Below are 55,874 nucleotides of genomic sequence, written 5' to 3' on the forward strand. Positions count from 1 at the left end.
GTGCGGCCGACGACGTCACGCAGCGACGCGAGCGCTCGCAAGGCGTAGTCGACGCCGTCCTGCGGGCCCATCACGCCGAGGTACGCGAGCAGATGCGGCTTGCCCTTCTTCAGCTCGGGCTCGACCGGGACCATGTGGAACCGCTCGACCACAGGCGCGCTTCGCACGACGAAGACGTCTTCCGGCGACTTGCCGCCGCGCTTCACGGCGACGTCCTTGTAGCTCTCGTTGGTCGCGATGACGACGTCGGCCGTCTTGTAAGTGCGGCGCTCCAGCGCGCAGACCGCGCGGTACAGGAAGTCCTCGCCGCGGTCGAACCGCGAAAGGTACAACTCGGGGCACAGGTCATGCTGGTCGAAGATGAACTTCGCGCCCTGGCGTTTGAGGTACAGCGCGACCAGGAACAGCAGGTCCGGCGGGTTGCAGGCGTGCACGACGTCCACCCGGCCGACCTTGCGGGCGAGCCGGAGCGTGTGCCACAGCGCGGAGCCGTACTCCTGGACGTACCCGGCCGGGCCACCGGTGGCGGCCTTCAGCGGGTACCGCAGGATGTGGACGCCGTCGATGGTGACTTCGGCTTCGGTGTCCCGCTTCGTCCCTTGTGGACAGATGACGTGGACTTCCCAGCCTGCGTCACGGAGTGTCTGGCACTCCTGCCAGACGCGGCGATCGAAGGGGACGGAAAGGTTCTCGACGAGGATGAGAGCTTTACCAGGCAAGGCCGACATATCCCTCTTCAGTCCGGCGCCGGTCGGCGTCGGGTACGCGGACGAGATCGACGATGGTGTGGCCGCCGCCCGCCGGGAGCGCCGCGAGGACCTCCGGATCGGTGCAGCCGATGAGGCAGACCTCGGCGTGGTCGACGACCTCGCCGATGGAACCGGCCAGCAGCTGGCCGAGATGCGGCAGCCTGCCCTCGATGTACTCGCGGTTCGCGCCCATCAGCCGCGAAAGGCTGACGTTGGCGTCGTAGATGCGGAGGTCGTACCCCTTGCCGAGCAGCCGCTCCGCCAGCTCGACGAGCGGGCTCTCGCGGAGGTCGTCGGTACCCGGTTTGAAGGACAGGCCGAACAGCCCGACCTTGCGTTTGCCGGTGCGCGCGACCAGGTCGAAGGCGCGCTGGAGGTGTTCGTCGTTCGAGGGCAGCACGTGCGACAGGATCGGGACGGCGACGTCCGCGCGGTGCGCGGCGTAGACCAGGCCACGCAGATCCTTGGGGAGGCACGAGCCGCCGAAAGCGAACCCGGGGCGGAGGTAGGCGGGGCTGATGTTGAGCTTGCGGTCGGCGAGGAAGACGTCCATCACCTCATGCGAGTCGAGCCCCAGCGCACGGCAGATGGAGCCGAGCTCGTTCGCGAAGCCGATCTTGAGCCCGTGGAAGGAGTTGTCGGCGTACTTCGTCATCTCGGCCACCGGGATCGCGACGCGGAAAACCTCGCCGGGAAGCCCTTCGTACAGCGCCGCGACGACGTCACCACTGGCCGCGTCGAGCTCGCCGATGACGGTCTTGGGCGGGTCGAAGAAGTCCTTGACGCTGCTTCCCTCGCGCAGGAACTCGGGGTTCACCGCGACCCCGAAATCGACACCGGCGGTGAGTCCGGACGACTTTTCGAGGATGGGGACGAGCAGGTCCAGACAGGTGCCCGGGAGCATCGTGCTGCGGAAGACGACGGTGTGCCGTTGTGTTTTGGTCTTGAGCGCTTCGCCGATTTCCTCGGCCACGCGCTCCAGGAAAGCTGTCGAGAGGCTGCCGTTGGGAGCCGAGGGGGTACCGACGCAGATGAGGGAGACTTCGCTGTCCGCGATCGCCTGTCTTACGTCGGTGGTCGCTCTCAGCTTGCCTTGGGCGACCACTTCCGCGGTCAGTTCCCCGATCCGCTCCTCGACCACCGGCGCCTTGCCACTGGAGACGAGGTCGATCTTCACCGGGTTCACGTCGACCCCGACGACCTCGTGCCCACGTCCGGCCAGGCACGCCGCCGACACGCAACCGACGTAACCGAGCCCGAAGACACTGATCTTCATGACGAATTCCTCCAGCCGCATTCCGCTGCCCGTTGGTCGGCGGGAGGACCGGGTTCGTTACCGCCGTCCACGGTTCGCCTGCTTTTGGCGGAATCCCTGTGCGGCAAGGGAATTACTCATCGCTCGAAGGGTGCGAAACGCTACAAGGGTCGCGTAAGGGTTTCGTCTCGATTGGGGCGGCGAGCGGGAGGGAGAGGCGAGGGGAGGGAAGGGAGGGAGGCGGTGGGGGGTGGGTCGGGGTGGTCGTGAGTGGTAAGTGTCGTTAGAACGTCACTTACCACTCACGACCACCCCGACCCAGTTATCCACAGCCACCTCTCCCCTCACCCTGCTTGTCCACAGATGTGCTCAACGCCTTCCACGGCTTCGGCTCAGCGACGATCGTCGAACAATGCCCATCAACAGACGCTGGTCGGAAGACTCCATCCCGCCCGGGCAACGCCCGAGCTGGCCGGTCCTCCTGGCGGAGCAGCATGGAATCGTCTCGCGGCGGCAATTGCACGCCTACGGCCACACCATGTCGGACATCAGGGCGAATCTCTCGGGCGGACGCTGGCAGCGGGTTCTCCCGCGCGTTTACTCGACATTCACCGGCGGCTTGTCGCGCTCGGCCAAGATCCGTGCCGCGTTGCTCTACGGAAGCGGGTACGCGATCTTGAGCCATCGAACGGCCGCTGAAGAATGGAGAATTCTTCCGGTCGTCGAAGGGCCTGTCGAAATCACCGTTCCGTACACTTTCTCCGCGATCTCGCAGGCTCCCTTGGTCATAGTGCACAGGTCCCGCGCGCTGCCGCACATCGCCGCCGGAACGAATCCCCCACGGACCAGGGTCACGGACACGATCCTCGATCTGGCCACGGCCCAGCGGACACCGCGTCAGGCGACGAACACCATCGTCGACCTGCTCGGCCGGACCAGGATCTCGGTGGCGGCGATGGAGGCGTGCGTGCTGATCCGGCCACCGTTCCGTTTCCGGCCCGCCATCCGGTACGGCCTCGCCCTCGTCGGTGGTGGGCTCATGTCGGCGCTCGAAGTGGCCTACAAGGAGGACGTCGAAGACGGGCACGGCTTACCGTGCGGAAACCGGCAAACGCCCGTCGAAGTGGACGGCAAGAGACTCTGGGAGGACGTCACCTACGACGCACAGGGCGCCGCGGTGACGGTTCGGCTGGACGGCCGCGCGACCCACGCCACGCCTGGTGTCGCCTTCCGGGATCGTCGCCGCGACAATGCCGCGGAACTGGCTGGACGGGCGAGGCTCGTCTACGGGTGGCAGGACGTGCGGAACTCACCATGCCAAGTCGCCGACGAAGTCCGGACGATCCTGATCCGAGAGGGCTGGGAGCCGGCCGGAGCGCGGGAGACGACTTGCCGCCGGTGTCGTGAGTGATCGTGCGGTGGTGGCCGTTCGGTGCCTTTGCGTTACCCCCGAATCGCCACTCACGACCCCTGAACACGCCCGAGCCGCCCTCACGGTTGCCCGGCCCCGGCACCGGAATGTTCCGCTCTGGCCGCCCGGGCGCGACGGACTTTAGGTTCGCTTCGTCGACGATCGCCTGTGACGTCCGTGAGGGACGGGCGTGCCGGGCGGGACTGGGGAAACACCATGCGAAGAACATCTCTGCGCGCGATCGGAGTGCTGACCGCGGCCTTCACGGTCGCCGGGTTGGCGACCGCCCTGCCCGCGTACGCCGCCACCGGCCCGAACATCAAGGTGACGGCCAAGGCCCAGGAGGGCCGCTGGCTGCCGGGCGACGCCATCCCGATCGAGGTGACGGTCGCCAACATCGGCGACACGACGGCGAGTCAGGTCAGGGGGTACGCCCACAGGGAGTCCGGCGGCTACTTCACGGTCGATGAGACCTCCTGGGGCGACCTCCGCTCCAAGGACGGCGCCACCTACGCACCGGGCGAGAGCAGGACGTACACGACCACGGGCAGCGTCTACACCCTCAACGAGGGAAATCCGGTGCTCGACATCGAGGTGAGCGGCCCCGGAGAGGCCGACTACTCGGACAACAACAGCCGGGTCACCGTCGGCCTGCTTTCACCCGACACCACCGATCGCGTCGCCGGTGTCCTCTACGGCGACCGCAACGAGGACGGCAAGTTCTCGCCAGGGGAAGGCCTCGCCGGCGCGGAAGCTCGTGTGTCCGGTCCGTCCGGATACCTCACCGCGATCACCGACGCCGAAGGCCGGTTCTCCTTCGATGCCGTCCCAGTCGGCCCCAGCATCTACTGGCACTTCGAGAAGCTCCCGGACGGCTGGGTGACCGCATATCCGCCGAGCCTGCGGCTGGACGGCAGCGGGCAGAACACCGCACTCGAGGGCCGGGCGATCCGCCCGCTGACGGACTCGCTGAGCGCGAAGATCGCGCTCGACAAGACCACCTACGCGGTGGGCGAGACCGCGACGGCGACGGTGACTCTCACGAACGTCGGTGCCCGCGAAGTCACCGGCCTGCACGCGGGCTGCGATCCCGGGGGCTTCGAGCGGGGCTTGGAAGTCCCGACGGCTCAGTGGGGTGCGTTCAGTTACGTGAACAAGGCGGGCAAGGTCGCTCCGGGACAAAGCGTGGTCCTGAAGGTCGCCGGCACGGTGCCCGCGAGAGCAGGCGCCTTCGGTGAAACCGGGCTCGACTGCTTGTTCGACAACGACAACTCCCTGAGCTCCGGGCCGTATGCCTACCAGAACGCGAAGGTGCCGGGCGCCCGTGCCGACGCCCGCGGTCAGATCTGGCACGACAAGAACGGCAACCACCAGCTCGAACCCGGTGAAGGACTGGCGAACACGACCGTCGCCCTGAGCACGGCCGACAAGAAGCTCGTATCGCTCACCAAGACCGACGCCAACGGCTTCCTGACTTTCCCCAACGTCGCGGTCGGCGTCTACCGGTTCGCCGTACTCGGATCTTGGCGGGTGGACGAACCCGACTCGACCGTCGATGTCATCGCACCGCCCTACAACCCTGGCCAGTGGAGCAAGCACGTGGTCCCGCGCTGATCACGAGAAACCGGACGGCCCCGGGGGCGAAAGCTCCCGGGGCCGTTGCCGTACAACGACTTCAGCCGCCCTGAACGAACTTCGCCGCCAGCCCCTCCCCCACGGAGGTCGCCTTCCCGTGGTCCTCGGTCGGCGAGACCTTCGAGTTCTTGAAACAGATGTACGTCACGCCAGAGTCGACGCCGCCGTTCTTCGGGTCCGGGTTGATGCCCAAGGACTTCGCGGTCGCGTAGGACGCCTCGCCGATGATGTCCTTCGGGCCGGTGTCGCCGATGACGGTGTAGAGCACCTTGTTGTTGTAGATCACCGCGCACGAGCCGGCGCCCTTGAGGCCGGACTTCTCGAAGTTCCACGTGCTGCTGATGCTCGGCACGACGATGTAGGGCGTCTGGTCGGCGATCAGCGCCTTGCCGTCGGAGCGCGGGTACGCGGTGCCGTCCTGGAACCACGGGTCGGTGGTCTTGTTACACCGCGCGGTCGGCTGCCCGTCGCAGTCGATGTCCATGTCGGCCTTCCAGAACACGGCGCCGCCCGCGTCGCAGACGGCGATGGTGCGGCCGGTTTCGTCGTCGGTCTTGTACTTGCCGTTCGAGATCTGCTTGCAGGCGGTGGTCTTCGCCAGCAACTGCTGGGCGGTCGGGGCCGCCTGAACCGAAGGGGCGGCCACGGCCGTCGCCGCGGGGGCCAGTCCCGCGGCCGCCACCATGGCCGAGAACAGCAGTAGTTTCCGCATACCGAGCACCCCTTAGTTAATAAGACTTCTTTATCGAGGATGCTCAGGATGCCGCCGCACAGGATTCGACTCAAGGGCCTGCGGGGTGTTGTTTTCCCACTATGCAACGAAAACCGGTCAAAAGCGGGCAAGCCTGGCGACTCGCGCGATGGCCCGTCCCGCTCGGCGGTACAGGCCGTCTCGTTCAGCGAGCACACTGTCGAGCCACTCCTGGTCGACGTCGTGCCGGACCTCGACCCGCGGCCACAGCCAGCCGTCGCGCGACGCCGCGCCGCCTTCGGTCGTGTAGACCCTCGTCGCACCGGAACGCCGGAGCCTGCTGAGCACCCGCCGGTCGTAGGCGCCGAACGGCGGCGCGTACGCGCGCACGGGCCCCCCGCTCAGGTCGGCGAGCAGTTTCGGCGCGGTTTCGAGTTCGCGCCGGACGTGCCTGCCGTCGAGGCGCCGCCAGTCGCGATGTTCCCAGCCGTGCGAGCCGATCGACATCCCCGCGTCGACCAGCTTGCGAAGGCCGTCGGCGTCGAGGAAGCCGCGCTGACCGATGCGGCCGGCCAGCGGGAAGAACTCCGCCGTGAGATCGCGCTCCACCAGTCTGGGGAGCGCGATCTCGACGTCGGAGGAGTTGCCGTCGTCGAAGGTGAGCCCGACGTCCTCCCGTCCGGCCACCGTGTCGAGCACTCGCTCGAACTGCTCGACGGTCACCCATGTTTCGTTTTCGCCTGGATCCAGCGCGCGCACGGGCCTGCCCACGCCGCCTATCGCCAGGATCACCATCCGCGCCTCATTCGGGACCGACTGTGTTTCCCGATTAATCGAGTTGGCGAACGGAGTAGTTACACGATCCCGCAAGGTGTCCACGAATGGATTACTTGCGGATCTCCAGGGTGCAGCACTTCGGGCCGCCGCCCGCCTTCCGGAGCTCGGAGATGTCCAGGAAGACGACCTCGTAGCCGCGTTCGGTCAGCCGCGCCGCCAAACCGGTCGCCTCGACCGGCAGAACGACGTTGCGACCGTCGGACACCCCGTTGAGCCCGAAGCACTCCGCGTCGGCCCGGTCCGCGATTACCGCGTCCGGGAACATCCGCTCCAGCACCTTCCGCGACCCGGCCGAGAACGCTTCCGGGAAGTAGGCGATCTGGGCGGCCGTGGTGTCGGTGGCCTCGGCGAGCACGAACAGCGCGGTGTCGAGGTGGTAGTAGCTCGGGTCGATCAGCCGCAGCGAGACGACCGGGACACCGAGGACCTCCTGCGCTTCGGCGTGCGCGGCCGGGTCGGTCCGGAAGCCGGTGCCGGCGAGCAGGATCTTGCCGGTCCAGGCGAAGTCGCCTTCGGCCTCGTTGATCTTCTCGGGCATGGTGATGTCGCGGTAGCCGTGCTCGACGAACCAGCGGCGGAAGTGCTCGGCCTCGGCGGTGCGCTGCGGGGCGCGGAACCGCGAGCCGAGGACACGGCCGTCGACGACGGTGCCGGAGTTCGCGGCGAACACCATGTCGGGCAGGCCGGGCTGCGCGTCGATCTCCTCGACGGTGTGGCCGAGGCGTCGGTAGGTGTCACGGAGTTCGGTCCATTGCGCCATCGCGGTGTCGACGCTGACCGGGACGGAAGGGTCCATCCAGGGGTTGATGACGTAATCCACCGCGAAGTACCGCGGCGGGCACATGAGGTAGCGGCGCGTCGTGGGTACACGGGGCTGCTGCTCCAGTTCCGGCATACCCGAAGGGTAAGGCTCACCTAATTCCGCAATCAATCGCTGTTCGCTGCGCATATACCTGCTAAACATTGCGTGTGAACACCATCGACCAGCGAATCGTTTCATGCTTGATGGCCAATGCGAGGTCCAGCTACGCCGACATCGGCAAAGTCGTCGGTCTGTCCGCGCCCGCGGTGAAGCGACGGGTCGACAGGCTGCTCGAAACCGGGGTCCTGCGCGGCTTCACCGCGGTCGTGGATCCCGAGGCACTGGGCTGGGGCACCGAGGCGTTCGTCGAGATGACCTGCAACGGCAACATCACCCCGGCCCGGATCCGCGCCCGGCTGGAGCCGTTGCCGGAGGTCGTCGCGGCGTACACGGTGTCCGGCGCGGCCGACGCGATCGTCCACCTGCGCGCGTCGGACATCCACCATCTGGAGACCGCGCTGGAACGGCTGCGCGGGCTGGAGATCGTCGACCGCACGGTCTCCACCGTCGTCCTCTCCCGGTTACTGGAACGCCCGCCGACCCCCGAAGCGTGACACCCTCGTTCCCGTGACCGATCAGATCCGCTCCAGCCACGACGGCGGCGTCGCCGTGCTCACCATCGACGCGCCCGCGACCCGCAACGCCCTGACCCTCACCTTGTCCGCCCAGCTGGCCGAGGCCGTCGCGAGCGCCGAGGCCGACGAGAGCGTCCACGCTTTGGTCGTCACCGGCGCGCCACCGGCCTTCTGCGCGGGCGCGGACCTGGACACGCTCGCCGGCGCCCGGGAGGACGGGCTCCGTGCGATCTACGACGGATTCCTCTCGGTTGCGCGGTGTTCCCTGCCGACGATCGCCGCGGTCGGCGGTGCCGCCGTTGGCGCCGGACTGAACCTCGCGCTCGCCGCGGACGTCCGCATCGTGGGACCGAAGGCGAAGTTCGTGGCCAGATTTCTCGATCTCGGCATCCATCCCGGCGGCGGGATGACGTGGATGATCCAGCGGCTCGTCGGACCGCAGAAGGCCGCGGCGATGACACTCTTCGGTGAGGTTGTCGGCGCCGAAGCCGCTGTCGAATCCGGGCTCGCGCTCAAGCTCGTCGACGGCGATCTCGTCGAGGCCGCCCGTGAACTGGCGAAACCCGCCGTCGATGCCCCGCGCGACGTCCTTCTGGCGACGAAGCGCACGCTTCGGCACACCGCTTCACTGACCGACCATTCGGCCGCCGTCGACGCCGAGATCGAGCCGCAGCTGGCGTCACTCACCGCGCCCGCGTTCGCCGAACGACTGACCAGGTTGCGGGCCGCGATGACCGGCCGATGACCGTTCCCCGACCGGACTTCACTACGCTTGAAGGAGATACGGCTCACAATCGAGGCGTACGACTAACCGTTACCATCGGTAACAGATAAACCGGGAAACCCCCGCTCAGCGACGAGCTCAGGACACTCGAGAAGTAGGTCCGGACCGTTTTTACGGCAACCTGGGAAGTGTGCCGAGGACTAACCTCGGGACATGGCACCTGTGACCTGGCCGACATCGCCGGGCGAGGCACCGGATCTCCGGCACGGCCGGGGACGACGCACGTCGGGAGAGAGGGAATCCCTGACCTATGAGCACGAGTGCGAACGGCAACGGCTCCTTGTCGGCCGTCAGGCCGACCGAGGTCGCCAAGCTGGACCGGGTGGTCATCCGGTTCGCCGGCGACTCCGGTGACGGCATGCAGCTGACGGGTGACAGGTTCACCTCGGAAGCGGCCGCGTTCGGCAACGACCTGTCGACCATGCCGAACTTCCCGGCGGAGATCCGCGCGCCCCAGGGCACCATCCCGGGCGTCTCGAGCTTCCAGGTGCACTTCGCCGACTACGACATCCTGACGCCGGGCGACCGGCCGGACGTCCTGGTCGCCATGAACCCCGCCGCGCTGAAGGCGAACCTCGCCGACGTCCCGTCGGGCGGGACGATCATCCTCAACACCGACGAGTTCACGAAGCGGAACCTGGTCAAGGTCGGTTACGACAACGACCCGCTCGACGACGACACCCTTTCGGCCTATCAAGTCCACCGGGTGGCCATGTCGACGTTGACCAGGGGCGCGCTCGAAGAGACCGGACTGTCCAAAAAGGACGCCGAACGCGCGAAGAACATGTTCGCGCTCGGGTTGCTCTCCTGGATGTACCACCGGCCGACCGAAGGCACGGAACGGTTCCTGCGCGAGAAGTTCGCGAAGAAGCCCGATATCGCCGAGGCCAACATCCTGGCCTTCCGCGCCGGTTGGAACTACGGCGAGACGACCGAGTCGTTCGCGACGACGTACGAGGTCGCGCCCGCGAAGCTGAACCAGGGCACGTACCGCCAGATCACCGGGAACACCGCGCTGGCGTACGGGCTGGTCGCCGCCGGGCAGCAGTCCGGCCTGCAGATCCTGCTGGGCACGTACCCGATCACCCCGGCGTCGGACATCCTCCACGAGCTGTCCAAGCACAAGAACTACGGCATCCTCACCTTCCAGGCCGAGGACGAGATCGCCGGCATCGGCGCGGCGCTCGGCGCCTCCTACGGCGGTGCGCTGGGCGTCACCTCGACGTCCGGGCCCGGTGTCGCGCTGAAGTCCGAGGCCATCGGTCTCGCGGTGATGACCGAACTGCCGCTGGTCGTCATCGACGTCCAGCGCGGTGGGCCGTCGACCGGGCTGCCGACCAAGACCGAGCAGGCCGACCTGCTGCAGGCGATGTTCGGCCGCAACGGCGAATCCCCGGTGCCGATCGTCGCGCCGCTGTCCCCCGCGGACTGCTTCGACGCGGCGCTGGAGGCCACCCGGATCGCGCTGAAGTACCGCACGCCGGTCTTCCTGCTCTCGGACGGCGCGATCGCGAACGGCTCGGAGCCGTGGCTGATCCCGGACGTCGAAGACCTGCCGGATCTGCGCGTGGAATTCGCCACCGAGCCGAATGCCGAGGACGGTTCCGGGGAATTCTGGCCGTATGTACGCGATCCCGAAACCCTCGCCCGGGCGTGGGCGGTGCCGGGCGAGGCCGGTCTGCAGCACCGTATCGGCGGGCTGGAGAAGGCCGACAAGACCGGCCACATCTCCTACGAGCCCGACAACCACGACAAGATGGTCCGCCTGCGCCAGGCCAAGATCGACGGCGTCGACGTCCCCGACCTCGTCGTCGACGACCCGAGCGGCGGCAAGGCACGGGTGCTGGCGCTCGGCTGGGGCTCGTCCTACGGCCCGATCGGCGCCGCGTGCCGCCGCGTCCGCAAGGGCGGGATGCCCATCGCGCAGGCGCATCTACGGCATCTCAACCCGTTCCCGGGCAACCTCGGTGACGTACTCCGTTCGTACGACACCGTCGTCGTCCCTGAAATGAATCTCGGCCAGCTTTCGATGCTCTTGAGGGCCAAGTACCTCGTCGACGTGAAGTCGTACACGAAGGTCGCCGGGCTGCCTTTCAAGGCCGAAGAACTGCAAGGCGTCTTCACGGAAGTCATCACCAGTACGGAGGGGACGAAGTGACCGCGATCGACCTGGGGATCCCCACCCTCGGCGGCCTGGACCTTGTGCCGACCGAGACCGAACCGCAGAAGGCGAAGGACTACAAGTCGGACCAGGAGGTCCGCTGGTGTCCCGGCTGCGGGGACTACGTCGTGCTCAACGCCGTGCAGTCGTTCCTGCCGACGCTCGGCCTCAAACGCGAGAACATCGTGTTCATCTCGGGGATCGGCTGCTCGTCCCGGTTCCCGTACTACCTGAACACCTACGGCATGCACTCGATCCACGGCCGCGCGCCGTCGATCGCGACCGGCCTCGCGACCGCGCGACCGGACCTGTCGGTGTGGGTCGTCACCGGTGACGGCGACGCGCTGTCCATCGGCGGCAACCACCTGATCCACGCGTTGCGGCGCAACGTGAACATCAAGATCCTGCTGTTCAACAACCGCATCTACGGCCTCACCAAGGGCCAGTACTCGCCGACGTCCGGGCCGGGCATGGTCACCAAGTCCACCCCGATGGGCTCGGTCGACACCCCGTTCAACCCGCTTTCGCTGGCGATCGGCGCCGAGGCGTCGTTCGTGGGCCGCGCGCTCGACTCGGACCGCAAGGGCCTGACCGAGGTGCTGGAGGCCGCCGCGAAGCACCGCGGATCGGCGCTGGTGGAGATCTACCAGAACTGCCCGATCTTCAACGACGGCGCCTTCGACGTCCTCAAGGACAAGGACGAGGCCGCGAGCCGGCTCATCCCGCTGAAGCCCGGCGAGCCGATCAAGTTCGGCCCGCAGGGCGAATTCGGTGTCACGCGCGGCGGCTGGGCCGGACTGGAAGTCGGGAAGGTCGCGAACATCGGCGAGGAGAACCTCGTCGTGCACGACCCGACGATCGAGGACACGTCGTACGCGTTCGCGCTTTCGCGGATCGGCGACCAGAACCTGAACCACGTGCCGACCGGCATCCTGCGGCAGGTCGAGCGGCCCACCTACGACGACCAGGCGCGCGCCCAGGTCGCCGAGGCCAAGGCCGCCCGCGAGCCCGATCTGCAGGGGCTGCTGCGCGGCAAGGACACCTGGACCGTCGTCAGCTAGCCGGTCCCGAACGCTATGAACGGTCCGTTACTTGCAAATTTTGCAAGTAACGGACCGTTCATAGCGTTTGTCAGGTGAGGGGACGGAAGCCCACGCGCTCCGCGTCGGCGGCGGACCGGAACCAGACCTCCGCGACCATCTTCGGGAACTGCGGCGAGTCCTCGGTGCAGTACCGCAGGGCCGTCACGCTGGCCTTGACCGCGAAGTCGTCGGCCGGACGGCCACCGCCCGGCCGCGGCATCGCCGATCCGGGGCCGAACGGGCCGGGCGGAACGGATTCGGTCACCGGCGCGGCGACCTGCCGCGCGGGCGGGGGCTCCGGCGCCGGCATCGCGTCGCCGGGCTGGACGGCGGGCTCGAACAGCGAGCCGCTCTGCCCGCCGGACAGTTCCGGCTCACGACGTTCGATCGCCCGCATGGACGGCTGGATCGGCTGCGGCGGCTCGAAACCACCGCGGACCGCGCCCCGGGGCGTGCGTTTGGGCAACACCTGGGTGGCTTCGGCGGGCGTCTCAGGCTCCGAGTCGAGGAGCCCGGCCTTCGCTTCTTCGTCGGAACCGAAGGCGTACGCGGGCGGATCGTGCAGCTCTTCTTCGCGTTCGAACCAGTTGGTCTCGACGGGCGCCTGCTCCGTCTCCACGCGTGACGCGGGGTTGAACAGCGACACCGGCTCCGGCTGCGTCTCGACGCCTTCCGGGTCCAGCTGCATCTCCAGGCGGGACCGGTACGGCCCTTCGCTCGGCACGGGCGGCTGCGGCTCGGGTTCGGGTTCCGGCTCGACGTCCAGCTTCGACGCGGGCTGGAGGTACTCGGTCGCCGCGCTGACGTACGGGTTCCCCGGCTCGGGCTCAGGCTCGGGTTCCGGTTCCGGCTGGGCAGCCGGGATGTACTGCGTCCGCTCGGCGGAGTGCTCCGGTTCGGGCTCCTGGTCCGTCTGGGGCGCCGTGCGGTACTCGGCCTCGTACTCTTCTTCGGGCTCGAAGGTCTGCGCCGGGGTGGCGACGGGCTCCTCGACGACCTCCTGGGCAGGCTCCTGAGCAGGTTCGGTCCACTGCTGCGCGGGTTCCTGCTCGGTGAGCGTCTCTGGGTACGCGGGCTTCGGCTCCTCGACCGCCGCGAACTCCTCGTCCAGCTCGTCGTGCGACGGCTTCGTGAGGTACGCGGTGCCGCCGGCGACGGCCGCGGCACCTGCGCCGAGGCTCACCCCGGCGGGCAGCCGGGACGTCTCGGCGTGCGCGGTGGCCAGCGAGCTTTCCAGCTCACGGATGCGCTTGCGCGCCGGGATCACCAGCACCAGCCAGGTGAGCAGCGCGCCGACGACGAACGCCAGCAGACTCCACAGCCAAACCTGTCCGAAAATGGACATCTAACCTGCCCTTTGTCAATGCGTTCGTGCGACCAGGTAGTCGGCGACCGATTCGCAGGCGTCCCGGGCGGGCGACGCGGGCAGCGCCGCGAGTTCGGCACGCGCCCGACGAGCGTAGTCGGAAAGAGTTTCGCGTGCGCGTTCGAGTCCGGACGAGGCGCGCAGCAGGTCCAGGGCCTCGGCGACGAGCTTGTCGTCGGAGATGGGTCCGGACAGCAGCTCCACCAGGCGCGGGTCGGTCGCCGGGTCGGCCAGCGCGTACAGCATCGGAAGCGTGCGGACGCCTTCGCGCAGGTCTGTGCCCTGCGCCTTGCCGAGCTCGTCCGAGGCGGACGCGATGTCGATGACGTCGTCGGAGATCTGGAACGCCGTCCCGATGATGTCGCCGAAGCGGCGGAGCGCGTCGATGTAGTGGTCGGGCGCGCCGGACATCATCCCGCCGAAGCGGCCGGAGGTGGCGATCAGCGAACCGGTCTTCTGGGCGATGACCGTGAGGTAGTGCTCGACCGCGTCGTCGCCGTCGGCCGGACCGACCGTCTCGCGCATCTGGCCGGTGACCAGCTCGCCGAAGGTCTCGGCGATGATCCGGGCCGCGTCGGTGCCGAGGTCCGCGACCAGCCGCGAGGCGTGCGCGAACAGGAAGTCGCCGGTCAGGATGGCGATGGTGTTGTCCCAGCGGGCGTTGACGCTCTCCGCGCCGCGGCGCATCGTCGCCTCGTCCATCACGTCGTCGTGGTACAGCGTCGCGAGGTGCACCAGCTCGACGGCCGCGGCGGCGGTGACCACCTGGTCGCCCTGCTTCGGCCCGAACTGCGAGGAAAGCAGCGTGAACAGCGGACGGAAACGTTTGCCCCCCGCCTCGACCAGGTGCGAAGCGGCGTCCTCGACGGCCTTGACGTCACTGCGGACAACCTCGCGGAGCAGGGTCTCGACGTCGGCGAGACCGGTCGCGAGGGTGCGCAGGAGCTGCTCGTCGGCGATCTGGAGCCCCACGGACGCGCGCAGGTCCTCGATGGCACCACCTGGGGCAGGTGAAGACACAGACACGTCGGCTCCGCTCTCTTTGACACCGTTCGGGGTTGCTTCCAGCGTAGTGGCTACCCACCGAGGCCTGTTGACGTGCTGTCCAGGGGAAACGGTGACGAATATGACACCCCCGCCGAGTATCCTGCCCGCTTTGGCGCGAACTGGGGGAACACCATGGGAAGTCCGGACGATTCCGGCGAAAGACCGGCGTGGAGACCTCCCGCCGAAGACCACCGTGAGCAGCGGTCGACGGTGTGGATCACCGTCGTCCTCTTCGCCGTGTTCATGGCGGTGATGCTGGTCGTGGCCGTGCTCGTGGTCGGCGGCCTGAAGGACTCGAAGGTGGGCGCCGTCCAGCCTCGCCTGCCTGCCGTCTCGACGTCGGCGGGCGCGTCGTCGGCTCCACCGTCTTCACGGCAGGAGGTGCCGATCCGCAAACTCGAGACGGCGGCCAATCCTCTCGTCGCTCCCGGCGTGGCGATGCCGAAGGTGACCTGCGAGCTGCCCAAGCTCCGCGGCACGAAGGAGCAGCTGGACGCGTTCTATCTGGCTTTGATCCCTTGCCTGGAGCGGGCGTGGCATCCGGTCCTGACCCAGGTGGGCGAGCCGCAGATCCCGGTCGCGGTGAACCTGCACGACGTCTCGAACACCGCCTGCGGCCCACCTCCACCCGCCTCGGAGGCCATGGGCTTCTACTGCTCGGACGACAAGACGATCTTCGTCCCGCTGCCGAGACAGCTCGAGAACGGCGGACCCGAACTCCTGACCCAGCTGTTCCTGCTCGCCCACGAGTACGGGCACCACGTCCAGGAGCAGTCCGGCATCCTTCGGAAACACGACGCGCTCTACCGCGAAGCGGACGGCGACCAGGTGAAGATCCTCGACCTGAGCAGGCGGCTCGAACTTCAGGCCGACTGCTTCAGCACGCTGTTCCTCGCCAACGCCGCCGGCCGGGGCTCGATCGGCGCCGGGCTGCTCGCCCCGCTCAGGCAAGGCGGCTTCGACCCTGAGGACAGCGAGACCCACGGCTCGGCGAAGAACGCCAAGCTGTGGCAGAAGCGCGGCCTGACGGCCAAGGACACCTCGGCGTGCAACACCTTCGCCGCCCCGGCGAACGAGGTCTCCTGAACGGCCGTGGTCAGCGGCGACGGATCTTGATGTCGTCCATGCAGGTCGCCTTCCCCGCGACGTCGCGGTACGGGTAGCCCTTGGCGTCCAGCAGCTCCATGACCTTCAGCTCGGCCTCGTCGAGTACGTCGCGCTCCTCTTCACCCCGCAGCGTGATGCGGAAGGTGAACGAGCCGAGGTGCGCGCTGTAGGTGAGCAGGCCGTCCTCGGTGAATCCCATCGCCTGGTGCTGATCGAGCTCGGCGAGGAGCCGGGCGCGGGTGCCGGCGTCGGGGTGGTCGAACTTGCCGTTGACGAGGACGCGGTAGGTCGGCATGGCATCGAATATACAGACCTGTATCCGGATACGAATCCGAATATCCAACGGGTGTCCATGATCCACGGTCGAGTGAAACGACCGTCACGCACGCAACGGGCGAATCCGACACGCAGATAGTGATGACAAAGGAAGAACGGCCGATCCGGCTCGCTCTCCATCACGTGAGGAGGAAGCCCATGCGTATCACCGTCGCAAGCCGGGCCGGCCTGGTCGGCGCCCTGCTGCTGGCAGGTCTCGGCGCCGGCGTGACGCCCGCCGCCGCCTCGAACCCCGCGGGCGTGGCCTCGCTCGGCTCCGCCGCCTTCACCAAGGGCACCTCGGCGCCGATCTCGATCTCGTCGCTCGCCGACTGCGCGGTCGAGGGACCGACGAGCAACTCGTCCGGGGTCGTGACCAGGACCGGGATCACGTTCGGTGGCGGCACGACGACGTGCACGACGACCGTCGTCGACCCCGAAAACGACGTGACCTCGACGAAGTCGGAGGCCAAGGGGCAGAACTTCGAGCTGTCGGCGCTCGTCTCGTCGAGCGGCCCGCGGATCAAGATCAGGTCCTACTCGGTCAGCTGCACGGCCACGCAGACCGGCACGAACGCGAGCTGGACCTACGGCGGCGCGACCGGGCTCGGCACCCTGCCGTCCCCCGTGCCGGTCGGCTACGTCAAGCCGATCACCAAGTCCAACGGGACCCTGCTCGCCGAGGCGATCTTCAACGAGCAGACGTTGCCGGGCAACGGCAGCATCGCGCTGACCATGCTGCGGATCAAGTTCGCCCCGGCGTCGAACATCACCGGCGAAGTGGTCATCGGGCGCGCGGCGTGCTCTCCCACTCCCTGAGCCAACCCGCCGGAAAGGGGCGTCCGGTTCGACCGGGCGCCCCTTTCCATTCTGGCTTATATAAGCCTCTGCTGATACCTTGGCGGCAGCCGAGCAGAGGAGGGCACCCATGGTCGACGTGACCACTCAGATCAACTCCGTCCAGCGCGAGCTGGGCAAGCGCGTGGTCGAAGCGGGCGAGGCGGTGACGGCCACGGTCAGCCAGGTCTACGACACCGGCCTCGACGATCTCTGGGACGCGTGCACGAATCCCGAGCGCATCCCGCGCTGGTTCCTGCCGATCAGCGGCGAGCTGCGCGTCGGCGGCAAGTACCAGCTCGAAGGCAACGCGGGAGGGACGGTCGAGCGCTGCGATCCGCCGAAGAGCTTCGCCGCCACCTGGGAGTACGGCGGCGACGTCAGCTGGATCGAGCTCCGGCTGAGCCCCGAAGCCGACGGGCGCACCCGGTTCGAACTCGACCACACCGCCGTCGCAGGCGAGCACTGGAACCAGTTCGGGCCGGGTGCCGTGGGCATCGGCTGGGACATGATGCTGAACGGGCTCGCGCTGCACCTGGAATCCGGAGAGGCCGCCGACCCCGAGGCGGCCATGGCCTGGATGACCAGCGAAGAAGGCGTGCGGTTCATGACCTTGAGCAACGAGGCCTGGTACGAGGCCGACGTCGCCAACGGGACGGACGCGACCACCGCCCGCACGCGCGCCGACGCCACCTTGGCCGCCTATACCGCGCCCCCGGAGAGCTGAAGGTCTTCGGCGAGTTCCGGCGCGCGAAGCAGGTCGATGAGCTCTTCGTCCGCACGGAACACGGCGCGAGCGCCCGGCATACCCGCCTGCCGGAGCATCGCGTGGAGGACGTCGGCGTGCGGCTGATCGAGCAAGGTCCAGATCATCGCGCGCCGCCTCCGGTCGTCCCCCAGTTCGCGCGCGGTCCACCAGCCCATGACGAGCGCGCTCACCTGGTTGACCGCCGTTTCCCGCCCGCGCGCCAGTTGCGCGCGGTTCAGCCCGCACACCTCGATGGTCTGCTCGCCCTTCGCGGTCAACGCGCGATAGGTCCCGATCGACAGCACCAGGAACAGGTGGTCCAGCGGGTCTTCGGCGGTCGGGTCGATCAGCAGGCTGTTGCCGTCGTCGTCCACCGGGAACAGGTCTCGTTTGTGGTGGCTGTTGCAGTACTCGCACGCGAGCACGTGATTGAGCCAGTCGAACGCGCGCCCCGGATTCCGCGCTATCGGCTCGAAATGGTCCACAGTGGACCCGAGGCCGTCACCGCAGTACATGCAGTAGCCGCGGCCGGCCGCCATGACGTCCAGGCCCGCCCGCAAAGAACGCCGTACAGTACGGGAAACCCGCCAGAGCCGTCGCGCTTCTTTGCTGTCACCGGGAGGGATCCGCGCGGTCAACTCTTCGAGATCGGCCACCACCCGCCCCGGCAGCGCGATCCGGCGGATCCCGATCACCGATCGTCGGCCTCGAACCGCCTGGCCACCTCGTCGACCCGGCTCGGCGGCGAACTGCTCAGCATGCCCCGGAGGCGTTCCCATTCCCGGACGCCGTTCGCGTCCGCCCGGCCGGAAGCCACCTGGAACTCGAGTTCGGCGAGGTGCTCCCGCAGTTCGACCGCCTGCGGCGAATAGGGCGTGTCCAAGCCGAAAAGGTCGGACAGCACGGCGTCGTCCCCGGAGCCGAACACGACCCGCTCGTACAGCTCCTCGGAGACCACGCGCGGCGGCATCTCCTCGTCCGGCCCGGAAAGCCGGATGAGGCCGCCGGGGTCGGCGGCCTGGCAGACGTAGGGGCTGTGCGTGGTGACGATGAACTGGATGCGCGGGAAATGCGCCTTGAACCACGGCCCCATGCGTTTCTGCCACGAGACGTGGAGATGCGCGTCGACCTCGTCGATGATCACGACGCCGGGGCTCTCGTGATCGAGGCCGGCGCCGTCGAGTTGCTTGAGCAGATCGACCACGAGCGCGGTCACCGTGCGATAGCCGTCGCTCATCTCGCGCAACGGGAACCTGTCACCGCGGTATTCGACCCAAAGCCCGTCCGAATCGACGTCCCGGATCCGGTAACCGCCCGGCAGGAGACCGTCACCGAGGATCTCCAGTGCCGCCTCCTTCAGCTCACGCGCGCCCGCTTTTCCTTCCAGGGCACGGAGATGCTGATTGATCAGCCAGGTGACACCCTCGGCGAGCGAGGCGTCTTCATGGAACAGGCTGGCCATCCGCGCCAGCGACCCCGCGCCGCGCATCCACGACTCGGCCTCCCCGCTGCCGCCCGCGAGCCGCCGGAAGGGCCCATACGCCGCGCAGAACGGCTGGCCCGGCGGCAATCCGGAGATCGGCAGCAGACCGGAGTCGAGCCAGCGGACTTCGACCGGCGCCGGACCCTCCTCGCGCATCACCGACAGCTCGATCGACCCCGACGTCTGGTTCGTCGAAATCCAGCTGCCGGCGTCCGACAGCAACCCCCAGGCCACGTCCGGCGCCGCCGCGACCGCGATGGCCCGCAGCAGCGAGGTCTTGCCCGAACCGTTGCGCCCGGCGAGCACCACCCAGCCGGGTCCGGGCAGCTTGAGGTCGACGGCGCGGGCGCCACTGAAGCCACGGATGTTCTCCAGCCGGACCCGCTCGATGTACATGAAGGAAGCTTACGACGGCGCGCACGTCACTTGGCCACCCGAAAGTGGGTCGCCAGCACGAAATCCATCACGGCGTGCGCCTTGGCGACGTCCACCTCCGAAACGACCTTCGAGCGGTCCCAGTCTTCGGCCCCTCGCTCCCGCTGTGGCGAGAGCCGCAACCGGACGTGGCCACGCGAGTCGAGATTCCCGAGCGGCGCGACATAGACGGAGAACTCGAGGTCGTCCTTCGAGCGGAACGTGACCCCCGGGCTTCCGCCGAACGAGAACTGACGGTGGTCCTTGTAGGTGCCGTTCGGATCCGCGAGCCACTCCCCGGGCGCGCCACCGTTCGCGGTGGCCCCGGCCTCGATCTGCAACCGATGTCGTGGTTCGACGAAGTAACAGGAGCCCGGCGTGGCGATCGGCGCGAAGTCCGGGCCGAAGGCCATCTTGACCGCGTCGTGGAACACCGCGCACTCGACGTTCGGATCAGCCGCGCCCGCGGCGAGGATCAGCTCGGAAGTGGCAGGCACCTCGGCCTCGACCGCCGGATCGCAGTGGCCCCGGCGGTGGCGAAGTCGCGGAGGGTTCCGCAGTCCTTGCTCCGGCTCTGGATCCCCAGCTCGAACTGGACCGCGTGCTGGAAACTGACTGGCACGGTGATCGCGCAGCCGCTGACCGCGCCCTCGCGACGGGACTCGACCTGGTACGCCTTCACTCCGCCGAGGTCGACGACGGTTCCGTCGTTCCGGAGGGCCGCGTGGGCAGGGGCCACGTCCTTGACGTAGAGCAGGTCCATGTCGCCTCGGACGAGCGCGCACCGTTTCCTGCCGTGCTTCACCTCCGGACGTGTGGTCGCCAGTGCGGCGTCCAGCGGCTGCCGAAGCGCGTAGGTGACACGATCGATCAGGACGCAGAAGTCGGTCGCGGCGAGTGCGGCGCCGACGGCTTGTCCGTCGCGATCCGCAGGACGCGGTTGTTTCGGCTGCCATTTCGGAAACTGCGGTGGCGACGGGGGCGTATCCACGGAATCCGTACAAGCCGCCAGCAACCCGAGAACTATTGCGCCGAGAATCACTCTTCGAGGCTTCATTACGCAGAGTGTGCGAATTCGCCGGGTCGACCACCAGAAAGAACCCGGTTTCCTGGGGCACGTTCACACGATTGATTTTCACGGATAGTCATCAGGTTCGCCGACGCTATTCAGCGGGGAACGGGACTTTATGCAGCCGGGTTCACCGCCCCGGGAACCCTGGTAATCTCCCCGGCGTCGGATTACGCAGGGTGCATCGGGGAGAAGCACCTTGTAGCCACGGGAGGGGCGCATGACGACGGTGACTTCGGGGCGGCTTCGGCCATTCAGCGGGGAACGCTTTCAGACGGCAGGGGTGCATGGCCGTGCCTGAGGGGTCGCCGACCTATGAGCCGGGCTTCAACCCGGACTCGACCTGTCAAGCACCACCGACTGGCGGCTCCTACGGGGCACCGGTCGCTGAGGGCGCGGGGTTCAAGTACGACGAGGCGACTCTTCACGAACTGGCGAAGGAGTGGTCCGACCTGGCCAACGAGTATGCCACCGACCTCGAAGATGCAGAGTTCATCGCCAAGGCCCAGCCCCCAGGCCTGGAGTATGCGAGCGGAGACAATGCAAAGATCACCCGCGTGTCCGGCGGAGCGCTTGTCAAAGCCCTCAACCAGCGCGTCGCCTACTGTCAGAACATGGCCGCCAAGTACGTGACCGCTCTCGGCAAATACGCCACTGCGGACGAGGAGGCCAAAATCGTCGTCAACCAGCAACCGAAGGGCATCGCCTGATGCGACGCGCCACCCTGATCCTCAGTGCGGCCGCCCTCGCTGCTCTCTCCGCGTGCTCGACACCGACCGTCAACGGCAGCCCCACACCCACCAGCAGCGGACCGAATCCGGGCACCTCGAACCCGACCAGCTTGCCACCAGGCGTGCCCAGGGTCGAGCACCCGATCGACGTGACGCGGTTCAAACAATCCCCCTGCACCGCGCTCACCAAAACCCAGGTCGAGGAACTTCTCGGCCCCGGAGCCGAAGCCAAACCACGCGATGAATCAGCGGGCCCGGCATGCGCGTGGACCGTTGCCTCATTCACGCCTCGGGTCAGCGTGATCTTTGGCAGCGGCCCAGACGGAGGTACCGCAAGCGTGTACGCGGCCAAGGGAAACGCTTACAAGCTGGTCGAACCGCTCGAACCGCTAGACGGATACCCGGTGACGGCCTACGGCGTCATCGATCGCCGCGCCGAAGGCGCCTGTTCGGTATCGCTGGGAATCAGCGACACGCAAACCATCGGCATCGCACTGACACAGTCCCAAGCGAACGTCGGCAAGAAGGATCCCTGCGACGCGGCTCGTGAAGGCGCGGTCAGGGTGCTGGCCACCATCCGAGGGGGCAACTGATGCCGGCAGGACCGCTCACCGCCGACCAGATCTACGAGCAGATCACCAAGGGCGAAGGCGCCGGTTCGCTCTCCGAGGCTCAGCGTGCCGCGTTCAACCTGACCGTCAAGCACCACGAGCGCACGCAGAAGCTCACCGCGCTCACCCAGAAGACCATGGCCGGCTGGCAGGGTGGCGCCAGTGACGCTGCCGCCGACGCGACGAAGCCTGTCGTGGAAGCCGCGTACGACGACGCGATGCATCTGGCCGTGGCGCAGTTCGCCATCAGCTCCCAAATGGACGCGTTCGGCGCGGCCAAGAACTCCGTCAAGCCGGTTCCGCCCGATCAGCCCGCGCCGACCGCCGAGGACGTCAAGGCACTCATGGGCGGCGGCGGCCAGTTCACTTACTGGGACAGGGTCAAGGGGTACCAGGCCGACAGCCAGCACAACATCGACACCTTCGCGAGCTATCACTCGGCCAGCACCGCCAACGGTGACGAGTTGCCCGCCCAGTACGCGCAGCTCACCGATCCCGGCGGCAGCGTCACGTTGGACGACGGCAGCTCCGGCAAACCGGCGGCGAAGGGCTTCGGCGGTGGCTCCGACGGACGCGAACACGGTGTCGGCGAGCCCTACCGAGGCCCCAGCGGGCCGAGTGGGCCGGCGCCGGGTGGCGCGGCCGACAGCGGTCCTCAGCCCGGGCAAGGCCCCCAGCCAGGTCAGCCTCAGCCGGGCCAGCCGGGTCAGTACCCGAGCCCGCATCAGCCAGTCGGGCAACAACCCGACGACGGGACCCGCGCGAGTTCGTACACGCCGCCCCAGACCACACCGGTCGTGCCGCCGGCGGCGAACCTCGATTTCGGGCCGACCGGCAAGCCGAACCCCACGTACAACACGCCCGGCGTCTTCCCGCCCGGGTACGGCCCTGGAACGAGCGGGCCCACGCCTTACGGTCCGGGCACGGGTGGCAGGTCGCCCGGGGTGCCGGGCGGCGGCGGTTTCCGCGGCGGCGTTCCCGGTCCAGGTGGGATAGGCGGGACAGGCGGGCCCGGCCAGCAGTCCGGCATGGGTGGCCGAAGCGGCGCCGGGCTGCCAGGCGAAGGCGTCGGTGGCCGAGGCACGGCTGGAACGGCCGGGACAGCGGGTCGTGGCGGGGCGAACGGGATGCCGATGGCGCCCGGCGCCGCTCGCGGGAAGGGCGAGGAGGACAAGGAGAAGAAGGCTCCGGCGTACCTCCAGAACCCGGATCCGGAAGAGACCTTCGGCGGCGACACCGAAAAGCCGACGCCGCCGGTGATCGGCGAGAAGAAGAAGTAGCACCACAGTCGCAGGGGAGGGAGACACGTGGTGCTCGCGCGCCCGGTCGAGATCACGCTCGATACTCTGTTGACCGCGTTCCGTCACGCCGGTTGCGGAGATCCGCACCTGATCTTCGCGGGCGGCCTGCGCTACATTCCGCCGTCGTCGCGAAACGGCGAAGACCGAGCGGCGTTCGAGGAGCTCGGCGGCCTCGGGTTCACCGAGGGCAAGCGGCTGACCAGCGACTTCGAGGACGTCCTGCACATACTCGACCGGCCGAACACCGAGTACTACGCGACTGTGAGAACGGAGGCGGAGCAGTACAGCGTGCTCGTCGCCGTGCGCGGGCGCGCCGCGGTGACGGCGATCTGTGAAGGAAACCGGGTGTGGCTGAAGGGCGTGCGGACCTCCGACCGCGCGGCGGCACTCGTGCTGAACCTGCCCGAGTACCCGCCCGCGCGATTCTCCCCCTTTTCCTTGCCCCAGGACGACTTTAAGCTCGACAGCGAAAGCGGTCGCTACGACTCACGAAGCCGGGACGCGCGGTGGCTGGACGACGTCTTCGAGCAGCCCTATTTCGGTGTCGGGTTCTTCGCCGCGGCCATGCGCCCTGACGGGGGAAGACGCACAGAGGCAACGGACGGCCTGACGTATCTCGACCTCGACGCCGGACGGGTCGCCATGTACGTGAGCGGGTCTCCCCGGAACCGGTACATCACCGTCCTGCCCGGCGAACCCACGCTACTGGCCCAAAAGGTCGCCGCACTGCGAGCGAGTCTCGACCACTGACTCGATCAGGCGCACCGACCGCACCGGATCCAGCGCGACAGCGTCCACAGTGGACTGAAGATAGGGTTCGACATCGCAGGGCCGATGCAGGAACAGTCCGGATCGCCGATGTTCCAGATACACCACCGGCCGGGCGTCGCCGAATTCCAGCAGAACGTAGGCACCGCCGGGATGTGCTCCGGCGGCGAAGGGAATGACCCGAAGTTCGATGGCGGGCCGCTCGGTCAGCGAGACGAGATGCCGAAGCTGATTCGCCATCACCCGTGGCCCACCGACCTGACGGCACAGCGCTCCTTCGTCGATATAGGCGACGAACTTCTTCTGCCGTTCCCGCCGCGCTTCGATCGCCGCGCGGCAGAAAGGCCCGCAGCCCTCGCGTAGGAGGGCGTCTGCAGCAGGTCGGGGACGAGCGTGGTCGCGAAAGAGACGATCCTGCTGGCCTCCTTTTCGTACTGCGCGAGAGTCGTCAACTGGAGAGACACCTCGGCGAACCACCAGGCCCCGTTGTCGCGGGACAACGAGAGCAGCGCGTCCCGCCGCTCCCCGGTGACCTGGTAGATCGCGAGCAGCGCGGACACCTCCTCGGCGGAAGCTGCGCGCACGGCGGTTTCGATCCGGCTGATCGTCGACTGGGACCACGCCAGTTTGTCGGCCACTTCGGTCGCGGCCAATCTGGCGGCCCTCCGCGTGGCTCGAAGTCCATCGGCGAGGGCCCTCGCCTGGGGTGTGGGCTTGGGCTTCGGCCTCGCTCCCCTTCTCCAGGCGAGCAAGGATGCCAAGTGCACGGCGGCAATTCAGCCACTCGTGAGTGGCAATTCGCGTTCTCGCGAGGGGTGGTAGTCGTAGCTGTCCTCGTCATCCACCGACGGACGAGGCTTACTCGGCTTCCGCACCAACGGTTCCGGCCGTACCGCAGGCCTTCACGGACCACCAACCGGTCACGTGCCAGTGAGGTGGTCGCCGTCGCGCGAACCTTCCGACCTGGCCAAACGCGCCTGAAACGTGTGTACCCGAAACGCGTGAAGGCCCCCTTCCCTCGGCTGAGCCGAGGGAAGGGGGCCTTCACGCGCAAAGAAAAACTACTTGAGTGCGAAGCCGCCGGAGCCCGCCCAGTCGAGGGCGAACGCCGGGATGAGGCCGAGCACCAGCGTGACGATGACGCCGAGCGTGATCGCGGTGGTGGTGAACGCGCCGGGCACGGTGACGGTCGGGCCGTCGGGAGCCGGCTCGGAGAAGTACATCAGCACGATCACCCGCAGGTAGAAGAACGCGGCGACGGCGCTGAAGACCAGGGCGACGACGACCAGCGGCGCCATCCCGTCGGAAAGGGCCGCCGAGAACACCACGAACTTGCCGACGAACCCACTGGTCAGCGGGATACCGGCCAGCGCGAGCAGCAGGAAGGTGAACACCGCGGCCAGTACCGGAGACCGTTTCGCCAAACCGGCCCAGGCGGACAGGTGCGTCGCCTCGCCGTTCGAGTCCCGCACCAGCGAGACGACACCGAACGCGGCGAGCGTGGTGAAACCGTAGGCCAGCAGGTAGAACAGCGTGCTCGACAGGCCTTCTTCGGTCATCGCGATCGCGCCCACTAGCAGGAATCCGGCGTGCGCGATGGACGAGTAGGCGATCATGCGCTTCACGTCGGTCTGCGTGAGACCCAGCACCGCGCCGATCAGCATCGAGATGATCGCGACGCCCCACAGCACGCCGCGCCATTCCCAGCTGGTCGACTCGAACGCCACCGAGAACACCCGCAGGATCCCGCCGAACGCGGCGACCTTGGTGCAGGCACCCATGAACGCGGTGACCGGGGTCGGCGCGCCCTGGTAGACGTCCGGGGTCCAGGTGTGGAACGGGCCGACCGAACCCTTGAACAGCAGGCCGACCGCGAGCAGGCCGAGTCCGGCGAACAGCAGCGTGTCGGAACGGTCCGAGCCGGCGGCGGCGTTCGCGATGTCCGACAGTTTCACGGAGTTCGCGTAGCCGTACAGCAGCGCGAGACCGTAGAGGAAGAACGCCGACGAGAACGCGCCGAGCAGGAAGTACTTGACCGCCGATTCCTGCGAGAGCAGGCGACGACGCCGCGCGAGACCGCACATCAGGTACAACGGCAGGCTCAGCACTTCGAGCGCGATGAACATGGTGAGCAGGTCGTTGGCCGCGACGAACGACATCATGCCGCCGAGCGCGAACAGCGTCAGCGGGAAGACCTCGGTCTGCATGCCGGTGGTGCCGACCTGCGCGCGGTCCTGCAGCGTGCCCGGCCGGATGCCTGCCTGCGCGACGAACGCGCCGCCCGGTTCGACCGAGCGGTCCGCGATCAGCAGCACCGCGCCCAGCGCCAGCGCCAGCAGCGTGCCCCACAGGAACAGCGACGGCCGGTCGACGGCGATCGCGCCGCTGAAGGTCGTGATGCCTGCCTTCGGGGCGGACGAACTGGCGTACCAGACCAGGAAGACGCCCGCCGCCCCGATCCCGACCAGTGACAGGAAGACCTGCGACGGCCACCGCATGTGCTTGGGCAGGAAGGCCTCGAACAGCACGCTGACACACGCGGCGCCGAGGATGATCAGGATCGGCGTGACAGCGAAGTAGTCGATCGACGGCACCTGCACCGGTGGCGCCTGAGTCAAGAAGAGCACGGTTTACTTGCCTCCCTGCACGGACGACATCGTCGCCTGCACCGACGGGGTGATCGTGTCGAGCACCGGCTTGGGGTAGAACCCGAGCGCGATGATCAGCACGACCATCGGCGCCAGGATCGCGATCTCCCGGCCGCCGAGGTCCTTGATTGCTTTGGTCGCCCCGAGTTCGGGAGCGATCGCCGTGCCAGGACCACCGCCGGCGCCGATGAGGGCGTCTCCGCGGACGGGGCCCTGCATGACGCGCTGGTAGAGCCAGAGCACGTACGCCGCGGCCAGCACCATGCCGACCGTCGCGATGATCGTGTACACCGGGTAGTCCACAAAGGATCCCAGCAGCACCAGGAACTCACTGATGAAGGAGTTGGTGCCGGGCAGGGACAAAGTGGACAGACCGGCGATGAGCAGCATCCCGCCGAGCAGCGGGGTCACCTTCGCCATGCCGCCGTAGTCGGAGATCCGGGTGGACCCACCGCGCATCACGATGAGGCCGACGACCACGATCAGCATGCCGGTGGCGAGGCTGTGGTTGAGCATGTACGACACCGAGCCGACCATCGCCTGCTCGTTGAAGGTGAAGATGCCCATCGCGATGAAGCCGAAGTGGGCGATCGACACGTAGGCGATGAACCGCTTCATGTCGCGCTGCCCGGCCGCGAGGATCGAGCCGTAAAGGATACCCGCGACGGCGAGGACCAGCACCCACGGCGCGAGTTCCTTGCTGGCCTCCGGGAACATCGGAAGGCAGTAGCGCAGGAAGCCGAACGTGCCGACCTTGTCCAGCACGCCGACCAGCAGCACCGCGACGCCGATGGGAGCCTGGCCCGCGGCGTCCGGGAGCCAGGTGTGGAACGGCACCAAAGGGGCCTTGATCGCGAACGCGAGGAAGAACCCGATGAACAGCCAGATCTGCGTCCCCAGCGGGGCGTCGCGGACGACCGTGACGAGCGTTTCCCAGTCGAAGGTGCCCTTGCCGAGTTCGTCCGACGCCATCGAGTACGCCCCGATGGCCGAGGCCAGCATGATCAGGCCGCCGAGGAACGAGTACAGGAAGAACTTGACCGCCGCGTACTGCCGGTTCGCGCCGCCGTAGCCGCCGATCAGGAAGTACATCGGGATCAGCATGATCTCGAACAGCACGTAGAACAGGAAGACGTCGGTCGCGGCGAACACCGCGATGGTCAGCGCCTCCTGCACCAGGATCAGCGAGAGGAACCCGCCGGCCGAGCGTCCGGCCGGGAGCTTGTCGGTCAGGCCCAGCGCGCCGACCACGATCGGCACCAGCAGGCCGATGACCGCGATCATCACCAGCGCGATGCCGTCGATGCCGAACGAGATGTGGATGCCGAAGTTCGGGATCCAGTCCATCGAGGACTTCTGCTGGATCCGGTCCCCCGAGGGCACGTAGCTCGCCCACATCGGGATCACCAGCAGGAACGTCAGGAGCGACACCACGAGCGCGGTGAGCGTCGCCAGCCTGTCGTTCTTCTTCATCCCCGCGACGACCGCGGCGCCGGCCAGCGGCAGCAGGATGGTTGCGAGTACCCAGGTCATCAGGAGAACCTCACCAGCAGGAGTGCCGCCAGAAGCAGGAATGTGCCGCCCAGCATGGACAGTGCGTACGAGCGGACGAAGCCGGTCTGAAGGCGGCGCAGGCGCCCGGATCCGCCGCCGAGTGCGGCGGCGAGGCCGTTGACCGCGCCGTCGACCCCGCGGTTGTCCACGTAGACCAGTGCGCGGGCGAGCCAGGTGCCCGGACGGGCGACCAGCGTCTCGTTCAGGGTGTTGCCGTAGAGGTCGTTGCGCGCGGCCTTGACCACGGCGGAGACCCGCTCGGGCCGTTCCACCGGAACGTCCTTACGCCCGACGAAGAGCCACGCGGCCACCGCGCCGAGGACGGACAGCGCCACGGTGAGGAACGGGACCAGCAGATGCGGGATGACGCTGTGGCCACCCTCCTCGAGCGGTCCGACCACCGGGGCGAGCCATTCGGCGAACCGGTCGCCGAGGGCGAAGAACGCACCGGCGCCGATCGAACCGACGGCCAGGATGATCATCGGCCACTTCATCACCGCCGGCGATTCGTGCGGGTGGAAGTCGCGGCCGTCGCTGGACTTGATCTCCTTCCAGCGTTCCTTGCCGAAGAAGGTCATCACCATCAGGCGCGTCATGTAGAACGCGGTGAGCCCGGCGCCGAGCAGTGCCGCGCCGCCCATCACCCAGCCGCGCCAGCCGCCCTGGCTCAGCGCCGCTTCGATGATCGCGTCCTTGGTGAAGAAGCCGGACAGCGGTGGGATGCCGATCAGGGCGAGGTAACCGAGCGCGAAGGTCCAGAAGGTGACCGGCATGTGCTTGCGCAGCCCGCCGTACTTCCGCATGTCGACCTCGTCGTTCATGGCGTGCATGACCGAACCGGCCCCGAGGAACAGCCCCGCCTTGAAGAAACCGTGTGCGACCAGGTGCATGATGCCGAGCGCGTAGGCGATCGGCCCGAGGCCGACGGCCAGCATCATGTACCCGATCTGGCTGACCGTGGAGTACGCCAGGACCTTCTTGATGTCGTCGTAGGCGCAGCCGATGATGCACCCGATCAGGAGCGTGACCGTACCGACGAGGGTGACGATCAGGCGGCCGTCCGGGGTGGCGTTGAAGATCTCGTGCGCGCGGGCGACCAGGTAGACGCCGGCGGTGACCATCGTCGCCGCGTGGATGAGGGCCGAGACCGGGGTCGGGCCCTCCATCGCGTCCGGAAGCCATGCCTGCAACGGGAACTGACCGGATTTACCGCAGGCGCCCAGCAGCAGCAGGATCGCGATGGCGGTGATCGCGCCGGTCGGGATCTTGTCGATCGCGCCGAAGACCTCGGCGTAACCGGTGCTCCCGACGTACTTGAACATCAGGAAGATCGCCAGCGCGAGCCCGACGTCACCGACGCGGTTCATCAGGAACGCCTTCTTCGCCGCGGTGGCCGCGGACGGGCGGTCCTGGTACCAGCCGATGAGCAGGTACGACGCGAGACCGACGCCTTCCCAGCCGAGGTACAGCGTCACGAAGCTGTTGCCCAGCACCAGGATCAGCATCGAGGCGACGAACAGGTTGAGGTACGCGAAGAACCTCGACCGATCGCGGTCCTCGGCCATGTAGCCGATCGAGTAGAAGTGGATCAGCATGCCGACGCCGGTGATCAGCAGCACGAACGTCAGCGAAAGCGCGTCGATCCGGAGCCCGAAGTCGACCTGCAGCGCCGAAACCGGGATCCAGGAGAACAGTTTGACGTCCGCGACGTTCTTCGTGTCGGCCGTGAAGAAGAGGATCAGGCCGTACACAAAGGACAGTGAGACGGTCGCGCTGCCGAGGAGGTGTCCCCAGCCCCTGGCTCGTTTACCGGCCAGCAGAAGGATCAGTGCGCCAAGAGCCGGGAAGGCCACCAGCAGCCACGATGATGCGGTCACTCTTGAACCCCTAGTACTTCAGCAGGTTGGTGTCGTCGACCGAGGCCGAGCGCCGGGTGCGGAAGATCGCCATGATGATCGCCAGCCCCACCACGACCTCCGCGGCGGCCACGACCATCACGAAGAACGCCATCACCTGACCGTCGAGCGACCCGTTGATCCGGGCGAACGTGACCAGGGACAGGTTCGCCGCGTTCAGCATCAGCTCGATGCACATGAACACGACGATCGCGTTGCGGCGCACCAGCACCCCGACCGCGCCGATGGTGAACAGCAGCGCGGACAGGAGCAGGTAGTACGTCGGGGTCATTCCTTCTCCCCTTCAGGCTTGCCCACGAGAGCGTGTGCGTCGGGGCCTTCGGTCGAACCCGCGACCTGCTTGCGCTCGTCTTCCAGCCGGGAGGCCGAAGTGGACTCGATGATGTCCGAGAGCGACTCCGGCGCGATCGAGCCGTCCGGCAGCAGCGCCGGGGTGGCGATCGAGTTGGCGGTCGCGAAGACACCCGGGCCGGGCAGCGGCGAAGGCCGGTCGTGCTTACCGGTGAACCGGTCGACGACGAGTTCCTTCTGGTTCTTCTTGCCGCCCTTGGCGTGCCGGTCGGTGAAGGCGAGCACCATCGCGCCGAGCGCGGCGGTGATCAGCAGCGCCGAGGTGAGCTCGAACGGGAACAGGTACTTGGTGAAGATGAGCCGTCCCAGGCCGCCGGGGCCGCCGCCGTCGAGGCTCGCCGGGTCGAGCGGCATCGCCGGGGTGACGTTGGCCAGCGAGCGGGCGAGACCGGCCGCGAGCAGCCCGCCGACGCCGATGCCGAGCAGGGTCGCCATGACCCGCTGGCCGCGCAGGACTTCGACGACCGAATCCGAGCTCTCCCTGCCGACCATCATCAGCACGAACAGGAACAGCATCATGATCGCGCCGGTGTAGACGATGATCTGCGTGAAGCCGAGGAACGGCGCCTGCTGGATCATGTACAGCGCGCCGAGACACAGCATCGTGAGGACCAGCCACAGCGCCGAGTGCACGGCGTTGCGGGAGAAGACCATGCCGAGCGCGACGGCGAGCGCGAGCGGGCCGAGCACCCAGAACGCGATGGTCTCGCCGGTGGTGATCCCGGCCGAAACGTCCGTCTGGGCGAGGAAAGCCGTGATCACTGGACGGCCTCCGTGTTCTCGGCGGGCTTCGGGCGCGCGAGTTCGGGACCGTTGACGTAGTAGTCCTGCTCGTTGTCGCCCAGCCGCATCGGGTGCGGCGGCTGCTCCATACCGGGCAGCAGCGGCGCGAGGAGGTCTTCCTTCGTGTAGATCAACCGCTGCCGGTCGTCGTCGGCCAGCTCGTAGAAGTTGATCATCGTCAGGGACCGGGTGGGGCAGGCCTCGACGCACAACCCGCAGCCGATGCAGCGCAGGTAGTTGATCTGGTAGTCGGCGCCGTACCGCTCACCGGGCGAGAAGCGTGCCTCTTCGGTGTTGTCGCCGCCTTCGACGAAGATCGCGTCCGCCGGGCAGGCCCACGCGCACAGCTCGCAGCCGACGCATTTCTCCAGCCCGTCCGGATGCCGGTTCAGCTGGTGCCTGCCGTGGTAACGCGGAGCGGCGGGGGCGCCTGCCTCCGGGTACTCCTCGGTGGCGACCTTCTTGAACATCATCCCGAAGGTGACACCGAAACCCTTGATGGGATCAAACATCCCCATCGCCGGCCTCCCTTCCACTGGAAACCGCCGCGGGCTTGCGCTTGGCAGCCCGGGCTTCGGCCTTCGCGACGGCCTTCTGACGCGGAGTCTGGTCCGGAACCTGCAGGTCGAGCGGCGGCACCGGGAATCCGCCACCGGTCACCGGGACGTAGTCGTCGTCCGGGACCTTCTTGTCCGGCAGCAGCAGGCTCAGGATGACGACGACGAGGATGAGCGCGCCGCCGCCGATGAGGATCTGCGGGGTGGAGAGGCCGCCCGAGTTCTTGATCGCGCGGACCGTGACGATCACGACGATCCAGATCAGGTTGACCGGGACCAGGACCTTCCAGCCCAGCCGCATGAACTGGTCGTACCGCAGCCGCGGCAGCGTGCCGCGCAGCCAGATGAAGCCGAACAGCAGGATGAACAGCTTGGCCGTGAACCACAGCAGCGGGAGCCAGCCCTGGTTGAGCGCGTGGTCGGCGCCGACGAACGGGAACTTCCAGCCGCCGAGGAACAACGTGGTCGCGAACGCCGAAACGATCACCATGTTGACGTACTCGGCGAGGAAGAACATCGCGAACTTCATCGAGCTGTACTCGGTGTGGAAACCGCCGACCAGCTCGGATTCGGCCTCGGGGAGGTCGAACGGCGCACGGTTGGTCTCGCCGACCATGGAGATCAGGTAGATCACGAAACTCGGCAGCAGCAGGTAGAAGTACCAGCCGGTCTGCTGCGACTCGACGATCGCCGACGTCGACATCGAACCCGCGTAGAGGATGACGCCCACGATGGACAGACCCATCGCGATCTCGTAGGAGATCACCTGAGCCGCGCTTCGCAGCCCGCCGAGCAGCGGATACGGCGAGCCGGACGACCAGCCGGCCAGCACCAGGCCGTACACACCGATCGAGGAGCAGGCGAGGATCACCAGCACGCCGACCGGCAGATCGACCAGCTGGAGCGTGGTGCGCTCACCGAAGATCGAAACCACCGGGCCGAACGGGATCGCGGCCAGCGCGATCAGCGCCGGCACCGCGGAGATCACCGGCGCGAGGAAGTACACCTTGCGGTCGGCGGTGTCCGGGATGATCTGTTCCTTGAACGGCAGCTTGATCGCGTCCGCGAGGGACTGCAGGTAGCCGCCGGGCCCGACCCGGTTGGGGCCGGGACGGTTCTGCATCCGGCCGACGGCCTTGCGCTCCCAGACGATCAGGAAGATCGTCAGGATCGGGCCGATCAGCAGGATGACGACCGTCTTGATCAGGATCAGCCACAACGGGTCGTCGGCCAGCAGCGCCGCCCGCTCGGCGGCGTCCGGCATCTGGCTGAGCAACGGAGTCACTTCTCACCTCCGGTGAGGGTGACGGCCGAACCGTGACCGGCCGCGAGCGCGGCGCGGACGGCCGAGCCGTCGGAGTTGCCCGGGAGCCACACGACGCCGTCCGGCAGGTCCGCGACCTCGATCGGCAACGTGATGGAACCGCGTTCGGTGGAGACCTTCACGGTCTTGCCCAAGCCTTCGGCGGTCTTCGCCGAGAGCTTGGCGACGACCTCGCGCTGCGTGCCCTTGAGATGCGGCTCGCCGTCCTGCAGCGAACCGTTGTCGATCAGCTGCCGCCAGGTGGCGAGGAGAACCTGACCGTCCTGGGGCTCGGCGCGTGCAATGAACGGTCCGTTACTGGCAAATTCTGCAAGGAACGAGCCGTTCCTAGCAGGCAGCTTGGCGAGATCGGCGGCAGCGGCGGCCGGGGTCTGCGTGAAGATGTCCGCGTCCATCTCGACGGCGAGGGTGTCGAGCACCCGGCAGTCCGGCAAGGCGCCGGTGCCTTCGAGGGTGACGGCGAACTCGCGGCGGCGGCCTTCCCAGTTCAGGTAGCTGCCCGCCTTCTCGACCGCCGGGGCGATCGGGAGGACGACGTTCGCGTGTTCGGTGACCCCGCTGTGCCGCAGTTCCAGGCTGACCACGAAGGGCACATTTTTCAAAGCGCGGCGGGCCAGGTCCGGATCGGGCAGGTCGTCCGGGTCGACGCCGCCGACCAGCAGGCCGTCGATGTCCTGACCGGAAGCGGCCTTGAGGATGGCGGTGGTGTCGCGGCCCGTCGTGGCGGAAAGCGTGACGCCCCAAGCCTTTTCGATCTCGGCGCGAGCCGCGTCGTCGGTGACCGGACGGCCACCGGGCAGCAGCGTCGGCGCCGCGCCCGCCGCCAGGGCACCGCGTTCACCCGCGCGACGCGGGATCCATGCGAGCCGGGCGCCGGTGCGCTCCACCAGCCGGTGCAGGGCCGAGAACAGACCGGGGACCTCGGCGGCACGTTCGCCGACGAGGATCACGGCGCCTTCTGCGGCCAAGGCCTGGTCGACGTCCTGCGCGTGCTGCGCGATGCCGTCGATCGCGGCGGCCTCGCTGCCCGGCGCGCAGGCCAGCAGCTCGCCGAAGGTCTTGCTGACCGAGGAGGTGGTCCACTGTCCCAAGTGGACGACGCGGGTGCGGTTCTTGCGGGCCGCCTTGCGCAGCCGCAGGAACACGATCGGCGCCTCGTCCTCCGGCTCGAACGCGACGCACAGCACCGTGCGTGCCCGCTCGATCTCGCCGAACGTGACGCCGCTTTCCGGCGTCGTCCCGACCACGTGCGATGCGAGGAAGCCCAGCTCCTCGCCAGAGTGCGGCCGCGCACGGAAGTCGATGTCGTTGGTGCCCAAGGCGATCCGCGCGAACTTCGAGTACGCGTAGGCGTCCTCGACAGTCAACCTGCCACCGGTGAGCACCGCGGCACCCTTGCCGTCCCGCGCCTCGGCGAGCCCGGCGGCGGCCGCGCGCAGCGCGTCGGTCCAGGAAGCCTCTTCCAGCACGCCATCGGCGTTGCGGATCAGCGGACGGCGGATGCGGTCATCGGCGGTGGCGTAGCGGAAGGCGAAGCGGCCCTTGTCGCAGATCCACTCTTCGTTGACCTCGGGGTCGTCGCCCGCCAGCTTCCGCATGACCTTGCCGCGGCGGAAGTCGGTCCGCTCGGCGCAGCCGGACGAGCAGTGCTCGCACACACTCGGCGCGGACACCAGGTCGAACGGCCGCGAACGGAACCGGTACGCGGCCGACGTCAGCGCGCCGACCGGGCAGATCTGGATGACGTTGCCGGAGAAGTACGACTGGAACGGCTGGCCGGACGTGGTCCGCGAAGCCAGGTCCAGCACGTCCGCGGTCTCCGCGGTACCGATCTGCTGGTGGGCGCCGCGTTCGAGCAGCTCGATGAACGGGTCGCCGGCGATCTCGCGGGAGAACCGGGTGCAGCGCTGGCAGAGCACGCAACGCTCGCGGTCCAGCAGCACCTGCGAGGAGATCGGCAGCGGCTTCGGGAACGTCCGCTTCGTGTCGACGAAACGGGATTCCGCGCGGCCGTGCGCGAGCGCCTGGTTCTGCAGCGGGCATTCGCCGCCCTTGTCGCAGACCGGGCAGTCCAGCGGGTGGTTGATGAGCAGCAGCTCCATCACACCCTGCTGGGCCTTGTCCGCGACGGCCGAGGTCAGCTGGGTCTTCACGACCATGCCGTCGGCGACCGTCATGGTGCACGAGGCCTGCGGCTTCGGCATCGGACGGCCACCCATTTCGACCTCGACCAGGCACTGGCGACAGGCGCCGGCCGGGTCGAGCAGCGGGTGGTCGCAGAAGCGCGGGATGACCGTGCCGAGCCGTTCGGCGGTGCGGATCAGCAGCTCGCCCTTGGGCGCGATGACCTCTTCACCGTCGATGACCAGCTTGACATGGCCCTCGGGGACCGGGGTGTCCTCTGTGGACGTTCCCGGCCTGTCGGGTGCGATCGTCATGCCTGCGCCCCCACCAGTTCGCGCTTGTTGGTTTCACAAAGTGCGAGGAATTCCTCGCGGAAGTACTTGATCCCGCTCTGGATCGGCGAGACCGCGCCGTCGCCGAGTGCGCAGAACGAGCGGCCGAGGATGTTGTCGCAGACATCGAGCAGGGTGTCGATGTCCTCCTCGGTGCCGTGGCCCGCGACCATGCGCTCCAGGATCTGCGCCAGCCAGTACGTGCCCTCGCGGCACGGCGTGCACTTGCCGCAGGACTCGTGCTCGTAGAACTGCGTCCACTTCATCACGGCCCACGGCACGGAAACGGTCTCGTTGAAGACCTGCACGGCCGTCGTGCCCAGCATCGACCCGGCTTCCGCCGCGCCTTCGAAGTCCAGCGGAACATCGAGGTGTTCCTTGGTGAACATCGGCGTGGACGAACCACCCGGCGTCCAGAACTTCAGCGGGATGCCGTCCTTCATGCCGCCCGCCATGTCCAGCAGTTCGCGCAGCGTGGTGCCGAGCGGGCATTCGTACTGGCCGGGCTTCTCGACGTGGCCGGAGATCGAGTAGATCTTCGGGCCGGGCGACTTCTCGCGGCCCATCTGGCGGAACCAGTCCGAACCGCCGTTGATGATGTACGGCGCGCTGGCGATGGTCTCGACGTTGTTCACCGTGGTCGGCGCGGCGTAGAGCCCCGCGGCGGCCGGGAAGGGCGGCTTGAGCCGCGGCTGGCCGCGGCGGCCTTCCAGCGAGTCCAGCAGCGCCGTCTCCTCGCCGCAGATGTACGCCCCGGCGCCCGCGTGCACGGTGATGTCGAGGTCGAATCCGGAGTCGAGGATGTTCTTGCCGAGGTAGCCCGCTTCGTAGGCCTCGCGCACGGCCGCGTTGAGACGGCGGATGCAGTGCAGCGCCTCGCCGCGGACGTAGATGAAGCAGTGGTGCGAACGCATCGCGTACGAGGCGATGATGCAGCCCTCGATCAGCGAGTGCGGGTCCGCCATCATCAGCGGGATGTCCTTGCAGGTGCCCGGCTCGCCCTCGTCGGCGTTGATGACGAGGTAGTGCGGCTTGTCCTCGTTCGGCGGCATGAAGGACCATTTGATGCCGGCCGGGAAGCCCGCGCCGCCACGGCCGCGGAGGCCGGAGTCCTTGACCAGCTGGACGATCTGCTCGGGAGTGGCCTTGAGCGCCTTGCGGATCGCGGTGTAGCCCTCGAGGGCTTCGTAGGACTGGATCGTCCAGGAGTTGGGCGAAAGCCAGCGCTTCGTGAGGACCGGAGTGATGGGATCGGCCATTACTTCTTCTCCACTTCGGGCAGTGGGACGTCCTTCATCGCGGGCGCGGTCCAGCCGCGGTCCTGCGCGACCTGCGCGCCCCGCAGGGTTTCGACGGCCTGCGAAGGACCATCGACGTCCGTGCGGTACTGCTGCGCGTCCTCCGGGAAGAACCCGGCGAGCTGCAGTTCGGCGCCCTTGAAGTTCGTCAGCGGCGCGCCGCGCGTCGGGGCGGGCTTCTTGCCCGCCTGCAACGCGTCGACCAGCGCGACGGCCTTGTCCTCGGTCTGGTTGTCGAAGTACTCGTAGTTGACCTGGATGACCGGGGCGAGGTCACAGGCCGCGAGACATTCGGCGTGTTCGAGGGTGATCGAGCCGGGCTCGTTCGGCGTACCCGCGGTCTCGTTGTGCCCCAACGGCTTCTCTTCGGAGCCGAGATGCGTCTGGAGCTTCTTGTAGATCGCGTCGCCGCCCATGGCCGCGCACAGCGTGTTCGTGCAGACGCTCACCAGGTGCTCGCCGCACGGGCGGCGCTTGTACATGGTGTAGAACGTCGCGACCGCGCTGACCTCGGCGTCGGACAGGTCCAGCCGCGCGGCGCAGAAGGCGATGCCCTCCTGGCTCACGTAACCCTGCACCGACTGCACCAGGTGCAGCAGCGGCAGCAGCGCCGACCGGGACTGCGGGTACCGCGAGATCAGGTTCTGCGCCTTGGCATAGGTGTCGGCGTCGAAGATGTCTTCGAGCTTCGCGTTCTCCAGGATCCCCTCCGCCTCGGCGGGATCCGGCGCGATCGCGATCACGTCGACGTCGCCACCGGCGGCGATGTGGGTCTGCTCGGCCAGGCTGGTGCCGGGCTCGGGCGTCGGTGTCGTTCCGGGCTGGGTGCTCAACGGTCCACTCCCCCCATGACGGGGTCGATCGAGGCGATGGCGGCGATCACGTCCGCCACCAGGCCGCCTTCGGCCATCGCGGGCATCGACTGCAGGTTCACGAAACTCGGTTCGCGCACGTGGACTCGCAGCGGCCTGGTGCCGCCGTCGGAGACCAGGTGCACGCCGAGTTCGCCGCGCGGCGATTCCACCGACGTGTAGGTCTGGCCCGGCGGGACCTTGAAGCCCTCGGTGACCAGTTTGAAGTGATGGATCAGCGATTCCATCGACTGGCCCATGATCTTGCGGACGTGCTCGAGCGAGTTGCCCATGCCGTCGCTGCCGATCGAGAGCTGCGCCGGCCAGGCCACCTTCTTGTCCTCGACCATGACCGGGCCCGGCTCGAGCTTCTTCAGGCACTGCTTGATGATCCGCAGGCTCTGGTGCATCTCCTCGACACGCAGCAGGTACCGCGCCCAGCAGTCCGCGTCGGTCGAGGTCGGGATGTCGAACTCGAACTCGTCGTAGCGGGAGTACGGCTCGGTCTTGCGCATGTCCCACGGCAGACCGGCGCTGCGCAGCACCGGGCCGGTGACACCGAGCGCGAGGCAGGCGTCGACCGGCAGGTACCCGACACCCTTGAGCCGGTTGCGCCAGATCGGCTGACCGGTGAAGAGCTTGTCGTACAGGGGAAGCCGCTCTTCCATCACCTTGACGAACGCGCTGACGACCTCTTGGTAGTCGGCAGGCATGTCCTGGGCGAGGCCGCCGGGGCGGATGAACGCGTGGTTCATCCGGAGACCGGTGAGGTGCTCCAGCAGGTGCAGGACCTCTTCGCGCTCACGGAAGCCGAGCGTCATCGCCGTGGTGGCACCGAGTTCCATGCCGCCGGTGGCGATGTAGACCAGGTGCGAGCCGATGCGGTTGATCTCCAGCAGCATCACGCGCAGCAGCTCGGCGCGGCGCGGGGCCTGGATGCCGAGCAGCTTCTCGACACCGAGGCAGTACGCCATCTCGGTCGAGAGCGGCGCGAGGTAGTCCATGCGCGTCACGAAGGTGACGCCCTGGGTCCACGTGCGGTACTCGCAGTTCTTCTCGATCCCGGTGTGCAGGTAGCCGATGACCGAGCGGAGCTGGGTGACGGTCTCGCCCTCCATCTCCAGCACGAGCCGGAGCACGCCGTGCGTCGACGGGTGCTGCGGGCCCATGTTGATGACCATGCGCTCGTCGTGGCGGGAGTCCTCGATGACGTCTTCCCAGTCACCGCCGGAGACGGTGTAGACGCGGCCTTCGGTGGTGTCGCGGGAGTCGGCTTCGGGGACGCTGTCGCTGCCCTCAGGCGAAGTGTCGGTGCCTGTGGTCACGTCGGAGAGGTGTTCGGTGCTCACGAGTAAGACCTCCGCTGGTCCGGCGGCGGGATCTCCGCGCCCTTGTATTCGACGGGAATCCCGCCGAGCGGGTAGTCCTTGCGCTGGGGGTGGCCGTCCCAGTCGTCCGGCATGAGGATGCGGGTCAGCGCCGGGTGGCCGTCATAGACGATGCCGAACATGTCCCAGGTCTCCCGCTCCTGCCAGTCGGCCGTCGGGTAGACCCCGACCAGCGACGGGACGTGCGGGTCTTCGATGTCGAGGGTGACCTCGAGCCGGATGCGGCGGCGGTAGGTCATCGACGTGAAGTGGTAGACCGAGTGCAGCCGCTGCGGGACGTCGACGCCGTAGTCCACGCCGGAGACGGAGCTGAGCAGCTCGAAGCGCAGCCCGGTGTCGTCGCGCAGGACCTTGGCGATCTCGACGAGGTGCTCGCGGGCGACGTAGAAGGTGATCTCACCGCGGTCGACCGTGGTCTGCAGGACCGCGTTCGCCGGGATCTTGTTGTCCGCCAAGGCCGCGTAGAACTCGTCGGCGAACTCGTCGAACCAGCCGCCGTACGGGCGCTCCGCCGGGGGCGGGCTGTACGCCGGGAGGCGGACGCCGCCGTAACCGGAGGTGTCACCGGTGCCGCGCACGCCGAACATGCCCTGGCGCGCTTTACCGGTGACGACCGGTTCGGCCGGGCGGGTGCCTTGGGGTTCGAGGCCGCCTTCGGGACGGTCGGCGCTGGACTGCTCGCCGCCGGTTTCCGGCTTCTCTTCAGGGTTACTGGCTTCAGGCACGTCGCTCACTTCTTCGCGTACTTGATCGAGGAGGCGATCAGCTCGGTGCGCTCACCGCTGGCGGCGCGGATCGCGGCCCGGCGGGCGTTGATCGGCTCGTCCTGGATCTTGGCGTGCAGCTTCAGGATCGCGTCGAGCAGCATTTCGGGGCGCGGCGGGCAACCGGGGAGGTACATGTCGACCGGGACGATGTGGTCGACGCCCTGCACCACGGCGTAGTTGTTGAACATCCCGCCGGACGAGGCGCAGACGCCCATCGCCAGCACCCACTTGGGCTCGGCCATCTGGTCGTAGATCTGGCGGAGCACCGGCGCCATCTTCTGCGTGACACGGCCGGCGACGATCATCAGATCCGCCTGGCGCGGCGTCGCGCTGAAGCGCTCCATGCCGAAACGCGCGATGTCGTAGCGGGAACCGCCGACGGTCATCATCTCGATCGCGCAGCAGGCGAGACCGAAGGTGGCGGGCCACATCGAGTTCTTGCGCGCCCAGTTGACCAGGCCTTCAAGGCTGGCGAGCAGGATGCCGTTGGGGAGTTTTTCTTCGAGGCCCATGCGTCTCTAGTTCCAATCCAGGCCGCCGCGACGCCATACGTAGGCGTACGCGAAACCGACCGTCGCGATGAACAGCACGATCTCCACCAGGCCGAACATGCCCAGCGCGTCCGCGGAGACCGCGAACGGGTAGAGGAAGACCATCTCGATGTCGAACAGGATGAACAGCATCGCGGTGATGTAGTACGCGACCGGCATCCGGCCGCCGCCGACGACCGGTTGCGGCGACGGTTCGATACCGCATTCGTAGGCCGCGGTCTTCGCCCTGTTGGGGCGGCTCGGGCCGACCAGCGGGCCGAGCAGCACCGAGAGCACCGCGAAGCCGAGAGCGAGGACGAACAGAAGGACCAGGGGGAGGTACATGTCCAGATTGGGCACCGCGGGGGTGCTCGCCTGGGTCAGCACGGGCAACATCAGCACGGGGTTTTCGCCATCCTTTCCGCGCCGCTGCGGTTTTCGAGTCGGGGTTCACCGCTTCCCTCGGTCGGCACCCTAAGTCACCTGGGTCACACCGCCGAGGGTTAGGCAACCCTTACGGGCCGTGCATGACGGCCCCCTTGCTTGTGAAATAGTTCACAAGCCTCCCGTCGAGGATGTGAAGCGATTCACAAAGCATGGGCCGAGTGTAGGACGTGACTCACATTCTTGTCCCTAGGCCCCGTGCTATAAGGCTGCCCTAACTTGGCCGCACGGCCAGTACGGTTACTTCCGGCGTGCGGTACCGATGACCTGCGACGTCGTTCCCAAGATCGGCTTCCCAGGGTCGTTCGACCACATTTGTCCTGTGACCGATACCACTGCCCGGAGTACCCGTGATTGGTCCAGACGTGTGGAACCCACGCAGGTGGGGCGGGGCGAGCGGCCTGCGGTGGAGGCGTGGGCCGGGTGGGTCGTGAGTGGTAAGTGTCGTTCTAACGACACTTACCACTCACGACGCCCCAGCAGCCTTCAGCGTTGTGAAAGTGGCTTTCACGACCCTCTGAGCAGGGTCGGGGTCGCCGTGCCCACCACCAAGCGGCTGGAGGGGACTTTTCCCCACGTCAGACGCGACGAAAGGCCCTTCGCCGCGCGAGATGCGGCGAAGGGCCCCCCTTCAGCCCGGCGTCAGCGCGGAGAGGGGGTGGCCCGGGCCAGCGCGGCGATGAGGCGGTCGACGCCGTCCCCGCCCTTGGCGTCGTAGCAGCCCGAGAGTCCCTTGTAGACCAACGGAAGGATCGAGTTGATCCGCAGTCCGTACTTCGTCGCGGCGTGCATGACCTTCGGCTTCCCGATCAGCTTCGCGAACACGTTGCCGAGCCGGTAGTAGCCGCCCATCAGCTCACCGACCGCGCGCGGGTAGCCCTCCAGCGCCCGCTCACGGGACGGGCCCTCGCGGCGCGCCAACGCCTGCACGACGAACTCCGACGCCAGCTGCGCGGACTCCATCGCGGCCGAGATGCCCTCGCCGTTGAACGGGCTGACCATGCCGCCCGCGTCGCCGAGCAGCAGCAGGCCGTCGCGGTAGTGCGGGGTGCGGTTGAAACCCATCGGAAGACCGGCGCCGCCGACCTTGCCGACGGCGTTCTCCTCGCGGTAGCCCCATTCCTCGGGCGTTCCGTCGAGCCACTGGCGCAGCAGCGCGCGGTAGTCGGTGCTGCGGAACGCGGCCGACGTCGACAGCATGCCGAGGCCGACGTTCACCGTGCCGTCGCCCAGCGGGAACGCCCAGCCGTAGCCGGGCAGCAGCTTGGGGTCGCGCGGGTCCGAGCGGTCCCACAGCTCCAGGTGGCCCTCGATGAACGGGTCGTCGTGGCGCGGGCTCTTGTAGTACTGCCGCACCGCGACACCCATCGGGCGCTTCTCGTTCTTCTGGATGCCGACGCTCAGCGCGAGCCGCGCGGAGACGCCGTCGCAGGCCAGTACCAGCGGAGCGCGGTAGCTCACCGGCGTCTTCTCCGGGCCCACCTTCGCCTCGACGCCGATCACGCGGCCGGTCGGGCTGGTGATGGCGCCGGTGACGGTGGTGCGCTCGTAGAGCCGCGCGCCCGCCTTGACCGCGGTCTTCGCGAGCAGGTCGTCGAAGTCCTGACGGGTGCGCGAAACGCCGTACGGCGGGTAGCTGGTCAGGTCCGGCCAGTCGAGCTCCAGCGTGAGCTCGCCGGTGAGGATCCGCAGGCCGCGGCTGTGCACCCAGCCCGCGTCCTCGCTGGTGTCGATCCCCAGGTCGATGAGCTGCTTGACGCCGCGCGGGGTCAGGCCGTCGCCGCACACCTTCTCGCGCGGGAACTCGGTCTTCTCCAGCAGCAGCACGTCGACGCCCGCACGGGCGAGGTACGTGGCGGCGGTGGAGCCGGCCGGTCCGGCACCGACGACGATGACTTCGGCGTCGTGATCAGCGTTGCGACGTGTCATGGCCGCGAGTTTATGCGGGCTTTTTGGCGCGGTGGATGGCGACGACGCCGAACGTGAGGTTCAGCCACTCCACCTCGGTCCATCCGGCGCTCGCGATGATCTCCCCGAGCGTCCGCTGATCCGGCCACGCCAGCATGGATTCGGCCAGGTAGGAGTAGGCCTCGGGGTTCGACGAGGTCCGCGCGCCGACCCAGGTGAGCAGCTTCGCGATGAACTTCCGGTGCAGGAACCGGATCGGCGGGAATGTGGGCGTCGACACCTCGCAGATCACCAGCCTGCCGCCCGGTTTGACCACCCGCGCGATCTCGGTGAGCGCGGCCTTCGTGTCGACGAAGTTCCGCAGCGCGAGCGAGATGGTGACCGCGTCGAAGCTCTCGTCGGCGAACGGCAGCTTCATCGCGTCGGCGGCCACCATGGGGACGCCGCGGTGCTTGCCCGCCCTGAGCATGCCGACCGAGAAGTCCGCCGCGAGACACCAGGCGCCGTTGCGCGCGTACTCGACGGTGGACACGCCGGTGCCCGCGGCGAGGTCCAGCACCTTCTCGCCGCGTTTGGCGTCCAGCACCCGGCCGGTGATGGTGCGCCAGCGGCGGTCGAAGCCGAAGGTCATGAACGAATTCGCGCGGTCGTAGCCGTCCGCGACGTCGTCGAACATGGCGGCGACTTCGTGCGGATCCTTGTCAAGACTCGCTCGGGACATGCCCCAAACACTAACTCGACCGCGCTGAGACACGTCGGCCAAGCGGGAGCAAAGCGGCGCCCCGTAGGTTCACCTGGCCCGGTGAAGCAACGCCGGGGCACGGTGCGCACCGGCCCCCGCGACCTCACCGGCGAGGATCCTCCGCTCCAGCAACCGCAGTTCCGGCCCCGGTTCGAGGCCGAGCTGATCGACCGAGACCCGGCGCGCCCGCCGGTACGCCGCCAGCGCGTCGGAGGTGCGCCCGGCCCGCCAAAGAGCGTCCATCAGGAGGTACTGGGCACGCTGCCGCAAGGGATGCCGCCGCACCAGATCCGCCAGTTCGACGGCCGCGCTCGCGTGCCGCCCGAGGTCGAGTTCGGCCTGGTAGAGCTCTTCGAGCAGGACCAGGCGGTGCTCCGAGAGGCGCATCGTCTCGTCCGAAAGCAGCGGGACGTCCAAGCCGTCGTAGGGCGCGCCGTGCCAGTGCGTCAGGGCCTGCCGGATCAGTGACGCGCGCTGCGCGGGGTCCGCGGACTTCAGCGCCTGGCCTGCCAGCGTCTCGAAGGTCTCGACGTCCAGCTCGCCGGGATGGACCTCCAGGCGGTAGCCGCCGTTGTCGAAGCCGAGCCGGTCTCCTTCGGGCAGGGCCTGCCGCAGCTTGTGGACGTGCCAGTGCAGCTTCGGTACCGCCCGCGGCTCCCACTTGCTCTCCCACAGTGCCTCGGTGAGCACGTTCACCGGCACGAAGGTGTTCGCCCGGACCAGCAGCACGCCGAGGAGCGTTCTCCGCATCCGGCCGTGCAGCGGGACCGACCGCGAACCGGAAGAGATGCTGAACGTGCCCAGTACTTCGAACCTCACGTGCCGTCCTCTCGCTCGATGGCGTGAGGGGACGATGAATGCCGGTTGTACAAAAGAGATACAAAGTGATCAAGTGAGTGCGGAGAGCATTCCCTGCACCGATCTTGGCCAGGCGAATTCCTCCGCCCGGGCCCTCCCCGCCGCCCGCCGGGCGTCCTCGGGACGTTCGAGCAGGCCGGTAACGGCACCGGCAAAAGCGGGTGCGCGATCGTCCACCGCCGCGCCGCAGCCGGGCCGCACGATCTCCCGCAGCGCCGACGACGCCGAGACCACCACCGGAGTCCCCGAAGCGAGCGCCTCCAGCGCGGCCAGCCCGAACGTCTCGTGTGGACCCGGCGCGAGGGAGACGTCCGCGCTGGCCAGCAGGCGCGCGACGTCGCTGCGTCCGGAAAGGAAGCCGAGGAAGGTCACCGGAAGCCCGCGTGCCCGCCGTTCCAGCGCACGCCGCCGAGGGCCGTCACCGGCGATCACGAGCCGGACGCGATGCCCTGCCTCGATCAGCTCGGCGACGGTGTCGACACTGCGCTCGACGTGCTTCTCCGGCGACAAACGTCCACAGTGGACGATCAGCGCGTCCGCGTCACCGGACAGCGTGTGCCGCCAGCCGTCGTCGCGCCGGGCCGGGGCGAACGTCGTGAGGTCGACGCCGAGCGGGACCCGTCGCACGTTCGGCGCGGCGATCCGGTCGAATTCCGCGCGGGCGAACGCCGTCGTGCAGACGACCGTGTCGTAGCGCCGCGCCATCCGCCGGTTCGCGACGTCCGCGACGCGCCGCGCGACGGGTTCCGGCATCAGGAACTGTTCCAGCAGCCTGTCCAGCCGCTCGTGCGAGATCACCATGCTGGGCACGCCGTTGCGCCGCGCCCAGACGCCCATGCCGCGCAGCGTGAGCCTGTCGGACACTTCCAGCCTGTCCGGCTCCAGGCGTTCCAGCACCGCGCGCACCCGGTGCGGATCCACCGCGCGATAGCCGCCGGTGCCCGGGATCCGCGGTGCCGGAAGGGAGAACCGGCGGACTCCCGAAGGCAGCGTCTCGTCCGCGTAGCGCCGCCCCGGCACCACGAGGGTCACCTGATGACCGCTCGCCACGTAACCGGCGCCGAGGTGATGCAGCGCGGTTCGCAGCCCGCCCGAGCGTGGCCCGTAGAAGTTGGCCAGCTGGACTATGTGCATTTCGAGTCCGCCTTGTGCCCGGTTCCTTTCCAGCCGATGCATTCCAGTCCGCCTCGTGCCCGGTCTCTTCCCGGCCGCTGCATTACGCCGCGCGGGCGACTTTGCCTTGGACGGCCTCGTAGTGGCCGACCAGTTCCCGGCAGACGGCGGGCCAAGTCCGGCCCAGCACGACCTTGCGCGCCTTCTCCCCCAGCCTGGCGCGCAGCGCTTCGTCGCGCAGGTCGTTCACCTTGTCCACCAGTTCTGTCGCGAACCCGGCGCGGTCGGCGGGCAGCAGGTACCCCGTGCGGCCGGGCAGGACCAGATCCTTCGGACCGCCCGCGTTCGGCGCCAGCACCGGCAGCCCGGACGCCATCGCTTCCTGAATGGCCTGGCAGAACGTCTCATGTGGTCCTGTGTGGACGAACACGTCGAGGCTCGCGTACGCCGCGGAGAGCTCTTCGCCGTACCGGGCGCCGAGGAACGCCGCACCTGGGATCCGTTCGCGCAGCATCGGCAACTCCGGTCCGTCACCGACGACGACCACGCGGATCCCGGCGATCCCGGCGAGCGCGGTCAGCCGCTCGACCTCCTTCTCTGGCGCGAGCCTGCCGACGAAACCGACCAGCAGTTCGCCGTTCGGCGCCAGTTCGGCGCGCAACGCGGGGTCGGCGTGGACCGGCGAGAACCGCTCGATGTCGACGCCACGCGCCCAGCGGTGCACCCGCGGGATCCCGTGCAGTTTCAGCTGTTCCACCGAATCCGTCGACGGCGCGAGCGTGCGGTCGGCCCGCGAGTGCAGACGGCGCACCCAGCGCCACGCCGCGCGAGCGGCGATGCCGAAGCCGTACGCGGCGGCGAACCCGGCGATGTCGGTCTGGTACACCGCGACGCACGGCACCCGCAGTCGTCTTGCCGCGGCGAGCCCGCGGGCGCCGACCACGAACGGCGACGCCAGATGCACCACGTCCGGACCGAAATCGGCGAGGGCGGTGAGCACCGTCCGGGTCGGCACGCCGACCGGGAGGGAGTTCACGCCGGGGAAGTCGAGGGCGGGAATGCGCACGACCGGGGCGCCGAGATACTCCGCGGGACCCGGACCCGGGGCGATGATCAGCACGTCGTGCGCGCGGTCGCGGAGGTGTTCCACGACGCGGAGCACGGAGTTGGTCACGCCGTTCACCTGGGGCAGGAAACTTTCGGTGACTATCGCGACTCGCACGCGGATCACTGTCGCATCCGGTTGTGACGCCCACGCCAACAAAAACGGAACAGACGACATGTCATCTCAAGGTCGTGTTCCGTAAACCAGGCTCGGCCACACTAGTCAGGCATGACCCTCCTGTCGTCAAGGCCGCCCCAGCCCGTCGAGCCAGGGCTGGTGTCGAGGGCCCTCGAAGTGGCCGGGCGGCTGGCCAACGACGCGACCGACGTGATCACCGCGACCGCCGGCCGCGGCGCCCAGCCCGATCCGAAGGACTCGCCCTTCGACTGGGTCACCGACACGGACCGGATCCTCGAACGCCACACCCGCCGCGTGCTGACCGCGGAATTCCCCGGAATCCCCGTCGTGGGCGGCGAATTCGGCGCCGACCACGGTGCCGACGTCGCCGAATACCGCTGGGTGGTCGACCCGGTCGACGGCACCGCGAACTACGTCGCCGGTGTCCCCTGGTGCGCGTACAGCCTCGCCCTGATCGACGCTTCGGGGCCGGTGGTGGGCGTGGTCGCGGACCCGTACCGCGCCCAGATCTACGCCGCCGCCCGCGGCCGCGGGGCCAGGGCGAACGGCAAGCCGATCACGCTCACCGACCGCCGCGGGACCGCCGGGGCGATCGTCTGCACGGAACTCACCCGCAAAGGTGTCTGGCCGGGGATGGGCCAGTTCATCGAACGGGCCCCCGCCGCGCACGCCGGGGTCCGGGTGCTCGGCTCGGCGGCCTTGGCGATCGCGCAGGTCGCGCTGGGGCACGCGGCCGCGGCGGTGCTGCACAGCTACCGCGAATGGGACGTCGCCGGATCGGTCGCGCTGGCCATCGAGGCCGGGGCCGTGGTGCTGGACCGGCACGGGGAAGACACGGCCCTGCCGGTCGACGCGCTGCTGGTGGCGGCGCCGGGCGTGGCCGACGAGGTCCTGGGCTGGTGGCAGGAGTCGGTCGGCTGAGTCGTCCGTTCAATCACGCGTGTCGTCCGCCTGATCACGTGAGTTCGCCGGTTCCGCACGGCAAGCCGGCGTGCCGCAACGGACGGCACACGTGATCAGACGGACGACTCAGCCCGTGCCCGGACGTTCTGCCGCCGGATCCACCACAGCAGCGGGCCGGCGATCAGCCAGGTGAAGAAGATCATGCTGCCCAGCGGCAGCAGCGTGTTCGCCGCCGAGCGGCCCGCCACCCGCGCGAGTTCCGGGTCGCCGACGTCGTACTCGATGTTCACCAGCTGCCCGGCGGCCAGCCCCGAGGGATAGAGCACCCCGTTGGCCGGGCTGTGCATGATGCCATCGGGGGTGGCGTAGTTGATGATCGTGCGGTCGAAGGTCACCGACTCGACCTGTGCGGTCGCCTGCCCGAGTTCCGCTTCGATCGCGTTGTCGTTGCGGATGGCGGCGAACAGCAGCGAGACGCCGAGCACGGTGACGAGTGAGGCGACAACGAGGGCGGCATACCACCCGATGCGCCTCACCCGCTCCGTTTTGGCCGTCACGCCGCGAGCGTAGCGCTACCCGTCAGTGGGCGTGTCGCTCGGCGAGGAATTCATGGGTCGCCTTGATCTGCGGGTAGGACTTCGGTGCGACAGGCGCCACAGCGGCCCGGAGAGCCGGCGTACCGTTCGGGCTCACCGCGGGCTTGCCCTTGGTGTACAGCCACGTCTGGAACAGGTCGTACAGCGGTTTGCCCGAGATCTTCTCCGCCAGCGCGATGAACTCTCCGATCACGGCCGACTTGGCCTTCTTCACCTGCTGCCAGGTCTGCAGGATCCGGAAGAACGTGTCGTCACCCACGGCCTTGCGCAACGCGTGCACCGCGAGCGCGCCGCGGTCGTAGACGGCCGCGTGGAACTGGTCGTCCGCGCCCGGGTCGGCGGGAAGGACCTGCCAGAACGGGTCTTCGGCGGGCGTGGAGTCGTAGATGTACTGGGCGAGTTCGTCGGCCGTGCCCTCGCCGGTCTCCTCCGACCACAGGAACTCGCCGTAGGAGGCGAAGCCCTCGTTCAGCCAGATTTCGCTCCACTTGCCCAGCGTGACGCTGTCACCGAACCACTGGTGCGCCTGCTCGTGCGCGACGATCGAGGTGTTGGAGCCGGACCGGAAGGCCCTGGCGCCGTACACCGGCCGCGTCTGGTTCTCCAGCGCGAAGGTGATGCCGGTGGTGACGACGCCGCCCTGCGCCTCGAACGGGTAAGGCCCGAACTTCGAGGCGAGGACCTCGGTGATCTCCGGCGTCCGCTCGATGCTGGCCTTGGCCGCGCCGAGCGATTCGCCGAGGTCGGCGCCATAGGCGGTGATGAACGGTTTGCCGTCCGGCGTGGTCTGCTCGTTCACCTCGAACTTGCCGACCTCCAGCGACGTGAGGTACGTCGCCTGCGGTTTGGTGCTGCGCCAGTTCCAGCGCGTCCAGCCCGGCCGCTGCACCGTCTTGCGCACGAGCGTGCCGTTCGACAGCGCGGCGACGTCGTTCGGGACCTCGACCGAGACGTCGTAGGTCGCCAGGTCGGTCGGGTGGTCGTTGGACGGGAACCACCAGGCCGCGCTCTGCGGCTCGTCGACGGCCAGCGCGCCGTCCGGGGTCTTCTTCCAGGCGGTGAAGCCGTCGATCTTCACCTTCGACGGCGTGTCCGCGTAGGCGACGACGACCGTGGCCGTCTGCCCCTTCTTCAGCGGCGTCGACGGCGTGACGGTCAGCTCACCGGTGCCGTCGGTCGACGTCGCGAACTTCGCGGGCCGGTTGTTGACGCGGACGCTCGACACCTTCAGGCCGAAGTCGAGGTTGAACGCCGAAAGGTCCTGCGTCGCGGTGAGCAGGATCGTCGTGGCACCGGAGAGCAGGTCGGTGGACGGCTGATAGGTCAGCCGGAGGTCGTAGTGACCGACGTCGTAGCCGCCGTTCCCGGCGTGCGGGTAGTACGGGTCGCCGATGCCGATCGAGCCGGGCGCGGGTGCGGCGGCCGCGGTGCCCACGAGCAGCACCGAGACGACGCCCGCGGTCAATCCGGCGAAGCCGGCGCGAGTGTTCAAGCGCATTGCGAATCCTCCCAGGATTTGTCAGCGCGCTCGAACGTAGCCACCCGATCATCACCGAGACACAGCCGAAGGAGGGGTTCCTAGCCTCTGGACTGAGATCAAAAACGGCTAGACAGCACGCACGGCCGACGACACCGCCGTACGGAGGCGCGCGTGCAGCTCACGGTGACGCGTTCGGTCCACCCGGACCTCCACCACCCGCAGCCCCGGCGCGGGCTTGAGCGCCGCGCGGAACTCGGTGAGCGTCTCGGCGACGACATGCGGAACGCGGTAGCCGGCGCACAGGGCACCGAGGTCGGCCCCGTGCGGCGTGCCGAAGACGCGCTCGAAGCTGGCGTTGTGCTCGGGCGCGCCCTGCTCCAGCAGGGAGAAGATGCCGCCGCCGTCGTCGTTGAGCACCACGATCGTCAGGTCGGGGCGCTGTTCGGCGGGACCGGTCAGCAGGCCGCTCGCGTCGTGCAGGAACGTCAGATCGCCGAGCAGGGCGTACGAATGTCCCCTGTGGACGGTCGCGGCACCGATCGCGGTCGACACCATGCCGTCGATCCCGGCGACGCCGCGGTTGCGGTGCACGAGGACGTCGGGCCGCAGCCGTCCGGCGAGCGCGACGTCACGGGTCGGGTTGGACGAGCCCACGACCAGCAGCGACCCCTCCGGGACCGCGTCGACCAGCTCGGTCGCCAGGCGCAGCCCGCTCGGCCACGGTTCGGCGGCCAGCGCTTCGGTCACCGCCGCCGACGCCGCCTTGTCCGCGCGCTGCCAGCTGGCGAGCCACTCGGGATCGGCCGGTTTGGTCGGCTCGTCGAACCACTGGCCGACCTGGCGGACGTTGTGCGCGGGCGCGGGCCAGTCCGAATCCGGCCGGACCAGCAGCACCTCGACGCCGGGATCGGACAGCACGCTCTGGACCTGCCGGAACACCGTCGGACGGCCGATGCACAGGACCTGCTCGGGTTTGTGCCGCGAGATGAACTCCTCGACGCCGAGCAGCCAAGCGCCGGACGAGATCGCCGTCGCGCCCGCCAGCCCGATGCCGCCGGTCTCGGAGACGACCGGCCAGCCGTGCAGCTCGGCCCATTCGCTGGCCGCCTGCACGCCGGTGTCGCACGCGATGACCAGGCCGGACCGCGCCGAGGGCACCACGAAAGAGGGAAGCGCGCCGAAGTCGGGCAGCTCGGTCCAGCGAGCGCCGTCGGGACGCCCTTCGAGTGACTCGTACCACTCTCCGTCGTCGTTGATGTCCGGCACGAGCGGCTCACGGAAGGGGATGTTCAGATGCACCGGTCCGCAGCGCCACTCGCCGTACGCGGCGTTCCAGGCGCGGCAGATCTGACCGCGCCAGTACGAGTTCTGGCCGGCGCGGCGTTCGGCGACGGCGAGCTCGTCGAAGTAGCGGATGGCGTTGCCGTAGAGCTGGTGCTGGTCGATGACCTGACTCGCGCCCGCGGCCCGCATCTCGGGCGGGCGGTCGGCGGTCAGCACGATCAGCGGCACGCCCGCGCGGTCCGCCTCCAGCACGGCGGGGTGGAAGTTCGCGGCCGCGGTGCCCGAGGTGCACAGCACGGCGACGGGGCGGCCCGTGCGCGCGGCGATGCCGAGGGCGAGGAAGGCGGCGCCGCGTTCGTCGATGCGGACGTGCAACTGGAGCCGTCCGGCGGCCGCCGCGTCGTACAGCGCGATCGACAGCGGGGCGTTGCGTGAGCCCGGGCAGAGGACGACGTGCGAGACGGTGTTGCGGACGAGTTCGTCGACGATGACCCTGGCCTGCGCGGTGGAAGGATTCACCGGCAGACCTCGGGTTTCACACTACGACTCACGGCCACACGTCCTATTCTCCCAAACGTGGATGACGCCCAGGTTTCCGAGCTGTTCGACCCGGCCTTGTGGACCGAAGTCGACGGTTTCGACTTCACCGACATCACCTATCACCGCTCCTCTGAGAGCCGCTCAGGCAAACGGGTGGTGCGTATCGCGTTCGACCGTCCCGAGGTCCGCAACGCCTTCCGTCCGCACACCGTCGACGAGCTGTACCGCGCGCTCGACCACGCGCGGATGAGCTCGGACGTCGGCTGCGTCCTGCTCACCGGCAACGGCCCATCGCCGAAGGACGGCGGCTGGGCGTTTTGTTCCGGTGGTGACCAGCGTATTCGCGGACGCTCCGGGTATCAGTACGCGGACGGGGAGACCTCCGACACGATCGATCCGGCGAGGGCCGGACGACTGCACATTCTCGAGGTGCAGCGGCTGATCAGGTTCATGCCGAAGGTGGTCATCGCCGTGATCCCCGGCTGGGCGGCGGGTGGCGGGCACTCGCTGCACGTGGTGTGCGACCTCACGCTCGCTTCGGCCGAACACGCGCGCTTCAAGCAGACCGACGCCGACGTCGGCTCGTTCGACGGCGGCTACGGCTCGGCGTACCTCGCCAAGCAGGTCGGGCAGAAGTTCGCGCGGGAGATCTTCTTCCTCGGGCGCGAGTACACGGCCGAGCAGATGCAGGCGATGGGCGCGGTGAACTCCGCCGTCCCGCACGCGGAGCTCGAGACCGAGGCGCTGGACTGGGCGTGGACCATCAACGGCAAGTCGCCGACCGCGCAGCGGATGCTCAAGTACGCGTTCAACCTCACCGACGACGGCCTGGTGGGCCAGCAGCTCTTCGCCGGCGAAACCACCCGGCTGGCGTACATGCAGGACGAGGCCGTCGAAGGCCGCGACTCCTTCCTGGAGAAGCGCTCCCCCGACTGGTCGGCCTTCCCGTACTACTACTGACCTCCGCATTTCGTCCTCTGAATGCGGTAGTTGCGTGCGCAACGATCGCATTCAGAGGACGAAATGCACGCCGTAGGCTGGCGGGATGCGTGCGATAGGGGTGGCCGGGGGTCCGGCGTCGATCGACGGGCTGACCTCGGCGTTGGCCGAGGCGCTCGGCGGCGGCCCGGCCGTCCTCCCCTACGCGTCGGAGGCCCTGCGGGACGCGATGGAGCCGACACGCCCGGCCGAACCCGGGACCGCGGTGATCATCGCCACCTCCGGGTCCACCGGCGAGCCGAAGGGTGTGCTGCTGTCGGCGTCGGCGCTGACCGCTTCGGCGAACGCCACCCACGCGCGGCTCGGCGGTCCGGGGCACTGGCTGCTCGCGACCCCGGCGCAGTACATCGGCGGACTGCAGGTGCTGATCCGCTCGCTGCTGGCCGGGACGACGCCCGCCGTGCTGCCCGCCCCCGGGTTCCGGCCGGACGACTTCGCCGAGGCCGCCGCGCCGCTGCTGTCACTGGACGGGCCGCGCTACACCGCGCTCGTGCCGACCCAGCTCGGACGGCTGCTCGACGCGGGCGGGCCCGGCCTGGCGGCGGCCCGCGCTTTCGACGCGATCATCGTCGGCGCCGCGGCGACCACCGCGGATCTCCGGCAGCGCGCCGCCGAAGCGGGCGTGAAGATCGTGCCCGCGTACGGCATGAGCGAGACCGCCAGCGGCTGCGTCTACGAAGGCGTACCGCTGGACGGAGTACACGTCGAACTCGAAGACGAGCGGGTCTGTATCACGGGTGACGTGCTCGCGCACGGCTACCGACTGCGACCCGACCTGACGACGGAGGCCTTCGAGGACGGCCGGTTCCGCACCTCCGACCGCGGCCGGTGGTCGGCCGACGGGCGGTTGGAGATCCTCGGCCGGATCGACGACATGATCAACACCGGCGGGGTGAAGGTGGCCGCCGCGGCCGTCGAACGGATCTTGACCGCGCAGCCGGGGATCCGGGATGCGTGCGTGGTCGGCGTACCCGACCCCGAGTGGGGTGAAGCCGTCGTCGCGCTCGTCGTCGGCGCTGGTTGCGACGTCGATTCGCTGCGGGCCGCGTGCCGCGAAGAGGCCGGCGCCGCGGCCGCTCCGAAGCGAGTCGAGTTCGTCGAAGAACTCCCGCTGCGAGGCCCCGGGAAGATCGACAGGACGGCCGTCCGGAATCTCCTACGAAGGTCGTGAATTCCCCACCGATTACTGGGACATTGTTGACACAATCATTACCCGCGGGTTTACGTCTAGGTATGACGCGCTGGACACGCACCGTATTGGCCTGCACCGCCGTCACGATGGGACTGGTCGCTTTGGCCGGACCCGCGCTGGCGGACGAACCGGAAACCGCCGTTCCGAACAGCGGCACGCTCACCTGGACACTGGAAGACGCGATCGACGACCTCAAGTAGCGCGACTCGTCACCTGCTCGGGATCCCTCGAGCAGGTGACGAGCCCCGCATACCGGCCGGTAGTGGCCAGGGCCAGAATGGCGGCATGGCGACTGCTGGTGAATGGATCGAAGGGGCGCGCCCGCGGACGCTGCCCAACGCGGTGGCGCCGGTGGTCGCCGGAGTCGGCGCTGCGGTCGCGCTCGACGGCTTCTCCTGGTCCCGATCGATTCTCGCGCTGCTGGTCTCACTCGCCCTGATCGTCGGCGTCAACTACGCCAACGACTACTCCGACGGCATCCGCGGCACCGACGAAAACCGCGTCGGCCCGCTGCGGCTGGTCGGCTCCGGAGTCGCGAAGCCGAAGGCCGTCCTGACAGCCGCTCTCGTCGCCCTCGGGCTCGCCGGAATCCTCGGGCTCGTTCTCGTCGCGATCAGCGGCCTGTGGTGGCTGCTGGCGATGGGCGCGGTCTGCATCCTCGGCGCCTGGTTCTACACCGGCGGCAAAAAGCCTTACGGCTACTACGGTTTCGGCGAGATCGCGGTCTTCGTCTTCTTCGGGCTGGCCGGCGTTCTGGGCACCGTGTACGTCCAAACCGGACAGCTCAGCTGGACGGCGCTCGGCTGCGCGGTCGCCGTCGGCTCGTTCTCGACCGGCGTGCTGACCGCCAACAACCTCCGCGACATCCCGACCGACATCGAGTCCGGCAAGCGCACACTCGCCACCCGGCTCGGCGACGACGGCACGCGACGCCTTTACCTGACGCTGGTCGCGATCCCGTACGTCGTGAGCGTGCTGCTCGCCTTCGTGACGCCGTGGGCGCTGCTGGGGCTGCTGACCGCGCCGCTGCTGGTGAAGTCCGTCAAGGCCGTCGGTGGCGGCGCGCAGGGGCGGGCGCTGATCCCGGCGCTGCGGGACACCGGGTTCGCGATGCTGGGGTGGGCGGTCTTGACCGCGGTCGCCCTCGCGCTCTGAGCCGTCACCGGACCTTTGATGCGGGACCGTGTGGATTTCGGGGCGTTGGATGACCCGAAATCCACACAGTGGGGCACGAAAGGGCCGGTCACGGCTTTTCTGCCCGTGTCGGCCTCGGGCGGGGGTGCGGGGGATGAACGCACCGTTCATCCCTTGAGTTTTCCGCTTCCGACTACCACCTGTAGTGCCGAGGCGTCTGGGCGGTCACTAAATGCAGCCCAGGCGATAGCAAAGGTCCCTTGCTCCTTTGGTGATCCGGCGAACTTGGGGTAAGCCGCCAGCCGGTGTCGCGAAAGACCCGAGAGCCCCAGGGCGTCAGGCCTCCGGGGCGAGCTTCCCGCTCACCAGGAACTCCCGGTACTTGTCCAGGTAAGGCGCGATGTCGATGTTCTTCCGCGCCAGCCACTCGTCGTCGTAGTACGTGTTGGCGTACCGCTCGCCGCCGTCGCACAGCAGCGTGACGACGCTGCCCGCTTGGCCTTCCGAGACCATCCGCGAGATCAGAGTGAAGGCGCCGAAGAGGTTCGTGCCGGTCGAGCCGCCGGCCCAGTGTCCGGTCCGTTCGCGCAGCACGCGGATGGCGGCCAGCGAGGCGGCGTCCGGTACCTGCAGCATTTCGTCGATCACGCCGGGCACGAACGACGGCTCGACGCGTGGCCGCCCGATGCCTTCGATCCGCGACGGCATGCCGGTGCTGTAGTCGAGCGCCCCGGTCTGCCAGGCGCCGTAGAACGACGAGTTCTCCGGGTCGACGACGGCGATCTTCGTGGTGTGCCGCTTGTAGCGCACGTAGCGGCCGAAGGTCGCGCTTGTGCCGCCGGTGCCGGCGCCGACCACGATCCACGTCGGCACCGGGTGCCGCTCGGACTGCATCTGCGCGTACACCGATTCGGCGATGTTGTTGTTCCCGCGCCAGTCCGTCGCGCGCTCGGCGTAGGTGAACTGGTCGAGGTAGTGGCCGTTGCACTCCGAAGCGAGCCGCTCGGCCTCCGGGTACATGTCCGGCGCGCGGTCGACGTAGTGGCATTCGCCGCCGTAGAACTCGATGAGCGCGATCTTCTCCGGCGAGGTGCTGCGCGGCACCACGGTGATGAACCGCAGGCCGAGCATCCGCGCGAAGTACGCCTCCGAGACCGCCGTCGAGCCGCTGGACGC

55 protein-coding genes (2 of these 55 cut by a window edge) are annotated in these 55,874 nt (G+C 68.4%); 18 read left to right on the forward strand and 37 right to left on the reverse strand.

Features of this window, described 5'->3' with window-relative positions; all coding sequences use genetic code 11:
- Window positions 1–728, reverse strand: the 5' portion of a protein-coding gene (locus tag DMH03_RS01155) for a glycosyltransferase family 4 protein (RefSeq protein ID WP_125790164.1). 460 nt of this gene lie to the left of the window's left edge; 728 of the gene's 1,188 nt are visible here — the first part of the coding sequence; the start codon lies at window positions 726–728; the stop codon falls past the left edge of the window.
- A complete protein-coding gene (locus tag DMH03_RS01160) occupies window positions 709–2,025 on the reverse strand; it encodes a nucleotide sugar dehydrogenase (protein WP_125790165.1) in 1,317 nt (438 codons plus the stop codon). The genes DMH03_RS01155 and DMH03_RS01160 overlap by 20 nt, the downstream gene beginning before the upstream one ends.
- A 391-nt stretch (window positions 2,026–2,416) precedes the next feature.
- On the opposite strand from DMH03_RS01160, the gene DMH03_RS01165 reads away from it, so the two are divergent.
- Together DMH03_RS01165 and DMH03_RS01170 are read left to right on the forward strand one after the other, a co-directional pair.
- Window positions 2,417–3,415: a hypothetical protein gene (locus DMH03_RS01165; protein ID WP_125790166.1), complete on the forward strand. Its 999-nt coding sequence runs from the start codon at window positions 2,417–2,419 to the stop codon at window positions 3,413–3,415.
- Window positions 3,416–3,631: 216 nt separating this feature from the next.
- Window positions 3,632–5,029 carry a hypothetical protein gene (locus DMH03_RS01170; RefSeq protein WP_125790167.1) on the forward strand — a complete coding sequence of 466 codons (1,398 nt, stop codon included), beginning with the start codon at window positions 3,632–3,634 and terminating at the stop codon, window positions 5,027–5,029.
- Between the two features lie 61 nt (window positions 5,030–5,090).
- Here DMH03_RS01170 and DMH03_RS01175 read toward each other — a convergent pair whose 3' ends face one another.
- From DMH03_RS01175 to ddaH, 3 genes are all read right to left on the reverse strand, one after another.
- Window positions 5,091–5,762 carry a glycoside hydrolase family 75 protein gene (locus tag DMH03_RS01175; protein ID WP_125790168.1) on the reverse strand — a complete coding sequence of 224 codons (672 nt, stop codon included), beginning with the start codon at window positions 5,760–5,762 and terminating at the stop codon, window positions 5,091–5,093.
- Between the two features lie 117 nt (window positions 5,763–5,879).
- Window positions 5,880–6,536, reverse strand: coding sequence for a polysaccharide deacetylase family protein (locus DMH03_RS01180; RefSeq protein WP_125790169.1), 657 nt, complete (start codon window positions 6,534–6,536; stop codon window positions 5,880–5,882).
- Window positions 6,537–6,627: 91 nt separating this feature from the next.
- Complete coding sequence (ddaH, locus tag DMH03_RS01185; RefSeq protein WP_199748622.1) at window positions 6,628–7,473, reverse strand: dimethylargininase; 846 nt, start codon at window positions 7,471–7,473, stop codon at window positions 6,628–6,630.
- A 74-nt stretch (window positions 7,474–7,547) separates the two neighbouring features.
- Between ddaH and DMH03_RS01190 the strand changes: the two genes are divergently transcribed.
- The 4 genes from DMH03_RS01190 (at window position 7,548) to DMH03_RS01205 (ending at window position 12,021) form a co-directional block, all read left to right on the forward strand.
- The gene (locus tag DMH03_RS01190; protein WP_005151923.1) at window positions 7,548–7,994 is read left to right on the forward strand and encodes an Lrp/AsnC family transcriptional regulator; all 447 of its coding nucleotides are present in this window, start codon (window positions 7,548–7,550) and stop codon (window positions 7,992–7,994) included.
- 13 nt (window positions 7,995–8,007) lie between these two features.
- Complete coding sequence (locus tag DMH03_RS01195; protein WP_125790170.1) at window positions 8,008–8,760, forward strand: enoyl-CoA hydratase; 753 nt, start codon at window positions 8,008–8,010, stop codon at window positions 8,758–8,760.
- Between the two features lie 289 nt (window positions 8,761–9,049).
- The gene (locus DMH03_RS01200) at window positions 9,050–10,957 is read left to right on the forward strand and encodes a 2-oxoacid:acceptor oxidoreductase subunit alpha (RefSeq protein ID WP_125790171.1); all 1,908 of its coding nucleotides are present in this window, start codon (window positions 9,050–9,052) and stop codon (window positions 10,955–10,957) included.
- Window positions 10,954–12,021: a 2-oxoacid:ferredoxin oxidoreductase subunit beta gene (locus DMH03_RS01205; RefSeq protein ID WP_125790172.1), complete on the forward strand. Its 1,068-nt coding sequence runs from the start codon at window positions 10,954–10,956 to the stop codon at window positions 12,019–12,021. Before DMH03_RS01200 ends, DMH03_RS01205 begins: the two co-directional genes overlap by 4 nt.
- A 70-nt stretch (window positions 12,022–12,091) precedes the next feature.
- Here the strand turns inward: DMH03_RS01205 and DMH03_RS01210 are convergent, their stop codons facing one another.
- A complete protein-coding gene (locus DMH03_RS01210; protein ID WP_125790173.1) occupies window positions 12,092–13,387 on the reverse strand; it encodes a hypothetical protein in 1,296 nt (431 codons plus the stop codon).
- 15 nt (window positions 13,388–13,402) lie between these two features.
- Window positions 13,403–14,428 carry a polyprenyl synthetase family protein gene (locus tag DMH03_RS01215; protein WP_125789056.1) on the reverse strand — a complete coding sequence of 342 codons (1,026 nt, stop codon included), beginning with the start codon at window positions 14,426–14,428 and terminating at the stop codon, window positions 13,403–13,405.
- Window positions 14,429–14,587: 159 nt separating this feature from the next.
- On the opposite strand from DMH03_RS01215, the gene DMH03_RS01220 reads away from it, so the two are divergent.
- Complete coding sequence (locus DMH03_RS01220; protein ID WP_125790174.1) at window positions 14,588–15,541, forward strand: neutral zinc metallopeptidase; 954 nt, start codon at window positions 14,588–14,590, stop codon at window positions 15,539–15,541.
- 10 nt (window positions 15,542–15,551) lie between these two features.
- Here the strand turns inward: DMH03_RS01220 and DMH03_RS01225 are convergent, their stop codons facing one another.
- Window positions 15,552–15,857 (reverse strand): DUF6204 family protein, encoded by a 306-nt coding sequence (locus DMH03_RS01225; RefSeq protein ID WP_125790175.1) that lies wholly within the window; start codon window positions 15,855–15,857, stop codon window positions 15,552–15,554.
- 179 nt (window positions 15,858–16,036) lie between these two features.
- Here DMH03_RS01225 and DMH03_RS01230 point away from each other — a divergent pair, with 179 nt between their 5' ends.
- Both DMH03_RS01230 and DMH03_RS01235 read left to right on the forward strand, forming a co-directional pair.
- Complete coding sequence (locus DMH03_RS01230; protein WP_125790176.1) at window positions 16,037–16,696, forward strand: hypothetical protein; 660 nt, start codon at window positions 16,037–16,039, stop codon at window positions 16,694–16,696.
- 109 nt (window positions 16,697–16,805) lie between these two features.
- A complete protein-coding gene (locus DMH03_RS01235) occupies window positions 16,806–17,441 on the forward strand; it encodes an SRPBCC family protein (protein WP_125790177.1) in 636 nt (211 codons plus the stop codon).
- Here the strand turns inward: DMH03_RS01235 and DMH03_RS01240 are convergent.
- The 4 genes from DMH03_RS01240 to DMH03_RS42500 are packed head-to-tail and all read right to left on the reverse strand — an operon-like array spanning window position 17,417 to window position 20,350.
- Window positions 17,417–18,157 (reverse strand): HNH endonuclease, encoded by a 741-nt coding sequence (locus DMH03_RS01240; protein ID WP_125790178.1) that lies wholly within the window; start codon window positions 18,155–18,157, stop codon window positions 17,417–17,419. The genes DMH03_RS01235 and DMH03_RS01240 overlap by 25 nt on opposite strands.
- Window positions 18,154–19,341: an AAA family ATPase gene (locus DMH03_RS01245; RefSeq protein WP_125790179.1), complete on the reverse strand. Its 1,188-nt coding sequence runs from the start codon at window positions 19,339–19,341 to the stop codon at window positions 18,154–18,156. Before DMH03_RS01245 ends, DMH03_RS01240 begins: the two co-directional genes overlap by 4 nt.
- Window positions 19,342–19,367: 26 nt before the next feature.
- Window positions 19,368–19,856 (reverse strand): hypothetical protein, encoded by a 489-nt coding sequence (locus DMH03_RS42495; protein WP_233611221.1) that lies wholly within the window; start codon window positions 19,854–19,856, stop codon window positions 19,368–19,370.
- Window positions 19,835–20,350: a hypothetical protein gene (locus tag DMH03_RS42500; RefSeq protein ID WP_233611222.1), complete on the reverse strand. Its 516-nt coding sequence runs from the start codon at window positions 20,348–20,350 to the stop codon at window positions 19,835–19,837. The genes DMH03_RS42495 and DMH03_RS42500 overlap by 22 nt, the downstream gene beginning before the upstream one ends.
- A gap of 365 nt (window positions 20,351–20,715) precedes the next feature.
- On the opposite strand from DMH03_RS42500, the gene DMH03_RS01255 reads away from it, so the two are divergent.
- Genes DMH03_RS01255 through DMH03_RS01270 form a run of 4 tightly spaced genes read left to right on the forward strand, consistent with a single transcriptional unit; the run spans window position 20,716 to window position 23,821 of the window.
- Window positions 20,716–21,138, forward strand: a complete 423-nt coding sequence (locus DMH03_RS01255) for a hypothetical protein (protein ID WP_125790180.1) — start codon at window positions 20,716–20,718, stop codon at window positions 21,136–21,138.
- Window positions 21,138–21,752, forward strand: coding sequence for a DUF3558 domain-containing protein (locus DMH03_RS01260; RefSeq protein ID WP_125790181.1), 615 nt, complete (start codon window positions 21,138–21,140; stop codon window positions 21,750–21,752). The genes DMH03_RS01255 and DMH03_RS01260 overlap by 1 nt, the downstream gene beginning before the upstream one ends.
- Window positions 21,752–23,050 carry a PPE domain-containing protein gene (locus tag DMH03_RS42955; RefSeq protein WP_125790182.1) on the forward strand — a complete coding sequence of 433 codons (1,299 nt, stop codon included), beginning with the start codon at window positions 21,752–21,754 and terminating at the stop codon, window positions 23,048–23,050. The genes DMH03_RS01260 and DMH03_RS42955 overlap by 1 nt, the downstream gene beginning before the upstream one ends.
- 27 nt (window positions 23,051–23,077) lie before the next feature.
- Window positions 23,078–23,821, forward strand: a complete 744-nt coding sequence (locus DMH03_RS01270) for an ESX secretion-associated protein EspG (protein WP_125790183.1) — start codon at window positions 23,078–23,080, stop codon at window positions 23,819–23,821.
- On the opposite strand, the gene DMH03_RS42825 is transcribed toward DMH03_RS01270, so the two are convergent.
- The 21 genes from DMH03_RS42825 to DMH03_RS01370 all read right to left on the reverse strand — a co-directional run bounded on the left by DMH03_RS42825 (window position 23,774) and on the right by DMH03_RS01370 (window position 46,549).
- Complete coding sequence (locus tag DMH03_RS42825) at window positions 23,774–24,166, reverse strand: DUF5753 domain-containing protein (protein WP_255431233.1); 393 nt, start codon at window positions 24,164–24,166, stop codon at window positions 23,774–23,776. The two genes, DMH03_RS01270 and DMH03_RS42825, sit on opposite strands and share 48 nt — an antisense overlap.
- The gene (locus tag DMH03_RS42830) at window positions 24,079–24,492 is read right to left on the reverse strand and encodes a helix-turn-helix transcriptional regulator (RefSeq protein WP_255431223.1); all 414 of its coding nucleotides are present in this window, start codon (window positions 24,490–24,492) and stop codon (window positions 24,079–24,081) included. The genes DMH03_RS42825 and DMH03_RS42830 overlap by 88 nt, the downstream gene beginning before the upstream one ends.
- A gap of 408 nt (window positions 24,493–24,900) precedes the next feature.
- Window positions 24,901–26,466 carry an NADH-quinone oxidoreductase subunit NuoN gene (gene nuoN, locus DMH03_RS01280; RefSeq protein WP_125790184.1) on the reverse strand — a complete coding sequence of 522 codons (1,566 nt, stop codon included), beginning with the start codon at window positions 26,464–26,466 and terminating at the stop codon, window positions 24,901–24,903.
- A gap of 3 nt (window positions 26,467–26,469) precedes the next feature.
- Window positions 26,470–28,020, reverse strand: a complete 1,551-nt coding sequence (locus DMH03_RS01285) for an NADH-quinone oxidoreductase subunit M (RefSeq protein WP_125790185.1) — start codon at window positions 28,018–28,020, stop codon at window positions 26,470–26,472.
- Window positions 28,020–29,918: an NADH-quinone oxidoreductase subunit L gene (gene nuoL, locus DMH03_RS01290; RefSeq protein WP_125790186.1), complete on the reverse strand. Its 1,899-nt coding sequence runs from the start codon at window positions 29,916–29,918 to the stop codon at window positions 28,020–28,022. Before nuoL ends, DMH03_RS01285 begins: the two co-directional genes overlap by 1 nt.
- Window positions 29,919–29,928: 10 nt before the next feature.
- A complete protein-coding gene (gene nuoK, locus DMH03_RS01295; protein WP_061980060.1) occupies window positions 29,929–30,228 on the reverse strand; it encodes an NADH-quinone oxidoreductase subunit NuoK in 300 nt (99 codons plus the stop codon).
- Window positions 30,225–31,070: an NADH-quinone oxidoreductase subunit J gene (locus DMH03_RS01300; protein WP_125790187.1), complete on the reverse strand. Its 846-nt coding sequence runs from the start codon at window positions 31,068–31,070 to the stop codon at window positions 30,225–30,227. The genes nuoK and DMH03_RS01300 overlap by 4 nt, the downstream gene beginning before the upstream one ends.
- Window positions 31,067–31,609 carry an NADH-quinone oxidoreductase subunit NuoI gene (nuoI, locus tag DMH03_RS01305; protein WP_125790188.1) on the reverse strand — a complete coding sequence of 181 codons (543 nt, stop codon included), beginning with the start codon at window positions 31,607–31,609 and terminating at the stop codon, window positions 31,067–31,069. Before nuoI ends, DMH03_RS01300 begins: the two co-directional genes overlap by 4 nt.
- Complete coding sequence (nuoH, locus tag DMH03_RS01310; protein ID WP_233611224.1) at window positions 31,596–32,933, reverse strand: NADH-quinone oxidoreductase subunit NuoH; 1,338 nt, start codon at window positions 32,931–32,933, stop codon at window positions 31,596–31,598. The genes nuoI and nuoH overlap by 14 nt, the downstream gene beginning before the upstream one ends.
- On the reverse strand, window positions 32,930–35,410 hold the full coding sequence (locus DMH03_RS01315) for an NADH-quinone oxidoreductase subunit G (RefSeq protein ID WP_125790189.1): 2,481 nt from the start codon (window positions 35,408–35,410) through the stop codon (window positions 32,930–32,932). Before DMH03_RS01315 ends, nuoH begins: the two co-directional genes overlap by 4 nt.
- On the reverse strand, window positions 35,407–36,687 hold the full coding sequence (gene nuoF / locus DMH03_RS01320; protein WP_125790190.1) for an NADH-quinone oxidoreductase subunit NuoF: 1,281 nt from the start codon (window positions 36,685–36,687) through the stop codon (window positions 35,407–35,409). The genes DMH03_RS01315 and nuoF overlap by 4 nt, the downstream gene beginning before the upstream one ends.
- A complete protein-coding gene (gene nuoE / locus DMH03_RS01325) occupies window positions 36,687–37,559 on the reverse strand; it encodes an NADH-quinone oxidoreductase subunit NuoE (protein WP_125790191.1) in 873 nt (290 codons plus the stop codon). The genes nuoF and nuoE overlap by 1 nt, the downstream gene beginning before the upstream one ends.
- Window positions 37,556–38,926, reverse strand: a complete 1,371-nt coding sequence (locus tag DMH03_RS01330; protein ID WP_125790192.1) for an NADH-quinone oxidoreductase subunit D — start codon at window positions 38,924–38,926, stop codon at window positions 37,556–37,558. Before DMH03_RS01330 ends, nuoE begins: the two co-directional genes overlap by 4 nt.
- Complete coding sequence (locus DMH03_RS01335; protein ID WP_125790193.1) at window positions 38,923–39,690, reverse strand: NADH-quinone oxidoreductase subunit C; 768 nt, start codon at window positions 39,688–39,690, stop codon at window positions 38,923–38,925. Before DMH03_RS01335 ends, DMH03_RS01330 begins: the two co-directional genes overlap by 4 nt.
- A gap of 5 nt (window positions 39,691–39,695) precedes the next feature.
- On the reverse strand, window positions 39,696–40,244 hold the full coding sequence (locus DMH03_RS01340; protein WP_005151847.1) for an NADH-quinone oxidoreductase subunit B family protein: 549 nt from the start codon (window positions 40,242–40,244) through the stop codon (window positions 39,696–39,698).
- A gap of 6 nt (window positions 40,245–40,250) precedes the next feature.
- Complete coding sequence (locus DMH03_RS01345) at window positions 40,251–40,658, reverse strand: NADH-quinone oxidoreductase subunit A (protein ID WP_125791481.1); 408 nt, start codon at window positions 40,656–40,658, stop codon at window positions 40,251–40,253.
- A 690-nt stretch (window positions 40,659–41,348) separates the two neighbouring features.
- Window positions 41,349–42,635 (reverse strand): geranylgeranyl reductase family protein, encoded by a 1,287-nt coding sequence (locus DMH03_RS01350; RefSeq protein WP_125790194.1) that lies wholly within the window; start codon window positions 42,633–42,635, stop codon window positions 41,349–41,351.
- A gap of 10 nt (window positions 42,636–42,645) precedes the next feature.
- Window positions 42,646–43,335: a demethylmenaquinone methyltransferase gene (locus DMH03_RS01355; RefSeq protein WP_125790195.1), complete on the reverse strand. Its 690-nt coding sequence runs from the start codon at window positions 43,333–43,335 to the stop codon at window positions 42,646–42,648.
- 69 nt (window positions 43,336–43,404) lie between these two features.
- Window positions 43,405–44,175 (reverse strand): AfsR/SARP family transcriptional regulator, encoded by a 771-nt coding sequence (locus DMH03_RS01360; protein WP_125790196.1) that lies wholly within the window; start codon window positions 44,173–44,175, stop codon window positions 43,405–43,407.
- Between the two features lie 69 nt (window positions 44,176–44,244).
- Window positions 44,245–45,348 carry a glycosyltransferase family 1 protein gene (locus DMH03_RS01365; protein ID WP_125790197.1) on the reverse strand — a complete coding sequence of 368 codons (1,104 nt, stop codon included), beginning with the start codon at window positions 45,346–45,348 and terminating at the stop codon, window positions 44,245–44,247.
- An 82-nt stretch (window positions 45,349–45,430) separates the two neighbouring features.
- Window positions 45,431–46,549 (reverse strand): glycosyltransferase family 1 protein, encoded by a 1,119-nt coding sequence (locus tag DMH03_RS01370; RefSeq protein ID WP_199748624.1) that lies wholly within the window; start codon window positions 46,547–46,549, stop codon window positions 45,431–45,433.
- Between the two features lie 111 nt (window positions 46,550–46,660).
- Here DMH03_RS01370 and DMH03_RS01375 point away from each other — a divergent pair, with 111 nt between their 5' ends.
- Window positions 46,661–47,491, forward strand: coding sequence for an inositol monophosphatase (locus tag DMH03_RS01375; RefSeq protein ID WP_125790198.1), 831 nt, complete (start codon window positions 46,661–46,663; stop codon window positions 47,489–47,491).
- Between the two features lie 95 nt (window positions 47,492–47,586).
- Here the strand turns inward: DMH03_RS01375 and DMH03_RS01380 are convergent, their stop codons facing one another.
- The 3 genes from DMH03_RS01380 to menD all read right to left on the reverse strand — a co-directional run bounded on the left by DMH03_RS01380 (window position 47,587) and on the right by menD (window position 51,352).
- Entirely contained in the window at window positions 47,587–48,030 is a 444-nt protein-coding gene (locus DMH03_RS01380; protein WP_125790199.1) for a DUF3592 domain-containing protein, read from the reverse strand.
- Between the two features lie 22 nt (window positions 48,031–48,052).
- The gene (locus DMH03_RS01385; protein ID WP_125790200.1) at window positions 48,053–49,567 is read right to left on the reverse strand and encodes a M1 family metallopeptidase; all 1,515 of its coding nucleotides are present in this window, start codon (window positions 49,565–49,567) and stop codon (window positions 48,053–48,055) included.
- 108 nt (window positions 49,568–49,675) lie between these two features.
- Window positions 49,676–51,352 (reverse strand): 2-succinyl-5-enolpyruvyl-6-hydroxy-3-cyclohexene-1-carboxylic-acid synthase, encoded by a 1,677-nt coding sequence (menD, locus tag DMH03_RS01390; RefSeq protein ID WP_199748626.1) that lies wholly within the window; start codon window positions 51,350–51,352, stop codon window positions 49,676–49,678.
- A gap of 57 nt (window positions 51,353–51,409) precedes the next feature.
- Here menD and DMH03_RS01395 point away from each other — a divergent pair, with 57 nt between their 5' ends.
- The 4 genes from DMH03_RS01395 to DMH03_RS01405 all read left to right on the forward strand — a co-directional run bounded on the left by DMH03_RS01395 (window position 51,410) and on the right by DMH03_RS01405 (window position 54,719).
- A complete protein-coding gene (locus DMH03_RS01395) occupies window positions 51,410–52,333 on the forward strand; it encodes a 1,4-dihydroxy-2-naphthoyl-CoA synthase (RefSeq protein ID WP_125790202.1) in 924 nt (307 codons plus the stop codon).
- An 85-nt stretch (window positions 52,334–52,418) separates the two neighbouring features.
- On the forward strand, window positions 52,419–53,543 hold the full coding sequence (menE, locus tag DMH03_RS01400) for an o-succinylbenzoate--CoA ligase (protein WP_199748627.1): 1,125 nt from the start codon (window positions 52,419–52,421) through the stop codon (window positions 53,541–53,543).
- A gap of 62 nt (window positions 53,544–53,605) precedes the next feature.
- Entirely contained in the window at window positions 53,606–53,764 is a 159-nt protein-coding gene (locus DMH03_RS42230; RefSeq protein WP_167337758.1) for a hypothetical protein, read from the forward strand.
- An 85-nt stretch (window positions 53,765–53,849) separates the two neighbouring features.
- Window positions 53,850–54,719: a 1,4-dihydroxy-2-naphthoate polyprenyltransferase gene (locus DMH03_RS01405; protein WP_125790203.1), complete on the forward strand. Its 870-nt coding sequence runs from the start codon at window positions 53,850–53,852 to the stop codon at window positions 54,717–54,719.
- A 315-nt stretch (window positions 54,720–55,034) separates the two neighbouring features.
- On the opposite strand, the gene DMH03_RS01410 is transcribed toward DMH03_RS01405, so the two are convergent.
- Window positions 55,035–55,874, reverse strand: partial view of a PLP-dependent cysteine synthase family protein gene (locus DMH03_RS01410; RefSeq protein WP_125790204.1) — the 3' portion only. It continues 243 nt past the right edge of the window; the window shows 840 of its 1,083 coding nt (coding positions 244–1,083); its start codon lies off the right edge, out of view; it ends in the stop codon at window positions 55,035–55,037.

Source organism: Amycolatopsis sp. WAC 01376 (assembly GCF_003947415.1).
Taxonomy (GTDB): Bacteria; Actinomycetota; Actinomycetes; order Mycobacteriales; family Pseudonocardiaceae; genus Amycolatopsis.

What these genes read in the sequence shown, in the direction of transcription:
- DMH03_RS01160 (WP_125790165.1), bottom strand. Translation starts at nt 2,025, where the DNA reads ATGAAGATCAGTGTCTTCGGGCTCGGTTACGTCGGTTGCGTGTCGGCG.
- DMH03_RS01165 (WP_125790166.1), top strand. Translation starts at nt 2,417, where the DNA reads ATGCCCATCAACAGACGCTGGTCGGAAGACTCCATCCCGCCCGGGCAA.
- DMH03_RS01170 (WP_125790167.1), top strand. Translation starts at nt 3,632, where the DNA reads ATGCGAAGAACATCTCTGCGCGCGATCGGAGTGCTGACCGCGGCCTTC.
- DMH03_RS01175 (WP_125790168.1), bottom strand. Translation starts at nt 5,762, where the DNA reads ATGCGGAAACTACTGCTGTTCTCGGCCATGGTGGCGGCCGCGGGACTG.
- DMH03_RS01180 (WP_125790169.1), bottom strand. Translation starts at nt 6,536, where the DNA reads ATGGTGATCCTGGCGATAGGCGGCGTGGGCAGGCCCGTGCGCGCGCTG.
- ddaH (WP_199748622.1), bottom strand. Translation starts at nt 7,473, where the DNA reads ATGCCGGAACTGGAGCAGCAGCCCCGTGTACCCACGACGCGCCGCTAC.
- DMH03_RS01200 (WP_125790171.1), top strand. Translation starts at nt 9,050, where the DNA reads ATGAGCACGAGTGCGAACGGCAACGGCTCCTTGTCGGCCGTCAGGCCG.
- DMH03_RS01210 (WP_125790173.1), bottom strand. Translation starts at nt 13,387, where the DNA reads ATGTCCATTTTCGGACAGGTTTGGCTGTGGAGTCTGCTGGCGTTCGTC.
- DMH03_RS01220 (WP_125790174.1), top strand. Translation starts at nt 14,588, where the DNA reads ATGGGAAGTCCGGACGATTCCGGCGAAAGACCGGCGTGGAGACCTCCC.
- DMH03_RS01225 (WP_125790175.1), bottom strand. Translation starts at nt 15,857, where the DNA reads ATGCCGACCTACCGCGTCCTCGTCAACGGCAAGTTCGACCACCCCGAC.
- DMH03_RS01230 (WP_125790176.1), top strand. Translation starts at nt 16,037, where the DNA reads ATGCGTATCACCGTCGCAAGCCGGGCCGGCCTGGTCGGCGCCCTGCTG.
- DMH03_RS01235 (WP_125790177.1), top strand. Translation starts at nt 16,806, where the DNA reads ATGGTCGACGTGACCACTCAGATCAACTCCGTCCAGCGCGAGCTGGGC.
- DMH03_RS01245 (WP_125790179.1), bottom strand. Translation starts at nt 19,341, where the DNA reads ATGTACATCGAGCGGGTCCGGCTGGAGAACATCCGTGGCTTCAGTGGC.
- DMH03_RS01255 (WP_125790180.1), top strand. Translation starts at nt 20,716, where the DNA reads ATGGCCGTGCCTGAGGGGTCGCCGACCTATGAGCCGGGCTTCAACCCG.
- DMH03_RS01260 (WP_125790181.1), top strand. Translation starts at nt 21,138, where the DNA reads ATGCGACGCGCCACCCTGATCCTCAGTGCGGCCGCCCTCGCTGCTCTC.
- DMH03_RS42955 (WP_125790182.1), top strand. Translation starts at nt 21,752, where the DNA reads ATGCCGGCAGGACCGCTCACCGCCGACCAGATCTACGAGCAGATCACC.
- DMH03_RS01285 (WP_125790185.1), bottom strand. Translation starts at nt 28,020, where the DNA reads ATGACCTGGGTACTCGCAACCATCCTGCTGCCGCTGGCCGGCGCCGCG.
- nuoK (WP_061980060.1), bottom strand. Translation starts at nt 30,228, where the DNA reads ATGACCCCGACGTACTACCTGCTCCTGTCCGCGCTGCTGTTCACCATC.
- nuoI (WP_125790188.1), bottom strand. Translation starts at nt 31,609, where the DNA reads ATGGGGATGTTTGATCCCATCAAGGGTTTCGGTGTCACCTTCGGGATG.
- DMH03_RS01315 (WP_125790189.1), bottom strand. Translation starts at nt 35,410, where the DNA reads ATGACGATCGCACCCGACAGGCCGGGAACGTCCACAGAGGACACCCCG.
- nuoF (WP_125790190.1), bottom strand. Translation starts at nt 36,687, where the DNA reads ATGGCCGATCCCATCACTCCGGTCCTCACGAAGCGCTGGCTTTCGCCC.
- DMH03_RS01340 (WP_005151847.1), bottom strand. Translation starts at nt 40,244, where the DNA reads ATGGGCCTCGAAGAAAAACTCCCCAACGGCATCCTGCTCGCCAGCCTT.
- DMH03_RS01345 (WP_125791481.1), bottom strand. Translation starts at nt 40,658, where the DNA reads ATGTTGCCCGTGCTGACCCAGGCGAGCACCCCCGCGGTGCCCAATCTG.
- DMH03_RS01350 (WP_125790194.1), bottom strand. Translation starts at nt 42,635, where the DNA reads ATGACACGTCGCAACGCTGATCACGACGCCGAAGTCATCGTCGTCGGT.
- DMH03_RS01355 (WP_125790195.1), bottom strand. Translation starts at nt 43,335, where the DNA reads ATGTCCCGAGCGAGTCTTGACAAGGATCCGCACGAAGTCGCCGCCATG.
- DMH03_RS01365 (WP_125790197.1), bottom strand. Translation starts at nt 45,348, where the DNA reads ATGCACATAGTCCAGCTGGCCAACTTCTACGGGCCACGCTCGGGCGGG.
- DMH03_RS01375 (WP_125790198.1), top strand. Translation starts at nt 46,661, where the DNA reads ATGACCCTCCTGTCGTCAAGGCCGCCCCAGCCCGTCGAGCCAGGGCTG.
- DMH03_RS01385 (WP_125790200.1), bottom strand. Translation starts at nt 49,567, where the DNA reads ATGCGCTTGAACACTCGCGCCGGCTTCGCCGGATTGACCGCGGGCGTC.
- menE (WP_199748627.1), top strand. Translation starts at nt 52,419, where the DNA reads ATGCGTGCGATAGGGGTGGCCGGGGGTCCGGCGTCGATCGACGGGCTG.
- DMH03_RS42230 (WP_167337758.1), top strand. Translation starts at nt 53,606, where the DNA reads ATGACGCGCTGGACACGCACCGTATTGGCCTGCACCGCCGTCACGATG.
- DMH03_RS01405 (WP_125790203.1), top strand. Translation starts at nt 53,850, where the DNA reads ATGGCGACTGCTGGTGAATGGATCGAAGGGGCGCGCCCGCGGACGCTG.